The following is a 57671-nucleotide window of genomic DNA, read 5'->3' as shown; positions in this document are numbered from 1 at the left end:
CAACGCGTGCGTCGCCAGCGGTGTGGCCGACGGTGTGGTCGTGGCGGCGAACCCGGCGCCGGTTCCGGTGACGAGGGCGGCGAGCGCCAGCACCGCGACGGCGCTGATACGGCGATTGCGTTTCATGGGATCGACGCTAGGGCTCCGCGGAAGGGCAGTGCCATGAAGCCTGTACCCGATCTCATGGTGAACTTAGTACCAGCTGTAGATCTTGATCTTGGCCTGTGAGCGGACAGCATCGGGCCGCGGCAGGGAGCGCCTCTGCCACCGGCGTGTCGTCGGTGGGGGCCGCATGGGTGGTCCGGGCGCGGAGCGGACATCACCTGAGGCGGCGGGGGTAGAGGGGCAGGGACCGCGACGAGCGCGGGCTGAGGAGGACGGTTTCGATGAGCACTGCGGACAAGGCCGGCAACGCCGGCGACAAGATCAAGGGCAAGGCGAAGGAAGCGGTCGGCAAGGCGGTCGGCAACGAGCGCCTGGAAGCGGAAGGCAAGGCCGACCAGGTCGAAGGCGACGTCAAACAGGCCGGCGAGAAGGCCAAGGATGCGGCGAAGGACCTCTTCAGGGACTGAGTCGCATTCCTGACGAAGGCGGGCCAGGGCCTCATCCGGCTGCGGCCCGCCTTCCGCGCGCAGCCCACGGTTCGACAGCGCGGTCGCGCGGCAGCGGACCGGCGCGGCGGCTGTGAGAGTGCCTGGTCATTCCTGTGGGAAGTAGGCCATCATGGATGATGCTGACGGTCGAAAGCAGGGGTGGTGGGCGGCACTGTGCCGCACACCGCTGGCCGTCTGGAACGACGACGTCACCGACTGGGCCGCCGCTCTGACCTACTACGCCGTCCTCGCGCTGTTCCCCGTCTTGCTGGTGATCCTCTCGGTTCTGGGACTGGCCATGCCCACGGCGACCCCCAAGGTGATCGACCGGGTGACGCAGGCCGTCCCGGCCACATCCCGCGGGCTGCTGCGCAGCGCTCTTGTGCAGATGGCCCAACAGTCGTCCGCCGCATGGGTACTGGTCTTCTTCGGTGCCGTGGGGGCGTTGTGGTCGGGATGCAGCTATCTGAGTGTCTTCCGCAGGGCCCTGCACGCGATCCACCACGTCGACGCGCACCGGCCGGTGTGGCGCACCGCTCCCCGCATCGTCGTCACCGCGATCGTACTGATCAGCCTGCTGCTGACCACGACTCTCGCGCTGTTGGTGAGCGGGACCCTGGCCAGGCGCCTGGGCCGGGCGTTCGACCTGGGCACCGTGCCTCAGACCGCGTGGGACGCGCTGCGCTGGCCCGTTTTGGCCGCGGTGGCGGTTGCCCTGGTCCTGGTGCTCTATCGGTCGGGTCCTGCTTCTTCGCGGCCGGTGCGGAAAATGGCGCCGGGTGGTGGTCTGGCGATCGTGCTTCTGCTGACCGTCTCCCTCGGCTTCACCCTCTATGCCTCGCACGTGAGCACCTACCACCGTCTGTACGGCTCACTGGCCGGCGTGGTGGTCTTCCTCGTCTGGCTGTGGCTGTCCAACCTGGCCCTCCTGATCGGCGCGCAGTTCAACGTGGAGCTGACGAAACGCACCCCGCATCGGTCGAAAGCGATCACTGCCTCGGCGTCGCCGACCCACAGCCTCCCGGCTGACCGTCTCCTTCAGGACGACCGCAACGCCTGAGCGGCTTGTCCCCAATGGCGGTGGTCCCCAGCGGTCCACCAGACATGGGCGCCGGTACGGCGAAGGGCCCAGGCAGCTGCCTGGGCCCTGGAGTGATCTGCGAAGGGGACCGGCTCTGGTCTGAGCTGCTGAGTTCACCACGGTCACTTCCGCCGTACACCATTGGACAGATAGTCTCTGCGCAGATAATCTACAGATAGATCATCTAGTCGAGGAGACCACCCATGTGGGAGTACGAGCACAGCATCGAGACCAGCGCCACCCCCGAGGCGATCTGGCGGCTCTGGGCCGACGTCGAGAACTGGGGCACCTGGAACGCCGAGATCGAGAAGATCGAGATGGATGGCCCGTTCGCGGCGGGCACGCAGATCACGATGACGCCGCCCGGGGACGACCCGGTACTGCTGCGCATCGCCGAGGCGGTCGAGGACGAACTCTTCGTCGACGAGGCGCGCTTCAACGGCCTGCTGCTGCGCACCATGCACCGGATCGACCGGATCGACCAGGACCGGATCCGCGTGGCGTACCGGATGGAGATCACCGGCACCGGTGCCGACGAGGTCGGCCCGCAGATCGGCCCGGGCATCACCGCCGACTGGCCCGAGACAATGGCCTCGCTGGCCGAGCTGGCGCTGCGCTGATGCCCCTCAGCCCCGGCGACAGCCCCGGATTCCTGCTGTGGCACGCCACCCTGCGCTGGCAGCGCGACATCGCCGCAGCTCTGGCCCCGTTCGATCTCACCCACGTGCAGTTCGTGCTGCTCTCCTGCACCTGGTGGCTCAACACCCAGGGCGAGCATCCCAACCAGCTGGCCCTCGCCCGCCAAGCCGGCACCGACGTCAAGATGACGTCCCAGGTACTACGCACCCTGGAAAACAAGGGACTCATCGAGCGTGAAGTCGACCCGGCCGACACCCGCGCCAAACGACTGCGCGTCACCGACACCGGCGCCGACCTGGCCCCACGCGCGATCGCCGCTGTTGAGAGCGCCGACGCGCGGTTCTTCCAATCGGTGCCCCTCGACGACGCGGTAGCCCTGCTCGGCCGTCTGGCCCATCCCGAAACCTGAAACGCCCTCACCGACCACCGCAGGCCACCGAACCCGAACCCACCGGTCGGTGGCATCTACAGGCCAGCCCCACTGCCCCAAAAGGAACGGCTAAAGAAGGCGGCCTATGGTCACAAGACGCCGCATCAGGCCCGGCAGCGGGCATCCCCGTGCTGGACCTGTACGCCCGCACCTTCGGCGGCGAACCCCCTGGGCGAGGACGAGTACGTCACCTCCAGCGGCGAAAGGACCTCCACCCAAGCCCGCTGCCGCTACCACCCGACCCTGGCCCCGGGCCAGGCCCGGGCGATGCGCGTCAACCACGAGTACGGCCGCAGCGGCGCGCTGGCCTACCAGGCCGCCTACGACGTCCACCGCGCGAAGGTCTTCGGCCGCTGCGAACCCAAGACCGGCCTCGGCCCCTTCATGAACCTGGCGGGTCCACGTGAGTCGAGATCAACCCTCCTGGTGAGCTCGGAGGACGAGCATGGACCGGCCCTCGACCTCTACCTCGCTGCCGCCCTTGATCAGTGGCCGGAACTCGGTGTACGGGATGGCGGTGTCCACCTCCACTGCCCACCACGGATCGAGTTCCTCGGGAACGGTGAAGCCGAGAGCCTGGCTGTGGGCGTTGAAGAGGAGGAGGAACGAGTCGTCCTCCACCCGCAGGCCCCGCAGGTCCGGTTCCGTGATGGCACTGCCGTTGAGATGGACCATCAGGGACCTGGCGAAGCCGGTGTCCCAGTCGGTGTCGGTCATCTCCCGCCCGGCAGGGGTGAACCAGGTGATGTCCTGCACCGCCTCGCCGGATGGCTGGGCCGCCCGTCCCCTGAAGAACCGTCGCCGACGGAAGACCGGGTGCTCGCGGCGCAGGGAGATCAGTTTGCGGGTGAAGTCGAGCAGCTCGCTGCCTTCGGTGACCTGTGCCCAGTCGATCCAGGTCAGTTCGTTGTCCTGGCAGTAGGCGTTGTTGTTGCCGCGCTGGGTGCGGCCGAGTTCGTCCCCGTGCAGCAGCATGGGGACGCCCTGGGAGAGCAGCAGGGTGGCGAGGAGGTTGCGCTGCTGGCGGGCGCGGAGGGCGAGAATGCCGCGATCGTGGGTGAGACCTTCCGCGCCGCAGTTCCACGAGCGGTTGTGGTCCTCGCCGTCGCGGTTGCCCTCGCCGTTGGCCTCGTTGTGCTTGCCGTTGTACGAGACGAGGTCGCGCAGGGTGAAGCCGTCGTGCGCGGTGACGAAGTTGACCGAGGCGTAGGGCCGGCGGCCGTCGTTCTGGTACAGGTCGGAGGAGCCGGTGAGACGGGAGGCGAATTCACCGAGCGTGCCGCCCTCGCCGCGCCAGAAGTCGCGTACGGTGTCGCGGTACTTGCCGTTCCACTCGGTCCACAGCGGTGGGAAGTTCCCGACCTGATAGCCGCCGTCGCCGACGTCCCAGGGCTCGGCGATGAGCTTCACCCGGGAGATGACCGGGTCCTGCTGGACGAGGTCGAAGAACGACGACAGCCGGTCCACCTCGTGGAACTGGCGGGCCAGGGTGGCGGCCAGGTCGAAGCGGAAGCCGTCGACGTGCATCTCGGTCACCCAGTAGCGAAGCGAATCCATGATCAGTTGCAGGGTGTGCGGGTGGTTCATCCGCAGGCTGTTGCCCGTACCGGTGGTGTCCCAGTAGAAGCGGGGATCCTCCGGGGACAGGCGGTAGTACGCCGCGTTGTCCAGTCCCCGCAGGGACAGAACGGGCCCGAGGTGGTTGCCCTCGGCCGTGTGGTTGTAGACGACGTCGAGGATGACTTCGATCCCCGCTTCGTGCAGGGCCTTGACCATCGAGCGGAACTCCTGCACCTGTTCGCCCCGCTGCCCGGACGAGCAGTAGGCGTTGTGCGGGGCGAAGAAGCCGATGGTGTTGTACCCCCAGTAGTTGGACAGTCCCCGCTCCACCAGTGCGTGGTCCTGGACGAACTGGTGGACCGGCATCAACTCCACCGCGGTGACACCCAGCTTGACGAAGTAGTCGAGCATGGCCGGGTGCGCCAGTGCGGCGTACGTGCCGCGCATCGCCTCCGGTATCGCCGGGTGCGTCCGCGTCATGCCCTTCACATGGGCCTCGTAGATGACGGTCTCGTGATACGGGGTGTGCGGTGGGTGGTCGTTGCCCCAGTCGAAGAAGGGGTTCACCACCACCGACTTCGGCGCGTACGGCGCCGAGTCGAGGTTGTTGCGTCGGCCGGGATCGTCGAAGTGGTAGGGGAACAGCGCCTCGTTCCACTCGACCCCGCCCTCGATCGCTCTGGCGTAAGGGTCCAGCAGCAGCTTGCTCGGGTTGCAGCGCTGACCCCACTCGGGCCGGTACGGGCCGTGGACGCGGAACCCGTAGCGCCGGCCCGGGCCGACGTCCGGCAAGTAGACGTGGTGGACGAAGCCGTCCACTTCCTTCAGCGCGATGCGCTCCTCGGTGCCGTCCTCGTCGAAGAGACACAGCTCCACGCGCTCCGCTACTTCGGAGAACACGGCGAAGTTCGTCCCGGCACCGTCGAAGGCCGCGCCCAAGGGCGACATCTGTCCCGGTCGCGGGCCTACCTCGATGCTTTCCTGCCAGATACGCACGTCACGCCCCTCCCCAACACGGATGGTGAGCAGCCCCGCCTCGTGCGTTCCCTTTTGCCCTCCTCCCCGGTAAGCATGCGCATGGCGCCCTGTACGGCCGAGGGTGATCAGAGCGGCTACGCGGGCAGCGAATGGCGCGGCACGAGGTACCCGGGCCTCGTCGGCGGTGCTGTGCGGGGCATCATCGGTGCTCTGGTCGCCGTACCGGCTGCCGTTGCCATCGGCCTCCTGCTGGACGAGTACGTCTTCCCCGCACCGACGCATCCGGACCGCCCGAGTCCTACCAGCGTGACCGACCCGGCTCAGGCGTGGCTTCTGTGAGTTCGGGTTCCAGGCCCTCGCTCACCGGGATGTGCCCCAGACCGGCCTCGATACGCCACGCTTCGAAGGCCCAGGTGGTGACGGCGACGACGGCCAGGCCGAGAAGCCAGCCGCCCAGCACGTCGCTGAACCAGTGCACACCGAGGGCGACTCTGGTGAAGCCGACGCCGAGCACGCTGAACACGGCGACGCCCCGGCAGGCAGTCCGCCAGACCTTCGGTACCAGGGGCAGGAGCACCAGGATGAAGATGGCGAAGGAGGTCGTGGCCGTCAGGGCGTGACCGGAGGGGAAGGAGTAGCCCGGGGCGTGCGCCACCGGGTCCCGCAGAGCCGGGCGGGCACGTTCCACCACCGCCTTGACCAGCACGCCGATCAGGCCGCCGGCCACGGCGGTCGCCGCCGCCCAGGCGGCCAGGCGCCACGCCCTGCGGTGCAGCAGCCAGGCGGTCAGGGCTGCGACGGCCAGGCGGAGAGTGACGGGGTCCCAGACCCGGTCGGACAGCAGGTGCAGGACGGCGGTCCAGGACGGGTGCCGGACGGCGATGTCGTGCAGGCGCTGTGCGGCGCCGATGTCGATGCGCCGCAAGGGTGTCCACTGCGCCTCGACCAGTACGAGGATCAACGCGAAGGGAACCGCGGCCGCAGCGGCGACGGCTGTGGAGGCCAGCAGCCGTGCGCCGAACCTACGGTCGGCCTGTCGGCGACGTTCACTGAGCTGCCGTAGGGCGGTCAGCGTGCCCATTCAGACTCCTGGATCTTCTTGGACGGGGCCGGGACGACGACCGCGTGCCGCTTCCAGCTGGGCGGCGAAGGACAGTCCGAGGAACAGGGCGATCGAGGTCAGGTAGGCCCACAGCAGCAGCGACATGAAGGCGCTCAGTGGGCCGTAGACGGTGTCGAAGGAGCCGCTGAGGTTGAGGTAGAGGCTCAGCAGCCAGGTCAGTGTCATCCACAGCACCAGGTACACGGCCGCACCGAAGGCGAGCCAGGTGTAGCCGGGCTGCCTGCGGCGTGGGGAGCGGCGGAAGACGGCGCTCGCGGAGATCAACGCCAGCAGCAGTCCGAACGGCCAGCGCAGGATGTCCCAGGCCTTCTGGGCGCTGCCGCCGAGGTGGTAGACCGTGACCGCCGCCGAGGCCAGGTCGTCACCGGCGACCAGGGCGACGAACCCGAGGCCGAGCGGAAGACCGGCGCTGACGGACATGACCAGACCGCGCAGGTACTTGTGGTGGAAGACGCGATCGCGTTCGTTGCCGTAGATCCGGTTGGCGCCACGTTCGATCTGGCCCATGGCGGTGGTGACGTTGACCAGGGAGAACGCGGCGCCGAACCAGAGGGCGACCTCTGCGCCGGCGGCCGACGTGCGGCGACTGCCGTCGAGCGCGCTGTCGACGACGCCGGCGCTGGGACCCTGTGCCATCCGGTGGATCGTCAGTTCGGCGAGCCTGCCGGCCTTCTCGGTGTGGAGAGTGGTGGACAGACCGACGAAGGCGATGACCAGGGGGATCACCGCGAGTACCGTCTGTAGGGCGAGAGCCCGGGCGTGAGTGAAGCCGTCGGCGTAGCGGAAGCGTAGGAAGGCATCGCGCAACAGCGACCAGCCGCCGTAACGGCGCAGTGCGGCCCAGGCCTCGTCGGCGGACAGTTCTTCTCCGCTCATGTCCCGTGTCTCCGGGACCTTGGTGGCGGTACCCATTCATTCCCCCCGCGCCGGCAGCAGCATGGTCAGGGCGCCCGGCCTGACCTCTGCGGTCAGGCGGCGGCCGCATGCGATGGGATCGCCGTCGAGTTCGCGGGGCTGAGCGTCGTCGAAGGTGATCTCGGCACGCCGGAAGGCGAAGAACTCCACGGATGCGCCGTCCGTGCGGCCGTTCTGAGCGGGAACCGAGGCCGCGGCTGACGGTGGTTCCACGGTTCTGCCTCGCACCAGCGTCCATACGGCGCGCATCCAGCCGCTCGCCCCTCGAGGGTCCAGGATCAGCAGGTTGAGCCGTCCGTCGTCGGGGCGGGCACCCGGCAGCAGCGTCATACCGCCCTGTACGGCGCTGATATTGCCGAGAAGCACCATACGAGCCGTACGGCGCAGGGCCGGCGCGTCGTCGAGGCGGATGCTCACCCCCATCCGAGGGGTGCGCAGCACGCGGAGAACCGCCACGGCGTAGGCGGGCCAGCCCAGCACGGATTTGGTGCGGGTGCTGTGATTGGCGCGCTCCAGCATCGCGGCGTCGAGGCCGGCCCCGCACATGGCGGCGAAGTGGGTGGCGGCCAGGCCGTCGCCCTCGATGCGGCCGAGGTCGACGCGGTGCGTCGTACCGCGCAGCGCGGCATCGAGGGCGTCGGCGGGGGACAGCGGCAGGCCGAGGTTGCGGGCGAGGAGGTTGCCGGTCCCGCAGGGCACCAGGACGACAGGGACCTCGCTGCCCGCCAGGGCGTCGGCAGCAGCCCGAAATGTGCCGTCGCCGCCGCAGACCACCACGAGCACCGCACCTCGGCGGACAGCGTCGGCCGTCTGGCCACCCCCTGGGTCGTCGGCGGAGGTCTCCATGAATACCGGTGCGTCATAGCCGTGTCGTTCCAGGACCCGGCTCAGGGCGTCACGGGCGGTCCGGTCGGTGACGGTGGGATTGAAGATCACGGCGGCGTGACCGGGCGGCCGCCCCGCGCGGTCGGAGACGGCGGGGAGCGGGGAGGCGGCGGGCGGAGCAGTGACGAGTCCGTCCGTGAGCAGGGCGCGTCCGACGATCAGCAGGGACAGGCCGCCGTTCACGAGCCCGCCCACGACATCGGTGGGGTGGTGCATGCCCCGGTACAGCCGGGCGAGGCCCACCGCGACGGGGATGAGGAACAGCAGGCCGGCCACGACTCTCCGCCAAGGACCGTGCAACCGGGACAGCACCAGCACCGCCAGGCCGCCATAGAGCGCCGTGGCCGCACCCGTGTGACCGGAGGTGTAACTGGAGGTGGGCAACGAACCGTCGAGACGGTGCACGTCCGGACGGTGACGGTCGACCGCCACCGTGATGACCAGGAAGACCAGCGACTGCAACGACACGGCGACAGCGAGGAAGGCTGTCTGCCGCCACATCGGCAGCCTGGGGATCAGGATCAGGCCCAGGCAGCTCAACAGAGTCACGGCGATCACCGTCGGGGTGTTGCCGGCCTTCGACGCGACCGAGGACAGCGCGGTGAAAGAGCCTGTGCGCATCCGTTCGAATGCCTCATTGACCTTGTCCTCGACCGTCAGAGGCCATAGACCGTGGGCGGGTCCGGTGATGAGCAGGCCGATGCCCACCATCAACGCCGCCTGACAGGCGGTCAGTCTGCCGATCCATGCAGCGGACCAGCCGATTCCGTGCGGCACTGCGGAGTGGCCGCTCCTGGCGACGCAGGGGTGGTGCTCAGGTCTTTCTCCGGGTAACTCGGCAGGTGTCCCCGATACAGCGGTCGGCATCCGTACCCCCTGATCAACATCTCGCGGAATCTTCCGCCGGAGGTCGTCCTCTGGCTCACCGCCGTATGCCCGCTCTGCTCGGAAGCAGGCAGGCGCGCTGAAGTTCGCGAAGGGGGACGGGCGTTGGCCGGCGCGGCGGCGCCTGGGGCGCCGAACGTGCCGGTGACTGCCACTCTCCACGACACCGTGCGGAACCAGATCTGACTCGAGATCGTTCAGATCGAGTCGATGCGCCCGCCCTGACGCCCTCACACCCCCACGACGTGCGCCATCAGGACGGCGACGAGTGCGTGGACGACGTCGGGCGTCCGCCGTTCCCCGGAAGCGGCGCAGCCGCCCGGTACAGCACCTTGGACACGCTGATCAGCTCGCGTTGCTCCTTGCCCGAACCGACCATGGGCCGCGACCCGTTGAGCGGCACCTGTGCGGTCTCCGGCAGAAACCGTACGGTGACCAGGCCGATCACACCGGCCAGTATGAGGTAGTAGGCGGGCATGAGGTCGTCCCCCGAGGCGCTGATCAGCGCTTCGGTCACCAGCGGCGTGGTACCGCCGAAAGCCGCGACCGCGATGTTGAAACCGATGCCCATCGCGGCATAGCGAACGGCCGTGGGGAACAGGGCCGGCAGCGTGGCCGCGCTCGGTGCGGCGAAGCAGGCCAACAACGAGGAGAGGATCAGTACGCCGAGGACCGGCAGCCAGATGCCGTGTGCCTTGACCAGCTGGAAGGACGGTACGGCGAGCACGATCATGGCAGCCGACGAGATCCCGTAGACGGGCCGCCGTCCGATCCGATCACTGAGCCGTCCGACGAAGGTGATCAGCAGAGCGATCCACACCATGCCGATCAGCACGAGGAGGTCGGCCGAGCCACTGGACCGGTGGAGGGTCTCCGTCTGGTACGTCGGCAAGAACCCGGTGACCATGTAGTTGGTGACGTTGTAGAGCAGCACCAGACCCATGCAGATGAGCAGTGGGCGCCAGTGCCGCGTGACGATGGTCCTGAACTCGCTGCCCGCGGACTGCTGGGCGACGGTCTTTTTGTGTCCGTCCAGTTGCTGCTGGAACGCCGGCGATTCTTCCAGCTTGAGCCGCATGTACAGGCCGATCACACCGAGCGGCCCGGCGATCAGGAACGGCAGACGCCATCCCCACGTGAGCATCTGGTGGTCGGTGAGCAGCAGATGCAGGGTGGTGACGAGCGCGGAGCCGAGTGCGTAGCCGACGAAGGTGCCGAAGTCGAGCCAGCTGGAGAGGAAGCCGCGGCGCCGGTCCGGTGAGTACTCGGCGACGAACGTGGTGGCCCCGCCGTATTCCCCACCGGTGGAGAATCCCTGCACCATTCGGGCCAGCAGGAGCAGGATCGGGGCGGCGATGCCGATCGTCGCGTAGCTGGGGATGAGACCGATGGCGAACGTGCCCACGGCCATCATGATCATGGTGGTGGCCAGCACCTTCTGCCGGCCGACGCGGTCGCCGAGTGGCCCGAAGACAAGCCCGCCGAGCGGGCGGACCACGAAGGCCGCCGCGAAGGTGGCGAACGACGAGATCACCTGGGCGCTGGGGGACGCGCCGGGGAAGAAGACCTTGCCGATGACCGCGGCCAGATAGCTGTAGACGCCGAAATCGAACCACTCCATGCAGTTGCCGAGCGCCGACGCGCCGACCGCGCGCCGCAGCAGTGCCGGCTCGACGACCTGCACGTCATCGACGCGGAAAGCCCGCTTGTTGCGTCGCAGTCTCTGCAAGAGCTCGTCGCGGACCTGCCGCGGCAACTCGACCGGCTTCTGCAACCTTGCCGGCCCGGCTTCGTCCATTGTGTCGGGTACGGTCTCGGCCACCTTGCCACCCTCTTCCACGACCACACGTTTTGCTGAAGCGATCTCTGGGGCGAATGTGAACACCCCGCACAGGATCTGCTGCCCGAGAAGATCGAAGTCACGCACGTGTCAACGGTGACCACGCATACCTCGGGCACCACCGCGACCCGGCCGCCCGTGAGGCCGCCTTCATTCCTCCGGGCGGCGACGACGGCAGCGGGATCCGCACGGTGTCGGCATAGCGGCGCTGGTTCAGCCGGCGAGATGTTTCAGCTCCTCGACTCCGTGGGCGCCGGTGAGTTCGGCCAAGTCCACGAAGCCGGTCTCATCCCGGCCGGAGCCCCTGTGCGCGTCGACGGCCGGGGCACACCCGGGGGTGGCGTCAGGCGGCCAAGACCTGGGGCGTTGTGGCGGTCGTAGAGCGGTTTCCTCGCAGCTGTTGCAGGAGGGCGTCGGCCGCCAAGAGCGCCTGGTCCACGGACCGGGTGCCGGTGATGACGCACAAGGTGTAGGAGGCATCTTCCAGTTCCCGGCTCATGGAGCCGGTGGGCTGCCGTTCATGGTTGAGGCGGGCTGCCGCGAAACGGGCCAATACCGCACGCAGTTCCTTCTCCGCCGGCAGCAACACTGCGACGCCCTCCCTCGTCAGGCAGGCCACTTCCAGGGCCCGCTATATCCGTGAGCGCTCACCCGACAGGTGGCACCCCCAGCCGAAATGGAGCACACCTCTCTCCGGTGACTCGTGTGCCCCCGCAGACGCACCGTAAGCATCGCCCGCCGCGACGTACCCTGCACAAGGACAGGGCGGCCGGCGTGGCCATTCCTACCGGTCGGAGGGCACCACTGGTCCCCGGGCGATCAGGACGTCGGCTTCGCGGCGCCAGCCGAGGGCGGAGTACAGGCGCTGGCCTTCCTCACTGGCGATGAGCAGACCGGTACGGGCGCCCTGGGCCTCGGCGGCTTCCGCCAGAGCGCTCATCATGGCGCGGCCCAGGCCTCGTCGCCGGTGCGCCGCGTCCGTCTCGATGCGATCGGCGATCGCGTCATCGCCGACCACGGCGATGGTGCCGCGCGCCGCCACCGCTCCGGAGGAGTCGTGGAGGGTCACGACCGTAACTGGTCCCTGCACGCGGACCTCGCGCTCGTACGGCGCGACGGGCGCGTGCTGCGGGTGCTCGGCCAGACCGGTCCTCATGAACCACTCCGACCGGTGCAGCAACTCCAGTCCGGCGGTGCCGACTGCGGCTTCGACGGCGCCCGGGCGCAGCGTGGGTACCGTGAGCCAGGTGGTCTTGCTCGCGGTGGCGACGGCTGCTGCCAGCCGTGCCAGGGACTCAGGGTTTTCGTCCGCGCGGAGTGCGAAGACCTCGGCCTCGCGGCCGGGTTGATCGCACTCGGACCGCAGGCCGTCCCCGGCGGGCCCGACCGGCTCGGCCTCGGGCAGGGAGCGGGCCACGGTCCAACCGTTCACCCAGCGTCGTATCAGCTCTGAGTCGATCTTCGTCATCCGGTGATTAGAGCATGACGGCAACAGGTGGACAGGCGAATAACCCTCCCCGGCCGGCCACCGCCGGGGGACGCCGCCCTCCCTTCCCATGTGCCCGAACCACAGGCTCCCAGCCCGACACAGGCGTCCTTCAGCCGACGACGAAGGCCGTGAGGACGAGCGACACCAGGGGGCAAGGGCGCCGGGGAACGTGCCATCGTGAACAGCGGGTAGTGCCCTCCAGTGAACTCGGCAGCCGGCGCTGGACGCGTTGCGACGGCAGGCGCCGGGCTGCGTCCCCTGTCGGCCGCACGCGATCCGCGGGCTCTTGGAGCAGCCCCATCCGTCAGGCTGTGTTTTCGGCGGCACTCGGAGCGGGTGTGCTTACAGTCAGGGGGTGGTTGGCGAGTTCTTCGCGGAGTGCGGGGACGAGGGTGAAGCGGGCGGTGTGGGGTACTTCGTCGCGCATCTCCCGCTCCGGGTGCGGCACGGGCTACCGGCCGGGGCTTCACGGTCATTCAGGGGAACGCGGTGCGCGGTCGTCGTTTTGCCGTTGAGCCGGGGGACGGACAGGAGCAGCTCCCGGGCGCGGGCTTCCCAGGGGGACGGACGGTCAGCGGAACAGACGGAAGAATCCGCGCACCTGCTTGACGAGCGACTCCGGCTGCTCCAGCGCGGCGAAGTGGCCGCCGTGCGGCAGCTCCTCGAACCAGCGCAGGTCGGTGAACCGCAGCTCGGCCTCCCGCCTCGACGGGCGGGTTATGTCGCGCGGGTAGACCGACAGTCCGGATGGCGCGGTCACCTTGTCCCGGAAGTTGGCGAAGCTCTCCCAGTACAGGCGCGCCGACGACGTGGCCGACGCGGTGAACCAATAGACCGAGATCGCGTCGAGGATCGTCTGCCGCGACAACGCGTCCTCGGGATGGCCGTCGTTGTCCGTCCACGCCCAGAACTTCTCGGCGATCCAGGCTGCCTGCCCGGCCGGGGAGTCGGTGAGGCCGTAGCCGAGCGTCTGCGGCCGGGTCGCCTGGATCGCCGAGTATCCCCGGCCGGTGCGCTGCATCTCCTTCTCGGCCTCGAGATTCGCCCGCTCCGCGGGCGTCGGGTCGTCGAACGTGCCCGCCGCCACGGATCCCAGGTTCAGGTGGACGCCGGCGACCCGCTCGGGCGCCACCTCGCCCAGCGCCGCGGACACCGCCGAACCCCAGTCACCGCCCTGCGCGCCGTACCGTTCGTAACCCAGCGAGACCATCAACGTGTCCCAGGCGCGCGCGATCCGAGTGATGCCCCATCCGGTGGTCGACGGCTTGTCACTCCAGCCGTACCCGGGCAACGACGGCGCGACCACGTGGAACGCGTCCGCCGGGTCACCGCCGTGCGCGCGGGGGTCGGTCAGCGGGCCGAGGACCTCCAGGAATTCGAGCACCGAACCCGGCCACCCGTGCGTGAGCACGAGCGGGAACGCGTCCGGCTCCGGCGAGCGGACGTGCAGGAAGTGGATGCCCAGCCCGTCGATGGTGTCGCGGTACTGCGGGAAAACGTTCAGCCGCTCGGCGAACCCGAAGTCGTAGTCCTCGGCCCAGCTGCGGCACAGCTCCTGTGCATACGCCAGCGGCAGCCCCTGTGACCAGTCGTCCACCGGCTCGCGCTCGGGCCACCGTGTCCGTCGCAGTCGTTCACGCAGTTCCGCGATCTCGGCTTCGGTGACCCTGACCTCGAATGGCTCGGCGGGCATGGCAAGGCTCCTTGCTGGTCGAGGCGTTGCCGGAACAGTTGCAGGTGGACTGTCAGCGCGGGCTCCCACGCGTCGTACCGGGTTCGGGGCGGCGGCCGGCGGTGGGGCGCCGGGTCAGGCTGAGGACGAGTCCGGACAGGGGGAGTGCCGCGAGCACGGCGAGGGCCACCGGCACCGGCACGATGCCGGACAGACCCGCGACAGCGGCTGGACCGATCCCGCCGCCCAGGGCGTTCATGAAGTTGAGCAGGCCCTGTGCGGTGTCGCGGTCGTCCGCGGCGACCAGATTAGTCCGGCCGCCAGGAAGCCGCGGGATGCGATCACCCGTCGGGGCACGAACCCGTCGGGCGTGCTGCGCACGCGCCACCACAGTCCCACGGCGGCGAGCACCCCGGCGGCGGCCACGACGAGCGTGACCGGAGCGGGCAGGCCGACCGAGTGTGCCTGCAGCAACGTGATCAAGGAGCCGGCGAGTACCGACAGTACGGCCGCGCCGACGACATCGAGTCGCCCGGTCGCGCCGTTTCGCTCGCCGCTACTGCTCCGCGCCGGCGCGCGCCTGCTCGGCAATGCGGCCGGCAGGAGGGGTAGGGCGAGGGCCGGGATCGCGAGCACGGCACGCCACCCGAGCCATGCGGTCACCGCTCCGCCCAACAGTGTCCCGCACCCCGACGCCCTCGCGCCGGCGGCCGCGATGATTCCCAGGGCGCGGATCCGTTGCCGCCCGGGAAGGGCGGTGGCCGCGGCAAAGACGGCGATCACGGTCGTGCCCGCCCCGGCGCCTCCGATCAGTCGGCCGACGATCACGACGGACAGTGTCGGCCCGGCTCCGGCGAGCGCGGAGCCCGCGGCGAGCGTCACCACCCCGGCGACGAGGACCTGGAAGGGGCTCCAGCGGACCATCAGCCGGCCCGCCACCGGCATCGCGAGCGCGGAGGTGAGGGACCAGGCGGCGAGAATCCATGCGGTGGCCCCGAACGGCACCGCGAGTGCGCGGCCGATGGCCGGCAGGGCCACCGACGGCGCTCCCAGTGCCACGTACATCGGCAGCACCAGCATCCCCAAAGTCAGCCCCAGCCGACGCCCGTCCGGGGCGTCGAATCGCTCCGGTGCAGGGGCCCCTCCGGACGGGATCGTCTGCGGCGGCGTCCCCTGCCGAGTATGCATGTGACATGCTAAAGCCCCTTTGCGTGTAACATTACGAGGCAGTGCGGAGACACGTCAAATGCGGGACGCGTATCACAGTCCATGGGCGGTCCAGACGGCCGTCGACCTGGCCAACACCTTGAGGCCGGTCAAGGGCGAGGACGCGCTCGAGACCGTGGAGCAGTTGCGGGACTTCCTCGACGCCCATCCCGCGGCCGAGCCGCTGAGTTCGGCAGCGAACCAAGGGACCGGTCCGCGGCATCTCACCCACTCCGACCTGGCGGAAGTCCGCGCGTTGCGCGAGACGGTGCGTCAGGTGCTCGAACGAGCCAACACGGACGCGGTCGAAGCTGCGGCTCTGATCAATGCTGGTCTGCGTCGCAGCCGCGCCACCCCGGTACTGCGCCACGAGGGCGACCGCTGGTGGACCGAGGTGACCTCCGACACCGACCACTGCGCGGCGCACCTTGCCGCAACTACGCTCAGCGCGCTTGCCTCTGTGATCGCCACACTCGGTCCCGATCGACTCGGCGTATGTGCGGGGCCGACCTGCCGGGCCACTTTCGTGGACCTCTCGCGCAACGGCTCGAAGCAGTACTGCACCCGAACCTGCGCACACCGGGCCAGCGTCGCGGCCTACCGGAGCCGGCGCAGCCCGCGTTGAGCGCCGGCACCTGACCCCGCCAAGCCGGCGCCGGGGTTTCGTCCGATCCCGCCTTCGGCGAACTTGTTCGTGCCTCCGAGGGCGTTCCTCGCGATGCGATCTGCATCGCGGCGAAAGCCGCAACGCAGGCCCAAGGCCGCAAGATCTCCGTTCCGACGTGACCAACGACTCCGAGCCGCGGCCAAGTTCGCCGCCGAGCACTCCCCGACTGTGACCGCGCACCTGTTCCAGGCCGAGATTCCCGCGGCCGCCGACGTACGCGTCACCGTGGTCGGCGGACGGTGATGACGGGTGATGGCGGTGGCGGCGAGGTCGAAGAAGGGGTTGATCACAACAGTGCGGCGTTCGTCGCGCATGCCGAAGCGATGCGCAAGGACGTGATGATTCGGCTCGTGGCCGACCGCCTCGCCGGCGAGGAGATCGAACCAGGCGGTCCCATCGACGCCGAAGCAGCTCGCCATCGCCGCCTCGCCGACGATCTCAAGAATGATTGATCACTTCTCGGCCGGGCGCGGTCAGCGGCGCGAGGAGGCTGTCGACGACGCGGCGGACCTTCGCGGCCGCCGTGTCGTCGCCCAGGCGCATCGCGGTGTTCGCGGCGGTGAGGACGGCGTCGATCTGGAACGCTGTGAGGTCGGCATCGAGGCCGGCACTCGTCCCCGCGTCGTCGATGGCGTGTCGCAGCTCGGCGGCGATGCGGTCGCGCCAGGCCCGTTGCTGGCCGGCCAGCATGTCCCGCACCGGGCCCGGCCGGCTGTCGAACTCGGGCAGGTTCGCCGCCCAGAAGCAGCCGCCCGGGAACAGCGGCTGCTCGGCGTAGGCGAGCCAGTGCTCGACTAGGGCGCGCAGCCGCTCGGCGCCCTGGGGTCGGGTCAGCGCGGGGCGGATCACGGCCTCCTCGAAGGCCTCGCGTGCCGCCTCGATCACGGCCAGTTGGAGCTTCTCCTTCGTGGAGAAGAGCGTCTGGACGCTGCTCTTGCCCACGTTCAGGTCCGTCGCGAGCCGACCGAAGCTGAGCCCGTCGAGCCCCTCCAACGACGCCGTGTCGACGGCGTGCCGCACGATCGTCCGTCGCGACCGCAGACCTCGAAGCAGGCGCCCGTCCTGCACATCCTCGCTCACCTGCCTCATTGTGCCACCCCCTTGCGAAAAACGTACGTACGACCGTACGTTTTCTTCGTGAACACCCATCAGATGTTCGAGCTCGCCCAGGCGTTGGCGCACGCCAAGAGCCGTCAGGACCTGCCCGCGGCGCTCCGGCTCCTGCACCGGGACGTACTGCTGGAGTCGCCACCCTTCGGCACCAAGGCCCGCGGCCTGCCCGACAACGAGAAGGCGCTGGCACGCTTCTTCGCGTCCTTTCCCGACTACGAGGTCACCCTCGACGGGCACGCCGGCAACGACGACACCCTGGCCTGCTGGGGCACGGCACGCATGACCATGACCGGTGACCGGTTCGGCGTGACGCCCAACGGCAGGCGCGCCGAACTGCCGGTGTTCCTCCAGTTCACCTTCGCTGACGGCCTGATCGCCGGCGAGCGGTTCTTCCTCGACCTCGCGGAGCTGTGCGCCCAGTCGGGCGTCTCCACCGACCAGGTCCGGCACACCCTGCTGGGAGGCAGCGCATGACCCCCGACCCCCGCACGAAGACCATCGGCGAGATCACCACGTGCCACCTCTTCGACCTCGTCATCGACCTGAGCCCCCGACTGGACTTCGGCACCGGCCCGCTCGGCCGCAGAACCCTCTTCGGCGACACGGGAGGCACCTTCCACGGACCGCGCCTGCACGGCGCCGTGCTCCCGATCGGCGGCGACTGGGCACTGCTCCGCCCCGACGGGACGCTGTCACTGGACGTGCGCCTCACCCTGCGCACCCACGACGGCGCCCTGGTGTACATGAGCTACGGCGGCCGCTGGGTCACCCCGCCCGAATTGCGGGCCGACATCGCCGATCCGGCCAAGAGGTACGACATCGATCCGGCCCGGTACTACTTCCGCACCAACCCGCTTTTCGAGACCGGATCGCAGAAGTACGCATGGCTGAACGACATCGTCTGCGTCGGAGTGGGTTACCTCATCGAAGGCGGGATCGCCTACAAGGTCGCCCAGGTCGAATGAGCCGGTTCTTCAGAGCGAAGTACGTCGGCTGGAACGGCCGGCAGTGAACCACGCTGGCCGAGTTGCGTGCCAGCGGCCGGCGCCGTCGGCTCGACGAGGAGGCCTCCGGGGTGATCGGGAGCGGCACGGAGCCTCGGTGGGCGGCTCAGCGGGCGCTGCCGGTCCACTCGCCGTCCGGCAGCGTGCTGCGGGACGGCGTGGGTTCCCTGCCCGCTGGGGTGGCCTGGTGCCGGCCGGGCGGACGGCAGTCCGTATAGCAGGCGGCGGCCGAGCTGGGGGGCTGCTGGGCTGCTGCTGGTTACTGGATCAGTTGGTGCTGCCCTGTCGTGCAGGTCCTGGCAGGGCCGTCCTGACCGTGGCGCTCGGTCCGCGGGCGGGGCGCGCTGCGCCGCGCGGTGAAGCACTCCCGACTCGGGTTCTGGCACAGCTTCTGTGCAGCGGCCACTCTGTGTATTTGCTGCGGCTGCTCGGTCGTAATTGCTGGGCGGTCGCGGTCACGAGTCTCGTACGGTGCCGAGATGTTGACTGTACGAGCTATGACGGAAGCTGGTGTCCCGGCGGCCGCATCAGCTGGCCCTCACTCATCGAGTCCGGAATCGGCCGTATGCTCCTCGAGGCCGTGCACGCTCATGCGGACGGCTTCAGCGGCTGACGGCGCTGTCCAGGCTGACGACTACGACGGAGTATCCGTAACCGAAGTTCGTTACCGGCGCACGCTGTAGAACACGTACGGAATGAGCTCGCCGGAAGTCAGGCGAGGAGAACCCGTTTCGGCAGCAGAGGAAAGCCCGCGCGGCCGAACATCTGCCGTTTGAGCATCTTGATCCGATTGACATCACCTTCGACGACGCCTGACTTGCAGGGCAGCGTGAGTCCGGCGATGACGGCGTCGCGGTCGCGGTCGATGCCGGCGGCGAGCGTGTGGAGGCTGGGTAGGTCGTCCTGACGGACGGCATGGAGCCAGTCCTCAGGCGCTCGCCCTTGCGGCCGGTGACCATGGCCGCGAAGGAACGGACGTGCCAGGTCAGGGCGTCGAGTTCGGGGCAGTGAGCCCGACCGGCCTTGAGCTCGGGATGCTCGGATTCGGTGAGGGTTTCCGGGTTCCGGAGTTCGCCGACGCCGCGACGCCGTGCACGACGCCTGTGACAGAACGAAGACGTCGCAGTGGACCTCTCGTAACTCGGTGTGGGATACAAATATCTTCGACCGCATGAACCGTGCCAGTCCTGGGGGAACACCGTGAAGTACACCCGCGTCACTGCTCTCGCCGCCATCGGTGTGGCCGCCGCCCTCTCGCTCACCGCCTGTGGCAGCGACGGCTCCGGAAAGGACTCGTCGCCCAAGAGGTCCTCGGCTTCCTCGGCCTCCTCGTCGTCGGAGAGCGACTCGAAGGCCGAGGGCGGTTCGGGCTCGGGCAGCTCGACGGCCGGCAAGGCAACGGCGGGCTCCAGCAACGCACAAGGCGGCTCCAGCCAGGCGGCCTCCGGCAAGGGCACCGAGGCCGGCGCCGGGGGCGGTGCGAAGGAGGCCGGCGGCAAAGTCCCCTTCTGCAAGACCGCAGACCTGGCCATCGCTGCCAGGAACGCCGCGCCCGACAAGACCTCCGGGAGGATCGACATCACCATGACCAACCGGGGGACGACCACTTGCTCGGCGACGGGCTTCGCGGGCGTCGACATCAAGGATGCCGACCACACTTCGAGCCCCATCAAGCGCGGCCACGCCCAGCCGCGTCTCACGATCCTGAAGCCCGGCGACGCCGCTGTCTTCGACCTCGCCTACGATATCGACACCACCGGCAAGAGCCTCACGTCTCCGACCGACATCCTCGTGACGCCGCCGAACGAGACCCACACCGTTACCTTGAAGTGGCCGGCGGGCGCGGGGCAGATCAAGGGCGCCTACACCGACGTCGAGGTCTACCCCACGCACACGACCAAGTAGCAGCGGCTTCGTCCCGTCCACCGCACATGTCGGCGATAGAGGAGATCCAGCACCCGGTCGGCTCGTGTACTTCTTCCGGCACTTCGGCCGGTGGGGTTCGCAGTGGCCGAGTGCGGCGACGTACATGAAGGTGGCCCTCGCGACCGGGGCGGGCCCGACCCCTTAAGAGAAGAGCGAGGTTTCCACCATGGCCGCCGCAGCACTGCTCATAGGTTTCGCCATGTTCTTCATTGCTCCGGTCGTCCCATGGCTGCTGTTTCCGATGCGCCGCCGGGCAGGGGCCGCCGCCGCTGCGGTGTGGGGGGTGGCGCTCCTCGTCCTGAGCACCGTCGTCTGGGACGGGGCTTTCCTGCCGTCGGCACTCCTCACTGCCTTCTCGTGTTGCGTCCGTCTGGTGGTCGAGGCGACAGGCACCTTGGAGGAGCCGCGGGCACGGCGCCGCGCCCGCCACTCGGAACGTGTCTGTGCGCGAGTCGCTCAGGACACCTGACGAAGCGCGATCCGTGCTCCTTCGGGGGCGCGGCCGCCGCTGCGGCGGCGTCGAATCCAAGAAGAACCGCCTCTTCACCCGTGGCAACAGTGCGAGTCACGAGGAGCAGGCCGCGCACCTGGCCTGCTGGTCCGCAGTCGCCATCAACGACAGCACCGACGGCTTCATCCCCCCCCTGGCCGGGCAGGGGGGGCCTGCTGGGCCGCGGCCGACTACTTGATCAGTTGGTGCAGGCCTGTCGTGCAGGCCTTGCCGCGGTCGTGTTCACCGTCGTGCTCGGTCCGGCGGTGCTGCGGGCGCTGCGCCGGGCCACCCGGCGGGCCGCGTTCGAGACCGCGGTCACATTCGAAGGTCCCGGGCGGTGACCGCTGGGTGACGGGTTCCGTGCGGGCCGTGACCGAGACGGTGAAGCACCCCACATGACGCAGGTCACCTACGACCCGGGGCCGTAGTCCTAAATGTCCGATACATCCTTTCGGGCACCCCTTCTGACCTGCGCTTTGAGACCCACGCCACAGAGCCGATATTTCCGCTCGATCCGGCCACAACTAGTAAAAGGGGTCATTGCGGACGGCTCTCCGGGCTGCTTGTCTTGAGGACGTCGCCAGGCGCCACGAGCCCCCACGGGCCGCGGCGCCGACGCATGCCGGACCCACCACGTGGTCCATCCCGTGCAGGCGATCCCCCGTCCCCGACGCAAGAGGTTCTCCGTGTCCGTCGCTTTCATCCGCCGCATCGCTTCCCCGAAGAAGGCCCTCACCGCCGCCGCCCTGGCCGCCGCCACCGCCGGCATGGCGCTGAGCGCGGCGCCCGCCCAGGCCGCCACCACCTCGGCCTCCTCCGCCCAGGCGATCGCGCACAAGATGATTCCGGACGCCGCGCAGTTCAACGCGTTCAGCAAGATCGTGGAGCACGAGAGCGGCTGGAACCCCTCCGCCACCAACTCCTCCTCCGGCGCCTACGGCCTGGTCCAGGCGCTGCCGGGCTCGAAGATGGCCTCCGCCGGTGCCGACTGGAAGACCAACCCGGCCACCCAGATCAAGTGGGGCCTGGACTACATGAACTCCCGCTACGGCAGCCCGGTCAAGGCCTGGTCCTTCTGGCAGGCCAACGGCTGGTACTGAGCCGTTCAATCTCCAAGGCAGGCGCACCACCACAGCGGCCCACCGGCCGCACCCCACACCCGCGCCTCACGTGCTCACGCCCCCGCCCCCGGCGGGGGCGCACGCGTATGCACGCAAAGGCACTCGCGCCCCGGTGTTCGGGGCTTTCCCGGGCTGGGATGGCTGGGGCGGGAGACGCGGGTTGCTATACGGGGCCGGAGGCCCGGCTCGGTGGGCTCGTGGGAAGACGCAGGGCGCCGCCCTTGCCCGCCTCTTCGGGCCTTGTCCTGGGCGAGCCGGCCGGCCTCGTTACGGTCCGCGTGCGTCTGGCATCCTCGCTCGCTGATCAGGTCCCGCAGCTGCGCCTCCATCTCCAGCCTGCTCCGCGAAGGGCAGGCAGCAACGGCACAGCGCCGCGCCCGGCCGGGAAGGGCAGGGGTGCGGCGCTGCGGGGCGGTGCTGCTGGTTGGCAGTGCCGGTGACGACGAGGCACTGGTCTGTGCGGCAGGTCCATGGCGACCTGAAGGCGTCAGTGCCTGGGCGCGCTGGCCGGACGGCGTCCCTCTCCGGCCGGCCAGAAGCCTTCACGACTTGCGCCCCGACAGCAGGAAGGACCTGCCCGCCAAAGATCCCCGGTCTTTCGTGGCGCACTTGTTGAAAAACGGCGTTCAGGTTCGATTCCCGCCTGTCCGGCGTGCGGTCGCGGGCCTGAGGGCCCGGCCGGGATCGGTGCCGTACGCGGACGTGCCCGGGCGGCGAGTTCCTCTTCCGCTCGCACGCACAGGCCCAGCGCCCAGGAGCGCACACCCTGGGCGCCTTCCCAGGTGGCGCCGAGGCCCGCCGGCGAGGGGTGTTGCCGCCAGCGCGTGGAGGAGGCGGCGCGAGTCGCGGCTCAGTACTGCCAAGCTGTCGTCAGGGCCCAGCACGGGAAAGTACGGAACGTCGCGCACCGTGCTCTGCACCAGGGAGGCGATTGTGCCGCCCCACCCCCTGTCATCACCCCGCCCTCCCCGTGCTAGGTTGCCCCCCTTGATCGTGAAGGTTATGGGGGGGGCCTTTCATGAAGCTGGCGCGATTCTCGCCGCCGACCGCCGCAGCGCTGCTCCTGGGACTGACAACTGTCCTCGGCCCCGCCGCGGTCGACTCGTACGCGTCCTCGGACACACCGCTGCCGATCGCGCACTTCTCGCACATGGTCGTGGACGAGGTGCACGGACATCTGTTCATCAGCGGCGGCGCCGGCACCGACGGCATTCTCGTCACCGACCTCGACGGCACGAACCCGACGACGATCGGTGGTGAGCCGGGTGCCACCGCTCTGGCCCTCTCCGAGGACGGATCCGCGCTGTACGCGGCTCTCCCGGACAGGGACGCGATCGCGGCGATCAGCACGCAGAAGCTGACCGAGTCGGCTCGCTACAGCACGGGCGCGGGCACCCGTCCCAACTCGCTGGCCGTCGCCGGGGGCACCCTCTGGTTCGGCTACGGTACGGCGGGCGCCGGCGGCATCGGGTCCGTCGACAACGCCGGTACGGTCACCCTGCGCCAGGACTCCGGCAGTTGGGCAGCAGCACCCGTACTGGCGACGACCCCGACGCCCTCCGGCGTACTCGCGGCCGCCGCGCAGACCGGCGACACCTCCACCGTCGTCACGTACCGGGCCGGGGACGGGGCACTGACCCGGCAGGCCGCGAAGGAACTGCCCGTCCCCGACCTGAGCGACCTCGCACTCACCGCGGACGGGCAGTACCTGGCCGTCCCGTCGGTCCCCGGCGCGACCGCCAATCGGTACCGCACCTCGGATCTCGCGGTCGACGGGCAGTTCGCCTCGGCGGTGGGCGGCCACTCGGTCGCCGTGGCCCCGGACGGCAGCATGGCCGTCAGCTTCCACGGACTGATGACCTTCCCGGAAACGGGCGAGGGCTACTACACCGAGTACTTCTACGACCCGAAGCTGAACTCCGCCGCCCACGGCCTCGCCTGGGCACCCGACGCAAGCCGGCTCTACGGCGTCGCCGTCGACGCCCTCGGGGGAACCCCGACGCTCCACATCTCCCGCAATCCGGAAACCGCGCCGGTCACGCTCTTGGGGCACTGGACCGTTCCGCTCGCCCCCGGCGAGCCCTATTCGTTCGTCGTGTCGCCCGATTCGCCCCTCAGCCTCGACGCCGGGCAGCCCATGCTTCCGGGCACCGTCCGCATCACACGCTACGACGACGCCGACCCGGACGGCGTGCTCGTCCCGGACCTGACGACCACCCCGGCACGGATCCCCTTCGACTTCTTCGGCTCCTACCACGTCGACGGCACGGCTCCTGCCACCGGGAAACTGAGCTTCCGCGTCGACTACTCCGGGAGCGGCCACTACGCACCGGCCGGCCGCACCTTCGACATCCCCGTGGCCACGTACGCGCCCACCATGACGCTGTCCGCTCCTTCCGTGGCCGACCGTGCAGCGCCGCTCACCGTCAACGGCCACCTCACCTGGCCACACGCGCATGTGACGACCGGGGCGGTGCACGTCGTCGAGACCGACCTGGCGCACCCGCACGGCTACGCGGTGGGCACCCTGCCGATAGCCGCCGACGGCAGCTTCGCCTTCCACGACATCCCGCAGGTCGGCGGCGCGCACACCTACGCCTTCACCTACGACGGCGGCACCTCCTACCTCCCGGTCACCGTGCAGGCGAAGGTGCAGGTGTCCCGGGCCACGCCGGCCCTGAGCGTGACCACGGACGCGAAGTCGTACCACTCGGGCGCGACCGTCAAGGTCACCGCCCACCTGGGGACGACGTACAACTCCCGCTCCGTGACGCTGTACGACCAGCCCGCCGGCGCCTCGCGGGCCCGGCTGGGGAGCGGCAAGGTGGACGCGAACGGGAACCTCGTCGCCTCCTACAAGATCACCCGCAACACCACCTTCAGCGCGGCCTTCACGGGGGACTACCGCTATGCGCCGCGCACGGTGAGCACCAACGCAACCCTCACACCGACATCCCGGACGCAGATGCAGTGGCCGCTCTCGACCACCCGCATCGGATCCACCACGTATCAGGTGTTCTACACGTCCGAAGTCAACATGGCCTTCAACCTACAGATAACACCCCACCAGTCCGGCGGCTGTGCGTCGGTGTACCTGGAGCACTACTACTCGGGCGCCTGGCACCAGGCCACCTCGCAGAGCTGCGTGCCCCCGTTCGACGACGGCTGGTACGGCTACGGCCGAGCCCTGAAGCTCTTCACGGGCAACGGCCGCTACCGCATCCGCGGCCACTACACACCCCCGGCCAAGGACGCACAGACCGGCAGCGTGTGGACCGGCTGGTCCTACCTCATCGTCCGCCCCGGCAGCCTCTCCTGAGACGGGGCAGTACGGGGTTACGGAGCGTTGACGCTCGATGCTTCGATCAGACGGCGCACGAAGGCAGGAAGCGCTGAGCCACAACGTGAAGACGGCCGTCAGCACTCGCCTGGCCATTTCCTCCGGCCGGGGTGGTTCGCGGTCGAACTCCGCCGACGTGTCTGCCAAGAGGGGTGAAAAGACGATGGCGGCTGCTGGGGGCTTTCTGGCGCTGATGTTTCTGGCGATGGGCACGGTGGCACTGTCGAGGCGGACCAGGCTGCGCCGGCGCGGAATCCGTGTCCGGGCTCACCGGGGAGGCGAGAGCTGGGCCGGTGGCATCTGGTCAGCGGATTTCATCTACAAGGACTCCGAAGGCCGAAGGCACCGGCTGAGCGTGAGCCCCGGCGACGTCCCCGACACCGGCAGGGGCTCGATCGAGGTTGTCTACGACCCGAAGAACCCGAAAAGGGCCCAAACCGCTTATGAGCTTCAGCGCCCCTTCTTCAGGAGTACCGATGGGGTGTTCGGGCTGGCAGGGGTGGTGATCGGAACCGCCTGCACCGCTTACGAGCTGCTGTCTCTCGGCCTGCTGTGAACACCCGGGTCGGTAAAACCGCCAACCGGCCCAGCGGCCGGACCCTCTCCATCAGCGGCTCATCGGGGCAGCCCTGCTCCCGTTCGCGATCTCGGCAGCCGTCCTCACGGCGGCCGGGTGCTGTCAGCGCCCGTTGATAGCGTGCTTCGGCCAGTCGTGGAGTTCATGAAGGGACGGGATACGTGCGGAATGTGCCATGCCATCAGGTCGGCGAGCAGCGGTTGGCCGAGGCGCTCGACGACATCGGCGGGCGGGCCTACACGCGGTGGCACTCGCTGCGCTACGGCAGCATCTCGCCGGCGCTGATCCGGGCCATGGCGGACGAACTGCTCGACCATGTCGCCGCGCGAACGGTGACGGAACCCGGGCTCGACGCCGCGGCCGGCACGGTCGCCGTCACCGCCGCGGAGTGTGTGCACGGAGTGCTGAGCATCATGTGCTTCCCCGACGGGGACCAGGAACTGCGGTTCCCCCTCGTCGGGGAGCGGATCAGCACGGACCCCGACGACGACGAATTCGGGGACGGGCCCCTCACCTTCCGGGACGTCGTCAAGGAGGCACCCACCGCGCGGACCTGGCTCGACACGTTCGAGATCTGTGTCGTCAGCGGGCACGTGTGGGACTGGGAGCGGGGTACCGGGCTGCTGCTGCGCGGCGACTACGCGCCCGCCATCCGTGACGGCGTTCCCTACAACCGGCACACCTCCGTCTCCGACCCCGCCGACCTCGCCGCCATGGACGCCCTGTGCCCCTATCTCACCGAGGCGGCCGGGCATCTGCCGCGTGACTGGCCGAGGGTTGCGCTGCGCAAGCCGGACGCCGGTCAGCGCGCGGAGGCCGCCCGGCGGCTCGACGAGGTCGGCGACGCGTTGAGCGCGGACCAGCGACTGCTCCGTGTACTCCTCGACGACGACCAGCACGCCTTCGAGGACGCCCTGGTCGCCCGGTTGGTCGCGTACCGGGAGAGCGTCGAGGCCGATGCCGGTGATCCCGCGCCCCGCTCCCTCCTGCCCCTCGGCACCCTCGCCCTGGCCTGCCTCGCCGTCCAGATCCATGGGTGGGACCTCGGTGTCCGGTCGGGGTACCTGCCGTACGGTCTGCTGGGATCACCGGACGCGCCGCGCCGGGCGGCGGAGGGGAGCCGGAACACCTTGGGCTGCTGGGCCGCCACGTAGGACGCCCCGGGGTGCGGAAGCAGGCCTGGCCCGGCATCCAGGACATCGTCGTGGAGCCGGGCCAGGAGCCGCTACAGGTTGCGTCCCTCGTCAGTTCCAGGGAGCCGCGGTGAGCCAGCTGGTGTCCTGGGCCCATGACGTCGTGGAGTCCCAGGTGTTGGAGCCGCCGTTGCTCGCGATGTAGACCGTGTAGTCGTAGTGGCGGAGGTACTTCGTCGGGAAGTTGGCGGACTGGAAGGAGGTGCCGACGCCGCTGTTGCCCGCGGTGGGGCAGAAGGTGGCGTCCTGGGCGAACGCGCTGCCGCCGTCGTCGAAGTTCAGGTTGAGCTGGTAGTTGTAGTGGCGCAGGAACTGGCCGGGCTTGTCGACGGACTCGAAGGACAGGCAGGAGGTGTTGGCCAGTCCGGCCCGGACGATCCAGGTGGCGTCGGCCTTGTCGGTGGCCGAGCTGGCGGCGGTGATGTTGGAGATGACGACCTTGGTGTCGGCGTCGTTGTGGCGCAGGTAGTCCGAGGTGCAGCAGGGCGAGGTGGTGGCCTTCAGGGAGATCCGGGAGCCGGGGGTGAGGGTTCCGGTGCTGGTCGAGCCGCTGCTGTAGCCGGCGGCGGTGATGTTGGCCTGGACGGCGTTCTCGGTGGCGTCCGAGGGGTAGCCCTGGGTCATGACGCCTTCGTAGAAGGTGCCTTGGGCCCACTTGCTGTTGTCACCGCCGATGCCGAGGATGATCGCGCCTTCCTTGTGCATCGGGTTGTAGCCGGAGGCGTTGGGGCGTGCGCCGTTGTAGAAGGTGGACAGGCCGCCGGACTGGGCGTCGCCGCCGCGCAGGGCCCACTGGTTCGCGCCGCCCTTGAGCATGGCGGTCAGGAACCGGTGGTCGACGCTCGGGTCGCCCGCGTTGAAGCCGCGGTTGGCCCCGGAGAACAGGCCGTTCTCCTGGTCGGCCATGACCCAGGGGCCGGCGCCGCTGCCGTAGCCCCAGGCCTTGCTGTTGCCGAAGTAGAGGGCCTCCATGTGGCCGTTGCCGGTGTCCAGATTGTTGGTCTCGGCGTTGCCGTAGTCGAAGCAGCAGCCGCCGTTGAAGTGCTTGCCGTTGAAGATCGCGTACATGCCCTCGGGCTGGTCGCCGGTGGCGATGCCGTTGGTGTTGTTGTTGCGGTAGCCGGTGCCGGGGGCGATGTAGACGCCGTACGCCTTGTGTCCGCCGACGGTGACCGGCGCCTCGACGGCGTTGGCGAGGTTGTCAGGACCGCCGGCGGCTCCGCCTCCGGGTGCCTGGGTGAGGTTGTTGTGCTTGGGGGACTGGTCGTAGATGACGGTGATGACGCAGCTGGTGTTGGCGCAGAAGGAGTCCTGCTGCGCGGCGTCGGCGACACCTCCGGCGGTCAGCGGGCCGATGTCCTTGGTCGCGTTGTCGGAGGCGCGCTTGACCTGGTAGAGCGGGCCGTTGTACGCCCCGTACAGGGCGCGGGTGGTGCTGTGCGCGGCGACGCAGGGGGTGCCGCCCGAGGCGTAGATGTCGCACGGCCCCTGGGTGGCGGCCTGCGAGGGGGCGGCCGTGGCGGTGAGCAGGCCGGCGGCGAGGGCGGCGGTGGCACCGGCTGCCAGCAAGGCGCGTCGGGTGCGGTGCATCCACTGTTTTTTGATCATGAAGAACTCCTACGCAGAGTGGAGTGGGAGGTGAGTGGAACTCCTGTGTCGGGCCCGCCGGAGGAACGGCGGACTCCGCACAGCGCTCCGTGGGACGGGCGGGTCAGCTCGTCACGCGGAACGTCGCGTCACTGCGTCCCGTCGCGGTGGTGATCGGGTCGAGGCGCAGTTGGTAGGCGTAGTGGCGGATGTAGCGGTCGGGGAAGTTGTACGACTGGAACGACGACCCGGTGGCGTCGGCGAGCCCGGCGACCTTGCGGAAGGTGGCGTCCGCGGCGAACTGGCTGCTGCCGTCGTAGAGGGCGAGCTGGAAGTCGTAGTCGGCGTGCCGCAGGAAGTAGCCGGGGTGGTTCACCGACTCGAAGGAGACGGTGCCGGTGCCCGCCAGGCCGGCACGGAGCCGGAACTGGGAGTCCTCGACGGGGCTGACGTGCGGGTCGATGCGCACGTCGAAGTCGGTCTGGCGCACGTACCGGTCGGGGAAGTTGTACGACTGGAGCCGCTGGGCGGGTGTGTTGGGCCAGCGGGCGAGCACGCGGCTCTCCTCGGCGGCCGTGAGGTTCATGATCCAGCCGTGGCGCTTTTTGGTGCCGCCCATGGTGTAGCTGGTCGACGCCGGCTTCTGGTAGGCGGCGGGGTTGGAGGGGTCGGTCGTGGTGACGGGCATGTAGCCGCCGTTGGTGGCGTACTGGTCGAGGTAGAGCGCCCACTTGTTGGTGCCGTTGAACTTCATCCACATCGGGCCCTCGACCATCGACCCGGTCAGGCCGATGCCGGAGAGGTCGCCGAGTTTGGCCCAGGTGCCGAGGATGGAGTTGCTGCCTTCAAGAGTGATCTGTCCGTCGCCGGAGGCCCGTACGTAGCGGTAGGTGCCGACACCTGGGGGCACTTCGATGATCTGGGTGTCGATGATCTCCTGGGTGCCCGGGCGGTCGATGTAGAGCCGGGGGGTGGTGATGGTGCGGAAGTCGCTGGTGTGGGCTGCGAAGATGCGGTGCTTCGTCGCGCCGTTGAAGGGGACGTTCGTGGCCCAGTACAGGACGTAGTCATTGCTCTGGGGGTCCCAGATCGCTTCGGGTGCCCACGCGTTGCGCCCGTCGGGGATCGCACCGGCGACGTTCAGCAGCCACGGCTGCGACCAGGTGACCAGGTCCGTGGACTCCCACACCACGAGGTTGCGGCTGCCGTTGTTGATGGCGGCGTTCCAGTCCTGCCCGCAGCTGATGCACAGGTCGGTGGCGATGATCCAGTATTTGCTGCCGTCGGGGGACCGGACGAATGCGGGGTCGCGTACGCCCTTGGTGCCGACGGTGGAGCGCAGGACCATGCCGCCGCCGTTGAGGTCGCTCCAGTGCAGGCCGTCGGTGCTGTGCGAGAGGTACATCTGCTGGTTGGCCGCTCCCTCCCCGGTGAAGTGCACCATCAGGTAGCCGGGGCCGGCGGCGGCCGCCCGCTGGGGGGTGGTCAGGGCCTGCCCCGTGAAGAGGAGGCAGACGGCGAGCAATATCACCGTCAGCCGGGCGCGGAGCGCAGACATCGGATCTCCTGTCGGGTGCGGGTGACGCCGCCGGGCGAAGGGGGAGCGGGGTGGCGGGGGGAACTTGGTCTCGGAGTGGGCAGGACGGGATCCGGCTGCCGCGCGAGCCGGAAGGACGGATCCGAACGACGGCGTTTCGCCGCTTCACCCATGGCGCCGTGGTGACGGCGGGTCAGGGCGCGCGAGTATGTGCGTCCACCCGGGCGGGGCGATTGCGACCCGGACCGGGCAACTGTGCCTCTGAGCGCCGGTGAAGGCGTTTCAGGTGGGCGGGACTTCGGGCGGAAGCCTTCATGGCCAACTCACTCTTCGATCAGGCGTTGAACGACATATCGAACGCCGTTCGGGAAATCGGGCAGAGGCTAGATCCGGAAAAGACGGCGCGTCAATACATCCGACACATCCGATCCGTCGAACATGCAGATGAGCGATCCGGCGCCAACCCCGGCCCCTGCCGCAGCGCTCAGCCCATGACCTGACAGCCGGTAAGAATTTTGTGTTCAACGGCTGGACACGAGCAATGTCCGTACCCCTTAATCCATCCAATGTGTCAGCGAAGAGCTGCGTTCTATATTTCGGACGACGTTTGAAAAGCCGAACGGTGCAAGGCGGATGTCCGCGGCCTGTCGGCCGTAGGTCGCCGCGTCGGCAGCACCCGAGCCCGTGACGCGCCACGCCCGACCCTCGGACGTGTGAGCCGGCACATCAAAAGTCCAAGCAGTCGCTCTGCCGTATCGAAAGGCTCAAGATGTCTTCCTCCGTCAGCAGGCGTCGTCTCCTGCAGCTGGCCGGGGCCACCGTGGCCGCTTCTGCCGCCGGACCCTTCCTCGGCGCGTCTTCCGCTCAGGCAGCCATCGCGCCCGCGAGGACCGACATCGGGGTCTTGGTGCACCCCTTCGAACTCGGCCAGGTCCGACTCACCGCAAGCCGGTGGCTGGACAACCAGAACCGCACGCAGAACTACCTGCGGTTCATCGATGTGGACCGGCTGCTGTACAACTTCCGCGCCACCCACAAGCTGCCCACCAACGGCGCGACCGCCAACGGCGGCTGGGACGCGCCGGACTTCGGCTTCCGCACCCACATCCAGGGGCACTTCCTCACGGCATGGGCACAGTCGTACGCCGTGACCGGGGACACCACCTGCCGGGACAAGGCCACCTACATGGTCGCGGAACTGGCCAAGTGCCAGGCCAACAACAGCGCCGCCGGTTTCAACCCCGGATACCTCTCCGGCTACCCCGAGTCCAACTTCACTGCTCTCGAGCAGGGAACCAGTGGCGACGTGCTGTACTACACCGTCCACAAGACTCTCACCGGCCTGCTGGACGTATGGCGCCACATCGGCAGCACACAAGCCCGGGACGTGCTCCTCGCCCTGGCCGGATGGGTCGACTGGCGCACCGGCCGGCTGACCACCCAGCAGATGCAGACCATGCTGCGCGTCGAGTTCGGCGGCATGAACGCCGTACTGACCGATCTCTACCAGCAGACAGGTGACGCGCGGTGGCTCACCGTCGCCCAGCGGTTCGACCACGCCGCGGTGTTCGACCCGCTGGCGGCCAACCAGGACCAGCTCAACGGAATTCACGCCAACACCCAGGTCCCCAAGTGGATCGGGGCCGCCCGGGAGTACAAGGCCACCGGCACCACCCGCTACCGGGACATCGCCACCAACGCCTGGAACATCACCGTCGACGCGCACACCTACGCCATCGGCGGCAACAGTCAGGCGGAGCACTTCCGCGCCCCGAACGCCATCGCCGGCTACCTGACCAACGACACCTGCGAAAGCTGCAACACCATCAACATGCTCACCCTCACCCGGGAGCTGTTCACGCTCGACCCGAACCGCGTCGCACTGTTCGACTACTACGAGCGGGCGTGGCTCAACCAGATCATCGGCCAGCAGAACCCGGCCGACGACCACGGCCACGTCACCTACTTCACCCCCCTCAAGCCGGGAGGACGGCGCGGTGTCGGCCCGGCGCTGGGCGGCGGCACCTGGAGCACCGACTACGGCACCTTCTGGTGCTGCCAGGGCACGGGCCTGGAGATGCACACCAGGCTGATGGACTCCATCTACTTCCACAACGACACCACGCTGACCGTGAACATGTTCGTGCCGTCGGTGCTCACCTGGACGGAGCGCGGTATCACCGTCACCCAGACGACGACCTACCCTGTCAGCGACACCACGGCCCTTCAGGTCACCGGCAGCGTCAGCGGAACGTGGGCGATGCGCATCCGTATACCGAGCTGGACCAGCGGGGCCACCGTCAGCGTCAACGGCGTCGCGCAGAACATCACCACCACGCCCGGCAGTTACGCCACCCTGAACCGCGGGTGGACCTCCGGCGACACGGTCACCGTCCGCCTGCCCATGCGGCTCGGCATCCGACCGGCCAACGACAACGCGAACGTCGCCGCGATCACCTACGGCCCGGTGGTCCTCGCCGGCAACTTCGGTGACTCCACACTCAGTTCCCTGCCTGCGCTGACCACGTCCTCGATCAAACGGACCAGCAGCAGTTCACTCGCCTTCACCGCCACCTCCGGCGGCTCCACCGTCAACCTGGGCCCGTTCTACGACGCACACGGCTACAACTACACCGTCTACTGGAACACCACCGGCAACACCGTCCGTCTCGTCAACGCGAGCAGCGGTCTCCTGCTGGGCATCCAGAACATGTCCACGTCCGACGGCGGCCGCGCTCTGCAATGGACGGACAACGGCACCGCCGACCACAACTGGGAAATGATCACTGATGGAAGCGCGGTCCGCTTCCGCAACGCCAACAGCGGCAAGGTGCTCGGCGTCCTGAACATGGACACGGCAGACGGTGCGACCGTCCTCCAGTGGTCGGACAACGGCACCGCCGACCACAAATGGACCCTGCTCGACCAGGGCGACGGGACCTACAAGATCCGCAACGTGAACAGCGGCAAGCTGCTCGCCATCGCGAACAACTCCACCGCGGTCGGCGCGTTCGCGGTCCAGGACGCGGACGACGGCACCGCCGACAACCGCTGGCGCATCGTGCTGAGCTGAAGCGGGTTGCAGAACCGGTGCCGTGCATGCCGAGACCTGACAGGATCCCCCCATGGAGATCCGCCGCATCACTCGGGTCGAGGCTGTCCAGGACGCCGGGCATCTCTTCGATGTGTCCCCTCTGCCGGAGGCGACTGAGAGGTTTCTGGCGGACGAGCGCCACCGCCTCCTGATCGACTATGTCGGTGACGCCCCGGCAGGGATGGTCACCGGCGTCGAGATGACACACCCGGACAAGGGCACCGAGATGTTCCTGTACGAGCTGGGTGTGGACGGGCCCTTCCGCGGGCGCGGTGTTGGCCGGGCCCTGACGTCGGTGCTTGCAGACCTGGCGCGCGAACGGAACTGCTCCGCAGGGGCGCCGGGCCGGTGGTGACCTGGCGGCGAGCGCAGATGGTGCTGCTGTCCGCGCAGGGCATGCCGGTAGCGGACCTTCTCCTACGGCCATCCCCTCATCCAGGGCCGCATCCGTCACCTCGTCCAGTGCGGCACTCGACTGGACGACCAGCCGGAGCCCGGATCGCAGGGGCCAGTTCATCCAGGCCGGCGCAGAACCGCGCCACGTCCGCCTTCAGGAAGCCGATCGTCGGGTCGTCGCTCACTCGCCCTACCCTGGCAGCCCCGCTCGCACCCTGTCAGAAGTTTTGACAGCTACGCCGGTTCTCTGTTCCGTTTCTACTGGGGCCCAGGATCCATGACGTCCGCCGCCGCACATACGGATGGCCGAATCTCGGCGGCGGTGGCGAGGCGGTCCTCCGCCCGGTGGCCGAATCGTCGGTCCACGGCGGCGGGCGAGTCCGGCCATCCGCGGACCACCGCCCCCGGCGCGCCGTACCGGGGAAGGGCGGTGGCGCAGGCCGGAACGGGCGGCGGTCGGCGGCAGATTTTCTCTCTCCGAGGGTGTTTGCGGCCCGGACTGCCGGGCACACGCGGGGTCAGCGATTCGGCCGTGCTGTCAGGGGTGGGCGGCCTCCGCCCAGTTGCCGAAAAGTGACGCAAAATCACCGCCAAGGTACTCTGCGTTCAACTTCAGGGGGTTGCTATCGGGTGACTCACCGTGAAGACTGTCCGCCGAGTTCCATCGAAACGAAGGTGTTGGGGACCACGCATCATGCCAATCGTGGGGCGGCATGGAGAGCTCATGCGTATTCTCACACCGCAGTTCAGACAGCCGGGAACCGGAATCCCGCTGTCCGTCAACGAGCCGGGAGGGGCCGTGAGATCGCCGCGCGGCCGGTGTCGCCGAGGGGGACGAGTCATGGCGGGGTTCGCCGACACGCCGGGATGCGTCGTGGGGCCGCGGCCGGCCACGCGGCCGCCGTGTCCTGTGGCGGAGACGCCGAGGAGTCTCCCGCCCGCTTCGGCCCGAGCCTGACAGCGGACGGCACGCCCCGCCGGACGGCACCCGCGGCGATGGCCGCCGGCGTGCGGCGCGCCGCACGGAGGGGAGCGCGTGCGATGCGCGTGTACCCCGCCCGACCGCGCTCCGGTGGTGCCGGTTGCGCGCCGGAGACGTGCCCGCGTCCGCCCCCGCCCGAGTCGACCGGACCGCCGCGCCTCCTTCCGCTTCCCGCCTCGCGTGCCCTGCCCACCGTTACCAAGGAGAACAGGTGATCAGTAAGGAACTGACGGGCGACCGGCTCCTGTTGGAGCAGTTACCCGACCACTGGCAGGAGCTGCGCGAGTCCGGGCCCGTCCGCTTCGACGACACGCAGAAGGTCTGGCAGGTCCTCGACCACGACACGGTCGGCACCGTGCTCGCCGACCCGGCGACGTACTCCTCGGACCTCTCCGCGCTCGCCCCGACCCAGTCCGACTTCGAGACCTTCACCCGCGGCAACTTCGTGGCCATGGACCCGCCCGAACACCGCAAGCTGCGCACCCTGGTGAGCCAGGCGTTCACCCCGCGGGTCGTGCGGGGGCTGGAGCCCCGTATCGAGGCGGTCTGCGCACGGCTGCTGGACGAGGTGGCCGACCGCGACCGGTTCGACCTGGTCGACGCGCTCGCCTATCCGCTCCCGATCATCGTGATCGCCGAACTCCTCGGCATCCCGGCCGAGGAGCACCGGCTCTTCCAGGAGTGGGCGAGCGTCCTGTTCAGCGGGGACCAGCTCGGCGACGCACCCGACATGGCCGATCTGGAGCGGGCGCTGGAGGCCATCGCCCCCACCGTGCGCGAGATGAACGGCTACATGCTGGATCACATACGCACCCGCCGCTCCCACCCCGGTGACGACCTCACCAGCAGACTCATCGCCGCGGAGGTCGACGGCGTGCGCCTCGCCGACCAGGAGATGGTCGGGTTCGTGGCGCTGCTGCTGGTCGCCGGGCACATCACCACCACCGCCCTGCTGGGCAACGCCGTCGTCACCTTCGACCGCCGCCCGGGCACGGACGCCGCGCTCCGTGCCGACCCGGCCGCGATCCCGGCCGCCGTCGAGGAGGTGCTGCGCTGGCTGCCCCCCTTCCCCGAACTGGGCCGCCGGGTCACCCGCCCCGTGGTCCTCGGCGGACACGAACTCCCGCAGGACGCCCTGCTCATGGCCCACCTGGGGACCGCGAACCGGGATCCGGCGCGCTTCCCGGCGCCCGACGTATTCGACGTGACGCGGTCCCCCAACCCGCACCTGACGTTCGGGCACGGCATCCACTTCTGTATCGGCGCACCGCTCGCCCGACTGGAGGCCCGGATCGCCCTGCGGATGTTGCATGAACGATTCCGCTCGCTGGCCGTCCCGTCCTACGACGACGTGGTCTTCCAGAACCCGGCCGTGATCATCGGCGTACGGCACCTGCCCGTCGAGGTCACCCGGCCGTAACCGCTCACGGCGCTCGCACACCGACCGGCCCCCGTACCGCTCACCCACGGGCCGGACCGGCACACCCGCACATGAGACCCACTCAACGGGAGTCCCCTAGCCATGCCGTACACCGTCCCCACCGCTCTGGCCCTTCCCCGGACGCCGGCGCAGTTACACCGGGAACTACAGGACCGGCTCGACACCCTCGCCCGCACCCACCGGGTGCCCGGCGCCCAACTCGCACTGGCCACCGCCACGGAGACCCTCGGCCTGCACACCGGTACGGCCGACACGGCGACCGGTGCGCCCTTCACCCCCGAGACGGCCGTCCCCCTCGGGTCGCTCACCAAGCCCTACACGGCCGCACTCGTCATGCTGCTGGCCGACGACGGCGACCTCGACCTCGACGAACCGGTCGCCGACCACCTACCGGAGCTGAGCGCGATACCCGAGCTGACGATACGTCAACTGCTCAGCCACACAGGCGGCCTGCCCACCGGCCCGGACTCCGACACCGCGGCCGCGACCACCGCCACCCGCTACCTCACGACCGTCTGCACCGCCCGCGACCTGCTGTTCGCGCCCGGCACCGACTTCTCCTACTCCAACGCCGGCTACGTCGCCGCCGGCCGGCTGGTGGAGAGGGTCACCGGCATGACGTGGCACGAGGCGGTCGGTGCGCTGCTCCTGCACCCTCTCGGCGCGGTACCGGCGTTCACCGGCGAGGCCACGCCCGCCCGGCCCGTCGCCGCCGGACACGCCGTCAACACCGCCACCGGACAGGCCCGTCCGGCCCGGCAGAACCTGGCCCCGCTGGAGGCCCCGGCCGGCGCCCTGCTGGCGAGCGCCCTGGACCTGGCCGCGTTCGGGATCGCGCTGACCGGCCGGTCGGACGTCCTGCCGCCCGCCGTCGCCAAGGAGATGCGCCGCCCGGAGACCGCCGCCCGCCCGGGCGCGCTGGCCGACGGCTGGGGAGCCGGACTCGCCCTGTACCGTCAGGACGACCGCGTCTGGTGCGGTCACGACGGCAACGCCCAGGGCACCTCCTGCCACCTGCGCGCCGATCCGGAGAGCGGAACGGTGATCGCGTTCACGGGCAACGCCTCCGGCGCCACCGCGCTGTGGCGCGAGCTGACCGAGGAGATCGCCCGGCTCACCGGCGTCCGCGTGCCGGCCGCCGCCCAGGACGCCGACCACGGCCGCCCCGTGCCGCTGCCCGAGTGCCTGGGTGTCTATCGCAACGGCACCACGACGTACCGCGTCGCACCCGGACCGGACGGCGCGCCGGGCCTGTCCGTCGACGGCGATCTGCCCATCCCGCTGGTCTGCTACGACGACCTGTCGTGCGCCCTGCGCGATCCGGCCACCGGCCGCCTGGAACCCGGCGGACGCTTCCACCGCGATCCGGCCACCGGCCGGCTCGACCGGTTGCAGATCTCCGGACGGACGGCACGCCGCACCGACGACGGCTGAGCCGGGGGCGCCGCCGGACCACCCGACCGAGCCGTCCCCCGCGTCGCCGGCCGCGCCGCGCGACCGCGCTCCTGAGTGGTCCCGTCGCCCCGCCCCGGCCCGGGGCCGTCATCCGTCCACCGGCACCGGCGCGCCCGCCCCGCGTCCGGCGCCGTTCCACCGCACCGCTCCCCGCCGAGCCGGAGGCTGCCGCGTCCGGCCCCGCAGCACGCGCCCGCCCCGCTCTCCAGAGGACTACACCCATGACGGACCTGCACGACAAGCCCGCACCGGCGCCCTCCCTGCCGCAGGCCGGCCGCACCGGCGGCACGCCGCACGGCGCGGGCGCGCCGGCGCACCCGACGCTCGCGGAGCTGTTCGCCGCGTGGGTGGCCCGCACCCCCGACGCCCCCGCCCTGACCGACGGCCGACGGACCTGGACCTACCGCGAACTCGCCGCGCGCGCCGACCGGCTGGCACGGCACCTGGTGCGCCGGGGAGCGGGTCCGGACCGGGTGGTCGCGCTGGTCCTGCCGCGCTCCATGGAGCTGATCGCCGCGGAACTGGCCGTCGCCCGGGCGGGCGCCGCCTTCCTCCCCGTGGACCCCGCCTACCCCGCCGAGCGCCGGGCGCTGATGCTCGCCGACGCCGCGCCCGCGGTCACCCTGGACGACCCCGAGCGGACCGGCCTGCTGCTCACCGGGACCGACGGCGCGGACGGCTTCCGGGCCACCGGTGCCGGGGACCCCGGCGCGGCCGGTGCCGACCACGCGGCCTACGTCATCTACACGTCCGGCTCCACCGGGACCCCCAAGGGCGTGACGGTCACCCACCGCGGCCTGAGCGGCTTCACCGCGGCCGCCGCCGAGCGCTACACCGTCGGCCCCGGCGACCGGGTGCTCCAGTTCTCCTCGCCCAGCTTCGACGCCTCCGTGCTGGAGCTGTGCATCTCGGTGCTGTCCGGCGCCACGCTGGTCGTGCCGCCGCGGGGCCCGTGGCTCGGCGACGAACTCGCCGCCGTACTGGAGGAGCAGCGCATCACCCACGCGCTCATCCCGCCGGCCGCGTTGGCCACCCTGCCCGACCCGCGGGAGGGGACCGCACGCCACCTGCGCACCCTGATCGTGGGCGCCGAGGCATGCCCGGCCGCGCTGGTCGACCGCTGGGCGCCCGGCCGCCGGATGATCAACTCCTACGGCCCGACCGAAGCCACCATCGTCGCCACCTGGACCGCGCCGCTCACCGCGGGCCGCGGCACCCCCACCATCGGCGCAGCCCTGCCGCACACCCGGGTGTACGTCCTGGACGCCGCGATGCGCCCGGTGCCCGTCGGTGCGGAGGGCGAGCTGTTCGTGGGCGGCGATGCGGTGGCCCGCGGCTACCTGGGCCGCCCCGGCCTGACCGCCGCGCGCTTCGTGGCCGACCCCTTCGACCCGTCCGGCGCCCGGCTGTACCGCACCGGCGACCGGGCCCGGTGGACCGCCGACGGGGAACTGGAGTACCTGGGCCGGCTGGACCGCCAGGTGAAGATCCGCGGCTTCCGGGTCGAACCGGGCGAGATCGAGACGGCCCTGCGCCGCGCCGGCGCCGACGCGGTCGGCGAGGCCGTGGTCGTGGTCCGCGAGGACGAGCCCGGCCACCGCCGCCTGGTCGGCTACGTCACCCCGGCCGGCTCCGGCGCGGACGCGGGCGGACCCGGCCGCGCCCCCGACCCGGCCGCCCTGCGCACCGCCCTCGCCGCGGTGCTCCCCGCCCACATGGTGCCGGCCGCGATCGTGGTCCTGGACCGGATGCCGCTCACCCCGCAGCACAAGATCGACCGGCGGGCGCTGCCCGCCCCGGAACGGGTGTCCACGGCCGGCCGGGTGCCGCCGCGCACACCCCGGGAACGGGCCCTCGCCGCGATCTGGGCGGAGGTCCTGGGCGACGACGCCGTCGGGGTAACGGACGACTTCTTCGACCTGGGCGGCGACTCCATCCTCGCCGCCCGGACCCTGTCCCGGATCCGGGACGAGTTCGGCGCACGGCTGACGGTCCGCGACGTGTTCACGGCACGTACGGTCGCCGCCCTGGCCGAGCTGCTCGGCGACCCCGGCGACGCCACCCCGGACGAGCCCGTCGCACCCGCCCCGCGGACGGGACCGCTCCCGCTGTCCAGCGCGCAGCGGCGGCTGTGGTTCCTGGACGACCTGACCGCAGGCGGCACCGAGTACAACACCGGCGTGTCGCTGCGGCTGCGCGGCACCCTCGACGAGGACGCGCTGGGCCGGGCCCTGCACCGGCTCGCGGCCCGCCACGACACGCTGCGCACCACGTTCCCCACGGTCGACGGCGAGGCCGTCCAGCACGTCGCCGCCGAACCCGACCTGCCGCTGCGCACGGCCGACCTCGGGGACGTGCCCGCGCCGCGCCGGGCCGCGGCCGCCGAGGACCTGCTCACCGAGGAACTGAGCCGCCCCTACGACCTGACGGCCGGCCCGCTCACCCGCGCCCTGCTGGTCCGCCTGGCCGCCGAGGACCACCTGCTGCTGCTGGCCCAGCACCACATCGTCACCGACGGCTGGTCGGTGGGCGTCCTCACCCGCGAACTCGCCGCCCTCTACCACGCGGAGGCCACCGGCACGCCCGACGGCCTGCCCCGGCCCGCCGTGCAGTACCCCGACTTCGCGGTGTGGGAACTCGGACACCGCCACGCCGGCACCGACGCCGACGACCTGGCCTACTGGAAGCGGCACCTCAGCGGGATCCAGCACCTGGACCTGCCCACCGACCGGCCGCGCCCGGCGGTGCGCACCACTTCCGGCGCGGCCCACCGGCACCACCTGCCCGCGCCGCTGGTGACCCGGCTGCGGCACCTGGCCGCCGGGCGCGGCACGACCCTGTTCACCCTGTTCGCGGGGGCCTCCGCGCTGCTGTTCTCCCGGTACTCCGGCCAGCGGGACGTGGCGTTCGGCACCGTCACCAACGGCCGCGCGCGCCGCGAGCTGGAGGACGTGCCCGGCTTCTTCGCCAACACCGTGGTGCTGCGCACCGACGTGGACGAGCGCAGAAGCGTCGACCGCTTCGTGGAGGACGTGCGCACCACCGTCCTCGACGCCTTCTCCCACGACGGCGTGCCGTTCGACCGGGTGGTGGAGGAGCTGGCACCGCCCCGGGACCCCAGCCGCACCCCGCTGGTGCAGGCGCTCGTCGTCCAGCAGACCCCCCTCGGGGTGCCGCCGACCGCCGCCGGCCTGCGCCTGGAGGAGCACCCGCTGCCCCGGCCCGCCGCCCGGTTCGACCTCGTGCTGGAGTTCACCCCGGACGCGGACGGCGGCTGCGCGCTGACCGTCGAGTTCAACACCGACCTGTTCGAGGCGGCCACCGTGGCCCGTCTGACCGGCCACCTGCACCGCCTCCTGGAGGGCATGGCGGACGGCCCCGGCCGCCCCCTGGCCGAACTGCCCATGCTGTCCCCGGCGGAGCAGCGCGCGCTGGTGGACGCCGGGAACCCGCCCGCCCGCCGCGGCCGGGACACCGCGGCCGCCACGCTGCCCGCGCTGTTCCGGGCCCAGGCCGCCCGCACCCCCGACCGGACGGCCGTCGTCTGCGGGGACGTCCGGCTGGACTACGCCGAGGTGGCCCGGCGCGCCAACCGCCTGGCCCGGCAGTTCGCGGCACGCGGAGCGGGCCCGGAGACCCTGGTCGCGCTGTGCCTGCCGCGCACCGCCGACCTCCTGCCCGCGCTGTGGGGGGTGCTCACCGCGGGCGCGGCCTACCTGCCGGTGGACCCGGCCTACCCGGCCGAGCGGATCCGCCTCATGCTCGCCGACGCCCGGCCCGCCCTCGTCGTCGCCACCCGGGACACCGCCTCCGCCCTGCCCGCCGACTGCACCCCGCTGCTCCTGGAGGACTGCGCCGCCCCCGGCACGCCCGACACCGCCCTCACCGACGCCGACCGCCTGCGGCCGCTGCTCCCGGACCACCCCGCCTATGTGATCCACACCTCGGGATCCACCGGGCGTCCCAAGGGTGTCCTGGTCACCCACCGCAGCGTCGCCGCGCTCGCCGCCTGGGCCGGGGAGCACTTCCCGTCCGCCGGCCCGGACCGCCCGGTGATCGCCTCGACCTCCCTCAACTTCGACGTCTCGGTCTTCGAGCTGCTGTGCCCGCTGGTGACCGGGGGCACCGTCGAGGTCGTCGCCGACCTGCCGGCCCTCGCCGACACCCCGGGACGGCAGGCCGGACTGCTCAGCGGGGTGCCGTCCGTCGTCTCCCGCCTCGTCGCGGGCGGCACGGCACCGCTCACCGCGGACACCGTCGTCCTGGCCGGCGAGGCCCTGCCCGCGCAGACGCTGCACGACGTGCGCGCCGCCCTGTCCGGATGCCGGGTCGCCAACCTCTACGGCCCCACCGAGGCCACCGTGTACGCCACCGCCTGGTTCGCCGGCGATCCGCTGCCCGAGCAGGCCCCGCCCATCGGCGGTCCGGTCGCGCTCACCCGCGCCTACGTCCTGGACCGCGCCCTGCGGCCCCAGCCGCACGGGGTGACCGGCGAGCTGTACCTCGGCGGCGCCGGACTGGCCCGTGGCTACCTCAACCGGCCGGGCCTGACCGCCTCCCGCTTCGTCGCCGACCCGTACGGCGCGCCGGGGGAGCGCATGTACCGCACCGGCGACCTGGTGCGCCGCCGCGCCGACGGACAGCTGGAGTACATCGGCCGGGCCGACCAGCAGGTCAAGGTCCGCGGCTTCCGGATCGAGCTGGGCGAGGTCGAGGAGGCGCTGCGCCGCTGCCCGGGCGTGGCCGAGGCGGCGGCCACCGTCGCCGAGGACGACGGCCACCGCCGCCTGGTCGGCTACGTCGTCCCGGCCCCCGGGGCGCGGCCGGTGCCCGAGACGGTGCGCCGGGAGATGGGCCGCACGCTGCCCGACTACATGGTCCCGTCGGCCGTCGTCGTGCTGGACGCCCTGCCGCTCAGCCCCAACGGCAAGATGGACCGCGGCCGCCTGCCCGACCCGGGCCCCGCCGTGCGCGCCGTGCGGCACGTCGCCCCGCGCACCCCCACCGAGCGCACCCTCGCCGCGATCTGGGCCGACGTGCTGCACGTGGAGCGGGTCGGCGTCGACGACAACTTCTTCGAGCTCGGCGGCGACTCGATCCTGAGCATCCAGGTGGTGGCCCGCGCCCGGCAGGAGGGCCTGGGCCTGACCTCGCGGGACCTGTACGGGCACCAGACGGTCGCCGCCCTCGCCCGCTGCGCGGACGCCGCCGCCGTCCCGCACGCGGCCGCACCGCAGACCGGGCCGGCCACCGGCGAGGCCCCCCTGACGCCCATTCAGCACTGGCTGTTCGACAGCGCCGGCGAGCGGGCCGGGCACTTCGCCCAGGCGCTGTCCGTCCGGCTGCCCGACGACCTGGACGTGGCGGCGCTCGAGGCCGCGCTGGGCGACCTGGTCGCCCACCATGACGCCCTGCGCTCCCGTTTCGCCACCGACGGCCCGGCCGGTGAGGTCACCTGGTCCGTCCAGGACCGGGCGCCCCGGCCCACGCTCGCCCGGCACACCGGTCCGGACGGGGACACCCCCCACTTCGGCCCCTTCGACCTGTCGGAAGGGCTGCTGCTGCGGGCCGTCCTGCACGACCGCGGCCCCGGCCGGCCCCCCGTGCTGCACATCGCCGTACACCACCTGGTGGTCGACGGCGTCTCCTGGCGGGTGCTGCTGGAGGACCTCCACCGCGCCTACCGGGCCCGCCGCGCCGGCCGGGACGGCCGCAGCGCCCTGCCCCCCAAGTCCTCGCCCCTGCGCGCGTGGGCGCGTCGGCTGAACGCCTACGCGGCGGACGGCGGATTCGACGACGAGCGGGAGTACTGGGCCCGCGCGGTGCCCGCTACCGGCGGCGCCCTGCCCGCCGACCTGCCCGACGGCGCCAACACCTACGCGTCGCAGTGCGCCATCACCGTACGGCTGGACGCGCAGGACACCGCCGCGCTGCTGCGCACGCTGCCCGAGACCTACCGCACCCGGGCCAACGACGTGCTGCTGGGCGCCCTCGGGCGCGCGCTGTGCGCCGGGACCGCGCAGCAGCGGGTGGTGGTCGACGTCGAGGGGCACGGCCGCGAGGAGCTCTTCGCGGAGCTGGACCTCAGCCGCACCGTCGGCTGGTTCACCACCCGCCACCCCGTCGCCCTCGCCGTCCCCCGGGACGCCGGCTGGGACGCCGTGCTGAAGCAGGTCAAGGAGCAGCTGCGCGCCGTACCCCGGCACGGCCTCGGCCACGACGCGCTGCGCCACCTGGCCGGACCGGACGCGGCACCGCGCACCGCCCCCGCCCAGATCAGCTTCAACTACCTGGGCCGGATGGGCCTCGCCGACGGCGCGGACGGCGCAGACGGCCTCTACCGGGGCACCGTACGGCCGCTGGAGCTGGACGCCGACCCGGCCGCCCGGCGCCCGCACGCCCTGGAGGTCGTCGGGCAGCTCGTCGACGACTGCCTGGAGTTCACCTGGTTCTACTCCGACCGGCTGCACCGGCGGGAGACGGTGCAGGCCCTGTCGGAGGGCTACCGGGACGCGCTCGCGGACCTCGCCCGGTACGCCGCCCGGCCCGGCGCCGCCGGCCGCACCCCGTCCGACTTCCCGCTGGCCCGGCTCGACCAGGGCGCGGTGGACCGGATCACCGGCGCCGACCCGGCGGCGGTCGAGGACGTCCTGCCGCTGACGCCGACCCAGGCGGGCATGCTGTTCCACGGCCTGTCCGAGGACGGCCGCGGTGCCTACTTCCAGCAGCTGACCTTCGTCCTGGACGGCGTGCCGGACCCGGAGACGCTCGCCGCGGCCTGGCAACACGTGACCGACCGCACGGACGTGCTGCGCGGCCGGGTCGTCTGGCAGGACGTGCCCGAACCGCTGCTGGTGGTGCAGCGCCGTGCGGCCGTGCCGGTCACCCACCTCGACTGGCGCGGCCTGACCGACGCCGAACGCCGACAGCGCCTGGACGACGTCCTGGCCCGCGACCGCGCGGACGGCATCGACCTGGGCCGCGCCCCGCTGCAGCGCCTGCTGCTCGCCCGCGTCTCCGGCACCGCGGTGCGCGTGGTGTGGTCCTTCCACCACCTCCTGCTGGACGGCTGGAGCCTGTTCCAGGTGCTGTCCGACGTGTTCGCCTGCCACGCCGCCGCGGACCCGCGGGCCGTACCGGAGCGCCCGCCCTACCGCGACTACGTCGCCTGGCTGCGCGCACGCGACACCGCCGAGGCCGAACGGCACTGGCGGCGGCGCCTGTCCGGCCTCACCGAGGCCACCCCCCTGCCGTACGACCGGGAGCCGCGCGAGAGCCACCGCGCCGAGTCCACGCACGCCGTCCGGGTCACCGTCCCCGCGGGCACCACCCGGGCCCTGGAGGAGCTGGCGCGCGGCGCCGGCCTCACCCTGAACACCCTGGTGCAGGGCGCCTGGGCGATGCTGCTGGCCCGTCAGGCCGGCCGCGACGAGGTGGTGTTCGGCACGACGGTGTCCGGCCGGCCGCCCGAGCTGCCCGGCGCCGACGCCATGACCGGCCTGTTCATCACCACCCTGCCCACCCGGGTCACCGTGCCCGCCCACGGCACCCTGCTCGACTGGCTGCGCACCCTCCAGCGCGAGCAGAGCGAGGACCGGCGCTTCGACCACACGCCGCTCACCCGGATGCGCTCCTTCACCGATCTCCCCGAGCGCACCGGCCTGTTCGACAGCATCGTCGTCTTCGAGAACTACCCGGTGGACGACGACAGCGCCGCCGCGCACGGGCTGCGCCTGAGCGACCTCGACGGCGTGGAGACCACCAACTACCCGCTCAGTCTCACCGCCTACCCGGGTCCCGAGCTGGCCCTGCGCATCGGCTACGACCCGCAGCTGTTCGACGCCGCCACCGCCGAGCGGACCGCCGAGTACCTGACCGTCCTGCTCGCGGGCATGGCCTCCGGTCCCGGACTGCCGCCCGCCCGGGTGCCGCTGCTCACCCCCGGCCGCCGCGAACAGGTGCTGCACGCCTGGAACGACACGCGCACCGAGCTGCCGGACACCACGGTGGCCGCGCTGTTCGCCGCCCAGGCCGCCCGCACCCCCGACGCCGTGGCCCTGGAGGCCGGCGGGGAACGCGTCAGCTACCGCGAACTGGACGACGGGTCGGCCCGGCTGGCCGCCCGGCTGGCCGGGCTCGGCGTCGGGCCGGAACGACCGGTCGCCGTGCTGATGGACCGCTCCGTGCACCTGGTCGTCGCCCAGCTGGCCCTCGCCCGCACCGGCGGGGTGTACGTGCCGCTGGACGGCCGGGCACCGCGCGAGCGGTTGCACCGGATCCTCACCGAGGCCGGAGCGCGGCTGCTGCTCACCGACGCGGCCTGGGAGGAGACGGCCCGCGGACTCCTGCCGGGCGACGGCGTCCTGCGCGCCGACGCACCCTCGGCGGCCGGCACCGCACCCCCCGACGCGGCCCCCGCCGACGCGGTCCACCCCGACCACGTCCAGTACCTGATGTTCACCTCGGGCTCCACCGGCGTCCCCAAAGGCGTCGCGGTCCGCCAGCGGGACGTCGTCGCCCTCGCGCTGGACCGGGCCTTCACCGGGCACGACCGGGTGCTCGTGCACTCCCCGCACGCCTTCGACGCCGCCACCTACGAGGTCTGGGTGCCGCTGCTGCGCGGCGGCACCGCCGTCCTCGCCCCGCCGGCCGACCTGGACGCCGCCGCGGTGCGCCGCGCCGTCGGCGAGCAGGGCGTGCGCTGCCTGTGGCTGACCGCGGGTCTGTTCCGGCTGCTCGCCCAGGAGGACCCCGGCTGCCTGCGCGGCGCCCGCGAGGTGTGGACGGGCGGTGAGGCGGTGCCGGGCGCCGTCGTGCGCCGGGTGCTGGACGCCTGCCCCGGCCTGACCGTCGTCGACGGTTACGGCCCCACCGAGACCACCACGTTCGCCACCCGGCGCGTCTTCCGCGCCGGCGACCCGCTGCCCGCGGTGCTGCCCATCGGCCGCCCGCTGGACAACACGCGCGTCTACGTCCTGGACGCCGCGCTTCAGCCGCAGCCGCCGGGCGTACCCGGCGAGCTGTACATCGCCGGCGCCGGGCTGGCCCGGGGGTACGCGGGCCGGCCGGGGGCCACCGCCGCCCGGTACGTCGCCGACCCGTTCGGCCCGCCCGGGGAGCGGATGTACCGCACCGGCGACATCGTGCGCTGGAGCGCCGACGGGGAACTGCACTTCGTCGGGCGCGCGGACGACCAGATCAAGATCCGCGGCTTCCGGGTCGAGCCCGCCGAGATCGAGGCCCGCCTCACCGGCCACCCGGCCGTCGCCGAGGCCGTCGTCTCCCTCTACCAGGACGGCGGACGCAAGCGGCTCGCCGCGCACCTCGTGCCGGCCGGCGGCGCCACGATGCCCCCCGCCGCCGAACTGCGCGCCCACCTGGCGGCCGGGCTGCCCGACTACATGCTGCCCGCCGCCTTCGTGGCCGTGCCCGAACTGCCGCTCACCGGCAACGGCAAGGTCGACCGGCGGCGGCTGCCCGCCCCCGACTGGTCGGCCGGGGCCCAGCAGGCCCACCGCGCGCCGCGCACCGAGGCCGAACGGCTGCTCGCCGGTATCTGGGCCGAGCTGCTCGGCGTGGAACGCGTCGGCCTGGACGACAACTTCTTCATGCTGGGCGGCGACTCGATCCTCAGCATCCAGGTGGTCTCCCGGGCCCGGGCCGCGGGCATCGCCCTCACCCCGCGCGACCTGTTCAAGCACCCCACCGTGGTCGAGCTGGCCGCCGCGGGCGGTGCCGCGTCCGCCGTCGCCGGCACCGAACCGGTCAGCGGCGCGAGCGAACTCACCCCCATCCAGCACTGGTTCCTCGACCCGCAGCCCGAACACGCCGCCTTCTTCGACCAGTGCGTGGTCGTCGAGGCCGCCGGACCGGTGGACGAGGACGCCCTGCGCCGCGCCCTCGCCGCCCTGTGGACCCACCACGACGCCCTGCGCGCCCGGTTCACCCGCGACGCCGACGGCACCTGGCACCAGGAGGTGCCACCCGCCGACGGCCCGGTCCCCGAGCTGCTGACGGTCCACGGCCCGCAGGAGGAGGAGCAGGTCACGGCCGCGGCCCACGCCGGCTTCCGGCTGGACACCGGCCCGCTGCTCACCGGCCGCCTGTTCGCCGCCGACGGCACCCGGCCCGCCCGGCTGCTGCTGGTCGTCCACCACCTCGTGGTCGACGGCGTGTCCTGGCGGATCCTGCTGGAGGACCTGGAGACCGCCTACCGGCAGGCCGTGACCCGGGAGCCCGTACGGCTGCCCGCCCGCACCACCTCCGTCCGGGAGTGGGCCCGCAGACTCCGCGACCGCGCCGGCACCTTCGCGAGCCGGCGCGACCACTGGGCCGAGGCGGCCCGGGCGTGCGCCGTCCCGCTGCCGGTGGACGGCCCCGGCGGCACCACCACGGCCGACGTCCGCGAGGTCACCGTACGGCTGGACCGGGAGCGCACCGACAGCCTGCTGCGCACGGTCCCCGGCGTCTACCGCACCCGCATCGACGACGTCCTGCTCACCGCGCTCGGCCGGGTCCTCGCCGACTGGACCGGACGGGACACCGTCGCCGTCGGCCTGGAGGGCCACGGCCGCGAGGACGCGCTCTTCGACGACGTCGACCTCTCCCGCACGGTCGGCTGGTTCACCTCCCTCTTCCCGGTCGCCCTGCACGTCCCGGCGGGGGACTGGGGCACCGCCCTGAAGGCGGTGAAGGAGCAGCTGCGCGCCGTCCCCGACCGGGGCCTCGGCTACGGCGTGCTGCGCCACCTCGCCCGCGACGAGGCGCTGACCGGCACCCCGATGCCCGGCATCACCTTCAACTACCTGGGCCGCTTCGACTGGTCGCCCGGCGGCGGCACCCTGGTCGGCGCGGTGCCCGGCGGACTCGGCGGCGCGGAGGCACCCGGCACCGAACGGCCGCACCTGCTGGACGTCGTCGCCCGCGTCGAGGACGACGAACTGGAGATCACCTGGTACTACGGCGCCGGACGGCACCGCGAGGACACCGTCACCGCCCTCGCCGAAGGCATGCTCCGGGCGCTCGGCGACATCCTGGCCCACTGCGCGCGCCCGGACGCGGGCGGCCGGACCCCGTCCGACTTCCCGCTGGCCCGCCTGGACCAGGCGGCGGTCGACCGGATCGCCGGCGACGGGCGCGAGGTGGCGGACGTGCTGCCGCTGACCCCGATGCAGGCGGGCATGCTCTTCCACAGCCTGCTCGACCCGGACGGCCGCACCTACGTCAACCAGGTCCAGCTGGTGCTGTCGGGCGTCACCGACCCGCGGGCCCTCGCCGAGGCGTGGCAGCACACCGCGGACGCCAACCCCGTCCTGCGCACCGGCCTGGTCTGGCAGGAGACCGCCGAACCGCTCCAGGTCGTCCGGCACCGGGCCACCGTGCCCGTCACCCACCACGACTGGACCGGCCGGCCCGCCGACACCTGCGCGCCCGACCTCGAACGGCTGCTGGCCGAGGACCGGCAGCGGGGCATCGACCTGGGCACCGCGCCCCTGATGCGGCTGACCTTCATCCGGCTGTCCGCCGACCGCGTCCGCATGGTGTGGACGTTCCACCACGTGCTGCTCGACGGCTGGAGCGCCGCCCAGGTCTTCGACGAGGTGTGCGAGCGGTACGCGGCCCTGGTCGCCGGGCGCCGCCCGCAGGTGCCGCAGCGCAGGCCCTTCGCCGACTACCTGCGCCACCTGGCCGGGCAGGACACCGGCCGGGCGGAGCGGTACTGGCGCGAGACGCTCGCCGGCTTCCCGGCCCCCACCGAGCTGCCCCGCGACCGGCGGTCCACCGAGGCCCACCGCAGCGCCTCCTCCGGCTCGGTGCGGGTGACCCTCGGCCGGGACGTCTCGGCCCGGCTGCGGGAGACGGCCCAGACCGCCGGGCTGACCGTCAACACCGTCCTCCAGGGCGCCTGGGCGCTGCTGCTGTCCCGCTACGGCGGCGGGGACGACGTGGTGTTCGGCACGACCGTCTCCGGGCGGCCCGCCGACCTGCCGGGCGTCACCTCGATGGTCGGCCTGTTCATCAACACCCTGCCCACCCGGGCCCGCGTCGACGGCCGGCGCCCGCTGCTGGACTGGCTGCGCGAGCTCCAGGCCGCCCAGTCGGAGGCCCGGCGCCACGACTTCGTCTCGCTGGCCCAGGTGCAGTCCTGGAGCGAGGTGCCCGGCGGGACCAACCTGTTCGACTCCATCGTCGTGTTCGAGAACTACCCCTTCGACGAGGGGTCGCTGGGCCGCCACGGCCTGGCCATGGAGCAGGAACGGGACCTGGAGCCGACGAACTACCCGCTCAGCGTGGTCGTCGCACCCGGCGACCGGCTCGCCGTCAACCTCGACTACGACCCGGCCGCGTTCGACGCCCCGACGGTGGAGGCGCTCGGCGAGAGCCTGCGCACCCTGCTCACCGCGATGGCCGCCGACCCGGACCGCCGCCTCGCCGACCTGCCGCTGCTGGACCCCGCCCAGGGCCGCGACCTGGTCGCCCGGTTCGGCGGGACCGGGGCACGGGCACCGCGCGACACGCTGCCGGAGGCGTTTCGCCGGCAGGCGCTGCGCACGCCCGGCGCCACGGCCGTGCGCAGCGGCGGCGACAGCCTGACCTACCGCGAACTCGACGCCCGTTCCAACCGGCTGGCGCGGCTGCTGGTGGCGGCCGGCGCCGGGCCCGAGCGCTTCGTCGCGCTGTGCCTGCCCCGCACCGCCGACCTCGTGGTGGCGCTGCTGGCGGTGCTCAAGAGCGGCGCCGCCTACCTCCCGGTCGACCCGCAGTACCCGGCCGAGCGCGTCGCGTTCCTGTTCGAGGACGTACGGCCGGACGCCGTGATCACCACCGCCGCGACCGCCGGCCGGCTGCCCGACGGCCCCTTCACACGCATCCTGCTGGACGAGGACCCCGCCGCCGGCCGGCCCGACACGCCCGTCGGCGACGACGAGCGGCACACCGCCCTGCTGCCCGGCCACCCGGCCTACGTCATCCACACCTCCGGCTCCACCGGCCGCCCCAAGGGCGTCGTCGTCAGCCACGCCTCGGTGCTGGCGCTGGCCGACTGGGCGGCCGAGTTCGCCGGCCCGTCCCTGGCGCACGTGGTGGCCTCCACCTCGCTCAACTTCGACGTGTCGGTGTTCGAGATCTTCTCGCCGCTGCTGTCCGGCGGCTGCGTGGAGATCGTCCGCGACCTGCTCGCGCTGGCCGAGCGCCCCGGGCCCTGGCGGGCCGGACTGCTCAGCGCCGTACCCTCGGCGCTGGACCGGCTGCTGGCCGAGGACGCCGTGCACGTCACCGCGGACACGGTCGTCCTCGCGGGGGAGGGGCTGCCCGCCCGCACCGTGCGCCGGGTCCGCGAGGCGATCCCCGGCTGCCGGGTCATGAACATCTACGGCCCCACCGAGGCCACCGTCTACGCCACCGCGTTCACCTGCGACCCCGCCGACCCCGACCGCGACCCGCCGATCGGCCGCCCGCTCGGCGGCGCCCGTGCCTACGTGCTCGACCGGTCGATGCGCCCGGTCCCCATCGGCGCGCCCGGCGAGCTGTACCTGGCCGGAACCGGCGTGGCCCGCGGCTACCTGCGCCGCCCCGGCCTGACCGCCGCCCGCTTCCTGCCCGACCCGTTCGGGCCGCCCGGCACCCGCATGTACCGCACCGGCGACCTGGTCCGCTGGAGCGCCGACGGCGACCTCGTCTACCTCGGGCGCGGCGACGACCAGGTGAAGGTGCGCGGCTTCCGCATCGAACTCGGCGAGGTCGAGGCCGCGCTGGCCCGGCACCCGGCCGTGGCCGCGGCGGCGGCCCGGGTGGTGGACCACGCCGGCCACCGCCGGCTGGTCGGCTATGCGGTGCCCCGCGCCTCCGGCCTGCCCGACCCCGCGGAGCTGCGCGCCTTCCTCGCCCGCAGCCTCCCCGACCACCTGGTCCCCGCCCTCGTCGTACCGTTGGAGCGGCTCCCGCTGGGCGCCACCGGCAAACTGGACCGGCGGGCGCTGCCCGACCCCGAGTGGAGCGCGTCCGGCGGCGGCACGGCCGGGCGCGAGCCGCGCACCGAGGCCGAGCGGATCCTCGCGGCGATCTGGTGCGAGGTGCTGGGCGTGCCCGCAGCAGGCCCGGACGACAACTACTTCACCCTGGGCGGCGACTCCGTCCTCGGCATCCAGATCGTCTCGGCCGCCCGCCGGGCCGGTCTCGCCCTCACCCCCCGCCACCTGTTCACCCACCAGACCCTCGCGGACCTCGCGGCGGCCGCGGAGTCCGCCGCGGCGCCCACCGCCGCCACCGAGGCCGAGCCGGTGACCGGCGACGCCCCGCTCACCCCCGTACAGCACTGGCTGTTCGACACCCTGGACGGCGACCCGGCCCACTTCAGCCAGACCGTCTCCTACGAGCTGGCCGCGGACCCCGACGAGGACCTGCTGCGGGCCGCGCTGGCCGCCGTACTCGACCACCACGACGCGCTCCGGCTGCGCTTCGGGCCGGACGGGGACGGCCGCCGCCGGCAGCACGGCACCGCGCCCGGCGACATCCCCGTGCACCTGGAGGTCCACGACGGCCCCGCCGGACCCGAGGTGGCCGACGCGCTCGGCGCCGGCTTCGACCTGGCACACGGGCCGCTGCTGCGCGCCGCGCTGTGCCGCCCCGGCGGCGACGCGCGCCCGGTGCTGCTGCTGTCCGCCCACCACCTGGTCGTCGACGCCGTGTCCTGGCAGCTGCTGCTGGAGGACCTGGACACCGCCCACCGCGCCCTGAGCAGCGGCGAGCGGCCCGATCTCGGGGCGAAGAGCACCTCCTTCCGGACCTGGGCCCGGCGGCTGGCCGCGCACACCGCGGCGGGCGGCTTCGACGGTGAACTCGCCCACTGGAGCGCCCTGGACACCGGACCCGCCCTGCCGGCCGACCACCCCGGCGGCGCCAACACCACCGCCGCCGAGGAGACGGTGACCGTCCGGCTCGGCGCCGAGGAGACCCGCCGGCTCCTCCAGGACGTGCCGGACGTGTACCGCACCCGGGTCAACGACGTCCTGCTCACCGCGCTGGGCCGGGTCCTGGCCCGCTGGACGGGGCGGGACCGGGTGGCGGTGACCCTCGAAGGACACGGCCGCGAGGACCTGTTCGAGGGCACCGACCTCGCCCGCACCGTCGGCTGGTTCACCACCATGTACCCGGTCGCCCTGGACGTCCCCCGGGACGCGGACACCGGCACCGTGCTGAAGTCCGTCAAGGAGAACCTGCGCGCCGTACCCCACGGCGGACTGGGCTACGGGGCCCTGCGCCACCTGCACCCGGGCGCCGGCCGGGAGCTGCCCGCACTGCCGCAGATCTGCTTCAACTACCTCGGCCGGCAGGACCGGACGCCCACGCCGGGCGGCCTGCTGCACGCCCCGCACGGCGGCCTCACCGGCGGCATGGACCGCGCGGCCCGGCGGCCGTACCTCCTGGACGTGCTCGGGCGGGTCACCGACGGGCGGCTGGAGTTCACCTGGTCGTACTCCGGCGAGGTGCACCGGCGCGAGACCGTGGCCCGCCTGGCGGCCGAGCTGACCGAAGAACTCCGCGCGATCGAGCGCCACTGCGCCGCACCCGGCGCCGGCGGCCGCACCCCCTCCGACTTCCCGCTGGCCGGCCTGGACCAGGCCGCCGTCGACCGGCTGGTCGGCACCGGGAGGGACGTCGTGGACGTGTACCCGCTCACGCCCACCCAGACCGGCATGGTGATGCACGGGCTGGACGAGGCCGAACACGGCCTGTACGTCGAGCAGATCACCTTCGTCGCCGACGGCGCCCGCGACCCGGGGCTGCTGGCCGACGCCTGGCGGTACGTCGTCGCGCGCACCCCGGTCCTGCGCACCTCCGTCGCCCTGACCGACGTGCCCGTACCGCTGCAACTCGTCCACCGCGAGGTCACCCTGCCGGTCACCGAGCACGACTGGAGCACGCTGCCGGCCGACCGGCACCAGGGCGAGCTGGAACGGCTGCTCGCCGACGAGCGGGCCCGCGGCCTCGCCCTGGACCGGGCCCCGCTGCTGCGGCTGGCGCTGGTCCGGCTCGGACCGGACGCGGTGCGGGTCGTGTGGACCTTCCACCACGTCCTGCTGGACGGCTGGAGCGTCTTCCACGTGCTGTCCGACGTCATGGCCGCACACGCCGCGCTGGCCGGCGGCGGGCAGCCGCGGCTGCCCGAGCGCCGGCCGTTCGCCGACTACGCCGCTTGGCTGGCCGGCCGCGACGCCGGCCCGGCGACGGAGCACTGGCGCACCGTCCTGGGCGGCCTGACCGGCCCGACCCCGCTGCCGTACGACCGCAGGCCCGCGCCCGGTGCCACGGCCCGCTCCGGCACCTGGCTGTCGCAGCGGATCGGCGCCGGACGCACGCGGCGGCTGGCCGAGTTCGCCCGCCGCCACCGCCTCACCCTCAACACGCTGGTGCAGGGCGCCTGGGCGCTGCTGCTGGCCCGGTGGAGCGGGCAGGACGAGGTCTGCTTCGGCACCACCGTGTCCGGCCGCCCCGCCGACCTGCCCGGCGCCGACACCATCACCGGCCTGTTCATCACCACCCTGCCCGCCCGGATCCGCGTCGACGGCGGCACCCCGTGCGCCGACTGGCTGCGGGCCGTGCAGGAGGCCCGCGCCGAGGACCGCCGGCACGACCACGTGCCCCTCAACGAGCTGCACGCCCTGACCGGGCTGCCGTCGGGGACCGCCCTGTTCGACAGCCTGCTGGTGTTCGAGAACTACCCGGTCGGGGACGCGACGGCCGGTGCGCACGGTCTGACCGTGCGGGACCTGGACGCCCGGGAGGCCACCAACTACCCGCTCACCGTCGTCGTCTCGCCGGGGGACGACCTCGCCGTCGAACTCGGCTACGACCCCCGGTACTTCGACGAGGCCACCGCCGAGGCGCTGGCCGGGCAGCTGCTGCACGCCCTGGACGCCCTGGCCGGCACGGACGGCACCGTCCCCCTCGACGCCGTCGACGTGCTGCCGCCCGCGCTGCGGCACCGGCTGCTGCACGGTCCGGCCCGACCGGAGCTCGGCCCGGTGCCGCCCGCCACCCTGTCCGCCCTCGTCGAGGCCGCCGTCGACCGGTGGCCCGACGCCCCCGCGCTCGCCGCACCGGGCACGCTGCTCAGCTACGCCGAGGCCGAGGCGCGGGCCAACCGGCTGGCGCACCGGCTCATCGCCCGCGGCGCCGGACCCGGTGGCCTGGTCGCCCTGCTGCTGCCCCGTTCGGCGGACATGGTGCTCGCGCAGCTGGCCGTGGCGAAGACGGGCGCCGCGTTCCTGCCCGTCGACCCCGCCTACCCGGAGGAGCGGACCGCCCTGATGCTGCGCGACGCGGCCCCCGCCCTCACCCTCGACGCCAAGGAGGTCGCCGACCTGCTCGCCGCACCGCCGGACGGCGTGCCCGGCCACCGGCCCACCGACGCGGACCGCACCCGGCCGCTCGACCTGGACGACCCGGCCTACGTCATCTACACGTCCGGCTCCACCGGCACCCCCAAGGGAGTCGTCGTCACCCACCGCGGCCTGGCCGCCTTCGCCGCCGCCGAGGCGGCCCACTACCAGGTCACGGCGGGCGACCGGGTGCTGGCCTTCGCCACGCCCAGCTTCGACGCCTCCGTGCTCGAACTGTGCATGTCGCTGCCGCACGGCGCCCGGCTGGTCGTCCCCCCGCCCGGCCCGCTGCTCGGCAGCCACCTGGCCGGCGTGCTCCGCGACGAGCGCATCACCCACACCCTGCTGCCGCCGGCCGCACTGGCCACCCTGCCGCCCGACACGCCCGGCACGCTGCCGGACCTGAAGACGCTGACCGTCGGCGCCGACGCCTGCGGCCCGGAACTCGTCGCCCGCTGGGCACCGCACCACCGCATGGTCAACTCCTACGGGCCCACCGAGGCCACCGTCGTCGCCACCTGGTCCGCCCCGCTGCGGCCGGACGGCGCGGCCCCGCCCATCGGCCGCCCGCTGCCCGCCACCGGCGCCTACGTCCTCGACGCCCGGCTGCGGCCGGTCCCCGACGGCGTCCCCGGCGAACTGTGGCTCAGCGGACCGGCCCTGGCCCGTGGCTACCTCGGCCGGCCCGGGCTGACCGCGGCCCGGTTCGTCGCCGACCCGTTCGGTCCGCCCGGCACCCGCATGTACCGCACCGGCGACCTGGTGCGCCGCGACGCCCACGGCGAACTGCACTACCTGGGCCGCACCGACCACCAGCTCAAGCTGCACGGCCACCGCATCGAGGCGGGCGAGGTCGAGGCGGTCCTCGCCCGGCACCCGGGCGTCCTGGACGCCGTGGTGAGCGTGCGCGAGGACGAGCCGGGGCTGCCCCGCCTGGTCGCCCACCTGCTCACCGCGCCCGGTGCCGAACCGCCCACCGCGGCGGACCTGCGCGCCCTGGCCGCCCGTTCGCTGCCCGGCTACATGGTCCCCTCGGCGTTCGTGCCGATGGACCGCTTCCCGCTGACCGAGAACGGCAAGACCGACCGGGCCGCCCTGCCCGCCCCGGCCCCCGACGCCGCCGGGGAACGCGAGCGGGCCGGCGAGCGGGCCGCGTACGTGGCACCGCGCACCCCCACCGAGGAGGCGGTGGCCGCGATCTGGGAGGAGACCCTGAACCAGAGCGTCGGCGCCGAGGACGACTACTTCCTGCTGGGCGGCGACTCCCTGCGCGCCCTGCTCATCGCCTCCCGCGCCAACGACGTGTTCGGCGTCACGCTCACCCCCCGCGACGTGCTGGTCGCGCGGACCGTGGCCGCCCTCGCCGAGCGCGTGGAGGAGCAGGTGCTGAGCGAACTGGAAGCCGCGGCACTCGCGGGCCACGACGAAGACGCCGCGCACGGCGGCCCCGACCACGACGAACGGTGAGGATCCGACGACCATGACGTCTTCGACCCCGTCGCACTCCGACGACCGCCCCGCCGCCGGGGCCCGCACCCCGCGCGACCGCGCCCAGGCCCTGCCCGCCGACCTGCGCGAGCAGCTGCGCCGACGGCTGGCCGGACGCGCCGGTCCCGCGGCCGCCCCCGGGGCCCGCACCGGCATCCCGCGCGCCGACCGGGACCGCCCGCTGCCGCTGTCGTTCGCCCAGCAGCGCCTGTGGTTCCTGGACCGGCTGCGGCCGGGCGACCCCCGCTACAACAGCGCGGTCGCCGTCCGCTTCACCGGCGCACTGGACCGGCAGCTGCTGGCGCAGGCGCTGACCGCCGTCGTCGCCCGCCACGAGGCCCTGCGCACCACGTTCGCCGAGCACGACGGCCGCCCCGTGCAGCAGATCCACCCGGCCGGGCCGGTGCCGCTGCCGGTGCGCGACGCGCAGGACCTCGACGCGGCCCTGCGCGCGGAGTACGCCCGCCCGTTCGACCTGCACCGGGGGCCGCTGCTGCGCGCCGTACTGCTGAGAGAGACCGGCACCGCGCACGTGCTGCTGCTCACCGCCCATCACATCGTCACCGACGGCTGGTCCATGGGCGTGGTCCTGGACGAACTGTGCACCGCCTACGACGCGCTGGCCCGGGGCGCGGCCCCGGACCTGCCCGCGGTGGCGGCCCAGTACCCGGACTTCGCGGTGTGGCAGCGCGAACAGCTCTCCGGCCCCCGCCTCGAACGCCAGCTGGCCCACTGGAAGGACCGGCTGTCCGGGGCGGTGGCCCCCGGGCTGCCGCTGGACCGGCCGCGCAGCGGCGAGGAGTCCGGCGCGGGCGCCGTGCACACCTTCACCGTGCCCGCCGCCGTCACGGACCGGCTGCGCGACCTCGCCAGGGAGCAGCACACCACCCTGTACACCGCCCTGGTCGCCGCCACGCAGGCCCTGCTGGCCCGCTGGTCCGGCCAGGACGACGTCACCGTCGGTTCCCTGACGCCCGGCCGCTCCCGCACCGACCTGGAGCGCGCCGTCGGGTTCTTCGTGAACACGGTCGCGCTGCGCACCACGGTGGACACCTCCGCCTCCTTCCGGGACCTGCTCGGCCAGACCGCCGACACGGTCAACGACGCCTTCGCGCACGGCGACACCCCGTTCGAGCGGGTCGTCGAGGCGGCCGGCGCCGCCCGCGAGGCGGGCCGCAACCCGCTGTTCGACGTCATGGTCCTGCTGCACCCCGAGCCGCCCGCCGCGCGCGCCCCGCACGGCCTGGGCACCGAGCCGGTCACCGTGCCCCGGCAGGCGGCCACCTTCGACCTGAGCGTGGAGTTCGTGCCCGACGGCGCGGGCCTGACCGGCCTGCTGGAGTACCGCACCGACCTGTTCGAGGCGGCCACGGCCGCCCGCCTCGCCGACCAGCTGCTTCGCCTGCTGCGGGCCGCCGCCGACACGCCCGACCGGCCCCTGGGCAGCGCACCCCTGCTGTCCGCCGAGGAGGCACGGCAGGTCCTGCACGACTGGAACCCGGCCCCGCTCCCGGTCCCCGACACCACCTACCCCGCCCTGTTCGAGGCCCGCGCCGCCCGCACCCCCGACGCACTCGCCC

34 protein-coding genes and 1 pseudogene (2 of these 35 cut by a window edge) are annotated in these 57671 nt (G+C 72.1%); 21 read left to right on the top strand and 14 right to left on the bottom strand.

The window, feature by feature from the left end; all coding sequences use genetic code 11:
- A protein-coding gene (locus ACFVIU_RS26225) for an alpha/beta hydrolase family protein (RefSeq protein ID WP_385845448.1) crosses the window boundary here: on the bottom strand, positions 1–126 show its 5' portion. Its footprint begins 1128 nt before the window's first position; the window shows 126 of its 1254 coding nt (coding positions 1–126); the start codon lies at positions 124–126; the stop codon falls past the left edge of the window.
- Between the two features lie 260 nt (positions 127–386).
- Here ACFVIU_RS26225 and ACFVIU_RS26220 point away from each other — a divergent pair, with 260 nt between their 5' ends.
- From ACFVIU_RS26220 to ACFVIU_RS26205, 4 genes are all read left to right on the top strand, one after another.
- Entirely contained in the window at positions 387–572 is a 186-nt protein-coding gene (locus ACFVIU_RS26220) for a CsbD family protein (protein ID WP_385845446.1), read from the top strand.
- A 151-nt stretch (positions 573–723) separates the two neighbouring features.
- Entirely contained in the window at positions 724–1653 is a 930-nt protein-coding gene (locus ACFVIU_RS26215; RefSeq protein ID WP_385845444.1) for a YihY/virulence factor BrkB family protein, read from the top strand.
- Positions 1654–1877: 224 nt separating this feature from the next.
- Complete coding sequence (locus tag ACFVIU_RS26210; RefSeq protein WP_385845443.1) at positions 1878–2294, top strand: polyketide cyclase; 417 nt, start codon at positions 1878–1880, stop codon at positions 2292–2294.
- Positions 2294–2722: a MarR family winged helix-turn-helix transcriptional regulator gene (locus ACFVIU_RS26205; protein WP_385845441.1), complete on the top strand. Its 429-nt coding sequence runs from the start codon at positions 2294–2296 to the stop codon at positions 2720–2722. Before ACFVIU_RS26210 ends, ACFVIU_RS26205 begins: the two co-directional genes overlap by 1 nt.
- A gap of 435 nt (positions 2723–3157) precedes the next feature.
- Here ACFVIU_RS26205 and glgX read toward each other — a convergent pair whose 3' ends face one another.
- From glgX to ACFVIU_RS26155, 10 genes are all read right to left on the bottom strand, one after another.
- Positions 3158–5251, bottom strand: a complete 2094-nt coding sequence (glgX, locus tag ACFVIU_RS26200) for a glycogen debranching protein GlgX (protein ID WP_385845439.1) — start codon at positions 5249–5251, stop codon at positions 3158–3160.
- Between the two features lie 328 nt (positions 5252–5579).
- Positions 5580–6362 (bottom strand): phosphatase PAP2 family protein, encoded by a 783-nt coding sequence (locus ACFVIU_RS26195; RefSeq protein ID WP_385845438.1) that lies wholly within the window; start codon positions 6360–6362, stop codon positions 5580–5582.
- Positions 6363–7316 carry a YihY/virulence factor BrkB family protein gene (locus ACFVIU_RS26190; protein ID WP_385845436.1) on the bottom strand — a complete coding sequence of 318 codons (954 nt, stop codon included), beginning with the start codon at positions 7314–7316 and terminating at the stop codon, positions 6363–6365. It lies immediately after the preceding gene.
- Entirely contained in the window at positions 7317–9071 is a 1755-nt protein-coding gene (locus ACFVIU_RS26185) for a diacylglycerol kinase family protein (protein ID WP_385845435.1), read from the bottom strand.
- A 271-nt stretch (positions 9072–9342) separates the two neighbouring features.
- Entirely contained in the window at positions 9343–10887 is a 1545-nt protein-coding gene (locus ACFVIU_RS26180) for an MFS transporter (RefSeq protein ID WP_385845470.1), read from the bottom strand.
- 385 nt (positions 10888–11272) lie between these two features.
- The gene (locus ACFVIU_RS26175; protein WP_385845433.1) at positions 11273–11518 is read right to left on the bottom strand and encodes a DUF5133 domain-containing protein; all 246 of its coding nucleotides are present in this window, start codon (positions 11516–11518) and stop codon (positions 11273–11275) included.
- A 195-nt stretch (positions 11519–11713) separates the two neighbouring features.
- Entirely contained in the window at positions 11714–12397 is a 684-nt protein-coding gene (locus tag ACFVIU_RS26170; protein WP_385845432.1) for a GNAT family N-acetyltransferase, read from the bottom strand.
- A 592-nt stretch (positions 12398–12989) separates the two neighbouring features.
- Positions 12990–14111 (bottom strand): epoxide hydrolase family protein, encoded by a 1122-nt coding sequence (locus tag ACFVIU_RS26165; protein ID WP_385845430.1) that lies wholly within the window; start codon positions 14109–14111, stop codon positions 12990–12992.
- A gap of 52 nt (positions 14112–14163) precedes the next feature.
- Positions 14164–14349, bottom strand: a complete 186-nt coding sequence (locus ACFVIU_RS26160) for a hypothetical protein (RefSeq protein ID WP_385845429.1) — start codon at positions 14347–14349, stop codon at positions 14164–14166.
- Positions 14346–15170 carry an MFS transporter gene (locus ACFVIU_RS26155; protein WP_385845427.1) on the bottom strand — a complete coding sequence of 275 codons (825 nt, stop codon included), beginning with the start codon at positions 15168–15170 and terminating at the stop codon, positions 14346–14348. The genes ACFVIU_RS26160 and ACFVIU_RS26155 overlap by 4 nt, the downstream gene beginning before the upstream one ends.
- Positions 15171–15336: 166 nt before the next feature.
- Between ACFVIU_RS26155 and ACFVIU_RS26150 the strand changes: the two genes are divergently transcribed.
- Positions 15337–15921 carry a CGNR zinc finger domain-containing protein gene (locus ACFVIU_RS26150; RefSeq protein ID WP_385845426.1) on the top strand — a complete coding sequence of 195 codons (585 nt, stop codon included), beginning with the start codon at positions 15337–15339 and terminating at the stop codon, positions 15919–15921.
- Positions 15922–16205: 284 nt separating this feature from the next.
- Positions 16206–16415 (top strand): hypothetical protein, encoded by a 210-nt coding sequence (locus tag ACFVIU_RS26145; protein WP_385845424.1) that lies wholly within the window; start codon positions 16206–16208, stop codon positions 16413–16415.
- On the opposite strand, the gene ACFVIU_RS26140 is transcribed toward ACFVIU_RS26145, so the two are convergent.
- Positions 16402–17043 (bottom strand): TetR family transcriptional regulator C-terminal domain-containing protein, encoded by a 642-nt coding sequence (locus ACFVIU_RS26140; protein ID WP_385845423.1) that lies wholly within the window; start codon positions 17041–17043, stop codon positions 16402–16404. The two genes, ACFVIU_RS26145 and ACFVIU_RS26140, sit on opposite strands and share 14 nt — an antisense overlap.
- A gap of 57 nt (positions 17044–17100) precedes the next feature.
- Here ACFVIU_RS26140 and ACFVIU_RS26135 point away from each other — a divergent pair, with 57 nt between their 5' ends.
- The 8 genes from ACFVIU_RS26135 (at position 17101) to ACFVIU_RS26100 (ending at position 26691) form a co-directional block, all read left to right on the top strand.
- Entirely contained in the window at positions 17101–17550 is a 450-nt protein-coding gene (locus ACFVIU_RS26135; RefSeq protein ID WP_385845422.1) for an ester cyclase, read from the top strand.
- On the top strand, positions 17547–18041 hold the full coding sequence (locus ACFVIU_RS26130) for a DUF3237 domain-containing protein (protein ID WP_385845420.1): 495 nt from the start codon (positions 17547–17549) through the stop codon (positions 18039–18041). The genes ACFVIU_RS26135 and ACFVIU_RS26130 overlap by 4 nt, the downstream gene beginning before the upstream one ends.
- A 1239-nt stretch (positions 18042–19280) precedes the next feature.
- Positions 19281–19985 carry a DUF4232 domain-containing protein gene (locus ACFVIU_RS26125; protein ID WP_385845419.1) on the top strand — a complete coding sequence of 235 codons (705 nt, stop codon included), beginning with the start codon at positions 19281–19283 and terminating at the stop codon, positions 19983–19985.
- 187 nt (positions 19986–20172) lie between these two features.
- Positions 20173–20475, top strand: coding sequence for a hypothetical protein (locus ACFVIU_RS26120; protein WP_385845418.1), 303 nt, complete (start codon positions 20173–20175; stop codon positions 20473–20475).
- Between the two features lie 710 nt (positions 20476–21185).
- A complete protein-coding gene (locus tag ACFVIU_RS26115; RefSeq protein ID WP_385845215.1) occupies positions 21186–21599 on the top strand; it encodes a transglycosylase SLT domain-containing protein in 414 nt (137 codons plus the stop codon).
- 1039 nt (positions 21600–22638) lie between these two features.
- Complete coding sequence (locus ACFVIU_RS26110; RefSeq protein ID WP_385845417.1) at positions 22639–24939, top strand: hypothetical protein; 2301 nt, start codon at positions 22639–22641, stop codon at positions 24937–24939.
- A gap of 85 nt (positions 24940–25024) precedes the next feature.
- Complete coding sequence (locus ACFVIU_RS26105) at positions 25025–25516, top strand: hypothetical protein (RefSeq protein WP_385845416.1); 492 nt, start codon at positions 25025–25027, stop codon at positions 25514–25516.
- Between the two features lie 182 nt (positions 25517–25698).
- The gene (locus ACFVIU_RS26100; RefSeq protein WP_385845414.1) at positions 25699–26691 is read left to right on the top strand and encodes an immunity 49 family protein; all 993 of its coding nucleotides are present in this window, start codon (positions 25699–25701) and stop codon (positions 26689–26691) included.
- 90 nt (positions 26692–26781) lie between these two features.
- Here ACFVIU_RS26100 and ACFVIU_RS26095 read toward each other — a convergent pair whose 3' ends face one another.
- A complete protein-coding gene (locus tag ACFVIU_RS26095) occupies positions 26782–28338 on the bottom strand; it encodes an alpha-L-arabinofuranosidase B (RefSeq protein ID WP_385845413.1) in 1557 nt (518 codons plus the stop codon).
- A 103-nt stretch (positions 28339–28441) separates the two neighbouring features.
- Positions 28442–29875, bottom strand: a complete 1434-nt coding sequence (locus tag ACFVIU_RS26090) for a glycoside hydrolase family 43 protein (RefSeq protein WP_385845412.1) — start codon at positions 29873–29875, stop codon at positions 28442–28444.
- Positions 29876–30623: 748 nt separating this feature from the next.
- Here ACFVIU_RS26090 and ACFVIU_RS26085 point away from each other — a divergent pair.
- From ACFVIU_RS26085 to ACFVIU_RS26055, 7 genes and pseudogenes are all read left to right on the top strand, one after another.
- Positions 30624–32927, top strand: a complete 2304-nt coding sequence (locus ACFVIU_RS26085) for a beta-L-arabinofuranosidase domain-containing protein (RefSeq protein ID WP_385845410.1) — start codon at positions 30624–30626, stop codon at positions 32925–32927.
- A 52-nt stretch (positions 32928–32979) separates the two neighbouring features.
- Positions 32980–33303, top strand: coding sequence for a GNAT family N-acetyltransferase (locus ACFVIU_RS26080; RefSeq protein ID WP_385845409.1), 324 nt, complete (start codon positions 32980–32982; stop codon positions 33301–33303).
- Positions 33273–33362 (top strand): annotated as a pseudogene (locus ACFVIU_RS26075) (helix-turn-helix domain-containing protein); the annotation flags it as partial. The gene ACFVIU_RS26080 and the pseudogene ACFVIU_RS26075, both read left to right, overlap by 31 nt.
- Positions 33363–34537: 1175 nt before the next feature.
- Entirely contained in the window at positions 34538–35746 is a 1209-nt protein-coding gene (locus ACFVIU_RS26070) for a cytochrome P450 (RefSeq protein ID WP_385845408.1), read from the top strand.
- 102 nt (positions 35747–35848) lie between these two features.
- Positions 35849–37201: a serine hydrolase domain-containing protein gene (locus ACFVIU_RS26065; protein WP_385845407.1), complete on the top strand. Its 1353-nt coding sequence runs from the start codon at positions 35849–35851 to the stop codon at positions 37199–37201.
- A gap of 242 nt (positions 37202–37443) precedes the next feature.
- Positions 37444–56070, top strand: a complete 18627-nt coding sequence (locus ACFVIU_RS26060) for a non-ribosomal peptide synthase/polyketide synthase (protein WP_385845406.1) — start codon at positions 37444–37446, stop codon at positions 56068–56070.
- 13 nt (positions 56071–56083) lie between these two features.
- Positions 56084–57671 carry the 5' end (the start) of a non-ribosomal peptide synthase/polyketide synthase gene (locus tag ACFVIU_RS26055; protein ID WP_385845405.1) on the top strand. 18371 nt of this gene lie beyond the right edge of the window, so the window shows 1588 of its 19959 coding nt (coding positions 1–1588); it begins with the start codon at positions 56084–56086; its stop codon lies beyond the right edge, outside the window.

The organism is Streptomyces sp. NPDC127190 (genome assembly GCF_042672505.1).
Lineage (GTDB): Bacteria > Actinomycetota > Actinomycetes > Streptomycetales > Streptomycetaceae > Streptomyces.
This window is presented reverse-complemented; position numbering and strand designations above follow the sequence as displayed.

What these genes read in the sequence shown, in the direction of transcription:
- ACFVIU_RS26150 (WP_385845426.1), top strand. Translation starts at nt 15,337, where the DNA reads ATGCGGGACGCGTATCACAGTCCATGGGCGGTCCAGACGGCCGTCGAC.
- ACFVIU_RS26215 (WP_385845444.1), top strand. Translation starts at nt 724, where the DNA reads ATGGATGATGCTGACGGTCGAAAGCAGGGGTGGTGGGCGGCACTGTGC.
- ACFVIU_RS26185 (WP_385845435.1), bottom strand. Translation starts at nt 9,071, where the DNA reads ATGCCGACCGCTGTATCGGGGACACCTGCCGAGTTACCCGGAGAAAGA.
- ACFVIU_RS26095 (WP_385845413.1), bottom strand. Translation starts at nt 28,338, where the DNA reads ATGATCAAAAAACAGTGGATGCACCGCACCCGACGCGCCTTGCTGGCA.
- ACFVIU_RS26160 (WP_385845429.1), bottom strand. Translation starts at nt 14,349, where the DNA reads ATGAACGCCCTGGGCGGCGGGATCGGTCCAGCCGCTGTCGCGGGTCTG.
- ACFVIU_RS26180 (WP_385845470.1), bottom strand. Translation starts at nt 10,887, where the DNA reads ATGGACGAAGCCGGGCCGGCAAGGTTGCAGAAGCCGGTCGAGTTGCCG.
- ACFVIU_RS26170 (WP_385845432.1), bottom strand. Translation starts at nt 12,397, where the DNA reads ATGACGAAGATCGACTCAGAGCTGATACGACGCTGGGTGAACGGTTGG.
- ACFVIU_RS26130 (WP_385845420.1), top strand. Translation starts at nt 17,547, where the DNA reads ATGACCCCCGACCCCCGCACGAAGACCATCGGCGAGATCACCACGTGC.
- ACFVIU_RS26205 (WP_385845441.1), top strand. Translation starts at nt 2,294, where the DNA reads ATGCCCCTCAGCCCCGGCGACAGCCCCGGATTCCTGCTGTGGCACGCC.
- ACFVIU_RS26085 (WP_385845410.1), top strand. Translation starts at nt 30,624, where the DNA reads ATGTCTTCCTCCGTCAGCAGGCGTCGTCTCCTGCAGCTGGCCGGGGCC.
- glgX (WP_385845439.1), bottom strand. Translation starts at nt 5,251, where the DNA reads ATGTCGCCCTTGGGCGCGGCCTTCGACGGTGCCGGGACGAACTTCGCC.
- ACFVIU_RS26155 (WP_385845427.1), bottom strand. Translation starts at nt 15,170, where the DNA reads ATGCTGGTGCTGCCGATGTACGTGGCACTGGGAGCGCCGTCGGTGGCC.
- ACFVIU_RS26210 (WP_385845443.1), top strand. Translation starts at nt 1,878, where the DNA reads ATGTGGGAGTACGAGCACAGCATCGAGACCAGCGCCACCCCCGAGGCG.
- ACFVIU_RS26220 (WP_385845446.1), top strand. Translation starts at nt 387, where the DNA reads ATGAGCACTGCGGACAAGGCCGGCAACGCCGGCGACAAGATCAAGGGC.
- ACFVIU_RS26065 (WP_385845407.1), top strand. Translation starts at nt 35,849, where the DNA reads ATGCCGTACACCGTCCCCACCGCTCTGGCCCTTCCCCGGACGCCGGCG.
- ACFVIU_RS26165 (WP_385845430.1), bottom strand. Translation starts at nt 14,111, where the DNA reads ATGCCCGCCGAGCCATTCGAGGTCAGGGTCACCGAAGCCGAGATCGCG.
- ACFVIU_RS26060 (WP_385845406.1), top strand. Translation starts at nt 37,444, where the DNA reads ATGACGGACCTGCACGACAAGCCCGCACCGGCGCCCTCCCTGCCGCAG.
- ACFVIU_RS26120 (WP_385845418.1), top strand. Translation starts at nt 20,173, where the DNA reads ATGGCCGCCGCAGCACTGCTCATAGGTTTCGCCATGTTCTTCATTGCT.
- ACFVIU_RS26195 (WP_385845438.1), bottom strand. Translation starts at nt 6,362, where the DNA reads ATGGGCACGCTGACCGCCCTACGGCAGCTCAGTGAACGTCGCCGACAG.
- ACFVIU_RS26190 (WP_385845436.1), bottom strand. Translation starts at nt 7,316, where the DNA reads ATGGGTACCGCCACCAAGGTCCCGGAGACACGGGACATGAGCGGAGAA.
- ACFVIU_RS26145 (WP_385845424.1), top strand. Translation starts at nt 16,206, where the DNA reads ATGACGGGTGATGGCGGTGGCGGCGAGGTCGAAGAAGGGGTTGATCAC.
- ACFVIU_RS26080 (WP_385845409.1), top strand. Translation starts at nt 32,980, where the DNA reads ATGGAGATCCGCCGCATCACTCGGGTCGAGGCTGTCCAGGACGCCGGG.
- ACFVIU_RS26110 (WP_385845417.1), top strand. Translation starts at nt 22,639, where the DNA reads ATGAAGCTGGCGCGATTCTCGCCGCCGACCGCCGCAGCGCTGCTCCTG.
- ACFVIU_RS26090 (WP_385845412.1), bottom strand. Translation starts at nt 29,875, where the DNA reads ATGTCTGCGCTCCGCGCCCGGCTGACGGTGATATTGCTCGCCGTCTGC.